Genomic DNA, 57671 nt, shown 5'->3' on the forward strand with positions numbered 1-57671 from the left:
AGCTACCCGTGAAGAAGTAGACTATTTCATCAATCAGCCGTGCCCTTCATTTCTGTCGTCCTGAGCAAAGCGAAGGACCTTATCACGCAAGAACATCAGGCGTGATAAGGTCCTTCGCTTTGCTCAGGACGACAGATTACTTTCGGGATATGAGTACACACAAAATCACTGCGGCTAAAACCAGATGCTGAATACGGTACGGCCGTTTTCCTGGGTTTCGAGGCTGAAGCGCAGGTTGTGTTGCAGCAGAATGTCGCGGATGAGGGTAAGGCCGATGCCCTGACCGTCGCGCTTGGTGCTGAAGAAGGGCGTGAACAGCCGGCGCTGCACTTCGGGCAGGATGCCGGGGCCGTCGTTTTCGATGTGCAGCGCGGGCGGGCTGAGTGTGGTGCGGATGGTGAGGTTGCCATTTTCGCCGATGGCCTCCAGCGCATTTTTCACGATGTTGAGCAGCGCCTGCTCCAGCTGTTGCCGGTCTAGGTCGGCGTGGAGGGGCGTGGGTACCAGCTGCCAGTGCCAGCGCACGTTGCGGCGCTCGGCCTGCACCTGCATCAGGCGCTGCATGCCACGCAGCAGTTCGTGCACATCGGTGGGCTGGCGGTTGGGCGGCGGCAGGCGCACCAGGTTGGCGAAGTTGGCAATGAAGTTAGCCAAATGCGTATTACGAGCAATGGACACCTCCAGCGCCTCCTGGAAATCAGGCTGGTCATCGGGCCGGAGCTGGGATGTGTAGTAGCCGAACGACTGTAGAATGGAGTTGATAGCCCCGATGGAGTTGTTGATTTCGTGCGACATCATCCGGATCAGCTTCTCGTACGCCTGCTTTTCCTGCCGGATCAGGTCCTGCGTCAGCTCTTCCAGCAATATGAAGTTGCGCGTAAAGCCCCGATCCACGAAGTGCGAGCAGTGCGCCCGGTAGGTCTGGATGCCAGAAAGCTGTACTACCTGTGGCTGTCCCTCGCGCAAGGTACCCAGCGCCGCGCCCCACTCGCCGGGCAGATTGGCAGGCCGCTGGCCCAGCAGCGTTCCGGCCGGCTGCCCCAGGAACCGTTCAGCGGCGGGGTTCACGGCCTCCATCTGGCCCTCGAAGTTGAGCAGCAGAATGCCCGCCGGCGAGGCCTGGATGAGACGTTCCAGCAAATAGCTTTTCTCGTGTTGCGTCACCCGCTCCTGCCGCAGTTCATCTATCATCTGGTTATAGACGTCGATGAGCTGGTCCATTTCGCGCTGGCCCACGGGCACGAACTTCATGGAGAAGTCCTTGCTGCGAATGGCCTCCGTGCCGGCCGCAATCAGCTGAAACGGGCGCACAAAGCCGCGGTATAGCTGCACCGTGAGAACAATGCTAATAAGCAGCAGCACCTCCAGCCCCACGAACAGCGCCGCATTTGTCCGCATTACCTGCGCCGCCAGTACAATAAGCACGGCATGAATCAGGACGACGAACAGCAAAAAATTGGTACGCAGGGACATGCAGAGGATGAAACTGTTGCGGAAAGTAAAAACGTCATTCCGAGCGAAGCCGAGGAATCTCGCTAGTGTAGTAGAATTGCCATTACAATCTCAGCACGCGAGATTCCTCGGCTTCGCTCGGAATGACGTACTGGAAAGCCCTTCCTCCTATTCCGCGTCAAACGGAATAGCGTATTTCTCCAGCCTACGGTACAGCGCCCCCCGGCTCAGGCCCAGCGCTTTGGCTACGCGGCTCACGTTACCGGAAAAGTGCTCCATTGAGCGGCGAATCATCTGGGCTTCCAGCTCATCCAGGGTGATAGTGCCGGGTTCAGGGAGTTGGCCGGGTTCTGGGGTGCGGGTAGCGGGCTGGAACTGTGCCTGGAAGTCTTCGGGGCTCAATTCATCCTTACCCGAGACCAGCACGGCACGCTCCACCAGATTTTTCAGCTCCCGGATGTTGCCGGGCAGTGGTAGTTCGCGCAGCCAATGCAGGGCGCGAGTGCCTACCTTCAGGGCGGGGCGGTTGTAGGTGGCGCGCAGTCCATCCACGAAATGCTGCACCAGCAGCGGGATGTCCTGGGGCCGCTCGCGCAGGGCGGGCAGGCGCACCGTAATCAGGTTGATGCGGTAAAACAGGTCTTCGCGGAAGCGCCCCTGCTGCACCAACTCAGTGAGGTTGCGGTTGGTAGCGCAAATCACCCGGATATCGAGGCGGCGCGGGCGGCTGTCGCCGAGCACCTCGTAGGTGCGGTCCTGCAGCACACGCAGCAGCTTCACTTGCGAGGATAGGTCCAGCTCCCCTATTTCATCCAAGAAGATGGTGCCGCCGTTGGCCAGCTCAAAGCGTCCCACCCGGTCAGTTTTAGCGTCGGTAAAAGCGCCGCGGCGGTGCCCGAACATCTCACTCTCAAACAGCGAGGCCGCAATACCACCCAGATTTACTTTCACGAACGGCTGGTGGCGGCGGTTGCTGTTCTGGTGCACGGCCTCCGCAATCAGCTCCTTGCCGGTACCACTTTCGCCCTCAATCAGCACCGAGGCATCAGTAGCGGCCACCTGGCCCACGTTGCGCAGCAGTTGGAGCAGGCGCGCGTCCTGGCCTACAATGTTGCTGAAATTGAACTGTTTGTCGAGCTGGCGGCGACTGAGCTGCGTTTCTTCGGCCGGAGCCGCAGTGGCCTGCTGCTCGCTCAGGCTCAGGATGGTACGGATGGTCTGTAGCAGGGCCTCGTTGTTCCAGGGCTTGGTCACGAATTCGGCCGCCCCGGCCTTGATGCCTTCCACGGCCAGCGTGATGGAACCCCATCCCGTAATCAGAATAACGGGTAGCTGCGGCGCTACCTGCTTCACCTGGGCCAGCAGTTGCAGGCCATCCTGGCCACTGGTTTCCAGCGAGTAGTTCATATCCATCAGCACCAAGGCTGGTGGCGCGGTGCGCACGATTTGCAGTGCCTCCTCGGGTGTAGCCACGGCTTTCGCAACGTAACCGGCCTGTTTCAGCAACAGTCCTAGCGAGGTCCGGACGGCCAGGTCGTCGTCAACTAGTAGTATCATAGCTCAGTGCACGAAGGACGGAAATGCGGAGAAATAAAGCGAGAGGCAGTTTTCGGTAGTTGCAGGCTATACACTTGGTAATGAAAACTACTCTTCGCGAAGGGCCACGGCCGGATGAATGCCAGCTGCTTGCCGACTGGGGTAAAACGCGCATAGTGCCGTGATGCAATACACTGCCACTGCTGCCACCCCAATACCCGCCAGATAGAACTTCGGAGCCAGCTCAAAGGCATTTAGTAGCGGAAACTGCACGGCCAGCAGCCCGCCCAACAGTACACCGAAGGTCGTTACGACCAGCATTTCGCCCAGAAACTGCCTGATAATGTCCGGGCCGGTGGCACCCATAGCCCGGCGCAAGCCAATTTCGGCCCGGCGCTGGCTGATGTTGTACCACAGTACGCCAAAGAGGCCCAGCGCTACATTCACAATCAGAAATACGCTGATCAGGGCCAGCCCCGCCACCGGCACGATGGTGTAGCGGCGCTTGTGCAGGCGGTCCTCGTCCATTACGCGCACCATAGTAGTCCACTGGCGAGTGACGCCGGCCACCGTGCGGGCTATTTTCTCCTGCAGCTCGCCGCCCTCGCCGGGTGCTACGCGCACCACCACATTGGCCGTTTCCCAGCGCGTGGTGTCGAACGGAATCAGGCGCTTCCAGAGAGAAGGCACCGCCGGGCCGAAGTCATTTTCCATGCGCACATCGTCTACCACCCCTGTCACCTGAAACTCGTCTGCGGGGTCAGGGTTGGGGCCGGGCTCTATCCAGGTGAAGATTTTGCCCAGCGCCGGCCCGTTGCCGAATAGCTCTTCCCGCAGATTCTGGCTGATGACGACCGGACGGTGGTGGCTGCCGTCGTCGGTTTTGGCAAACCAGCGGCCCTCCCGCAGGTGCAGCTTCATCACCTGGGCGTAGTGGTCGTCGGCGTCATAGATATTGGACTGCCCCGACTTGCGGCCCTGGTAGCTGAAGGCAGACGTATTGGAATTAAAGATGAACGGCACGTTGCCGCTGGTAAGAGCCACCTGCTGGATACCCGGCAGGGCCTTCACCTGGCGCAACACATCGTCGAGCTGGGCGCGGGGCATGGTTTCGTTTTGGCCCGCCCTGATTTCGAGGCGCCACACCTGCTCGTAGTCGAAGCCATGCGGCTCGAGGTAGTACTTGGCAAACGTGAGAAGCAGGGTACCGACGCCAAACAGCACCACGAAGGAGAAAAAGATTTCTGACACCAGCAGCAGATTGTTGCGCTTGCGGTTCCAGATTAGTTTGAACAGATGGCGAAGCATTTTCGGGGAGGATGAGGTGATGAGTGTGATGTTGGAGCAGACCAAAGCATCGGGCCGGAGGCCGCCGCCCTTTGCTACTTCTGCTCTCCGCTGCCGCGCAGGGCTACTACCGGGTTGAGGCGCGACATTTTCCAGGCTGGGTACACACCGCTCATCAGCCCGAAGACCAGCGTGAGCAGCAGCCCCCAGGCAAACACGCGCCAGCTCAGGCTAAACTGCGCGTAAGCCACCACGTGTACATCATTGAGCAGCGCCAGTGCCCCGGCCGCCAGGGCCAGCCCAAGCAGCCCGCCCACCACGGCCAGCACCACGTTTTCCACCAGAAACTGCCCCACCAGGTTGCGGCTCGTGGCTCCAAAGGCCTTGCGCACCCCAATTTCACTGGAGCGTTCCAGAATGCGCGTCACGTTCAGATTCACCAGATTCAGGGCAGGCAGCAGCATAAATAGCAGGCCCAGCACGGTACAAATCAGGTAGAAAGCGCCAACATTATCATCGTCCAACGTCTGAGAGTCGCTACCACTTACTGCCCGTGTAATATGCAGCGCCCGGGTGAAGGTGGCCAGCATGGGGTCAGCATAGGAGAAAAGCGCCCGTACTTCCCTGGGGTTAGGAATTTCTACGCGCCGCATCATCTGGCGGTATTCCTCGCGCATAGCCGGCATTTCAGCCGTGGATGGCGCCAGCAGCACGACCATAAATTCCCCACCTATTCGGTTGTCGCGCGTCAGCGAAGGACTCAGCGTATAGGGTACCCACACATCAGAATACGACGCAATATGCACGGCCGACACATTGCGTACTACCCCGGCAATTTGGTAGCGCTTCAGATCAATTTCGATGGTGCGGCCCACCACCTGCGTGGTGCCAAAATAGCTACGGGCAGTAGCCTCGTTGACTATGCACACATGCTGGACCTGGTCTACCTCGGCACCTGTAAAGGCCCTTCCTCCCAGAAACTCGAAGTCCATAATCTGCCAGAAGTTGCCATCGGTGTAGCGCAGATCCAGCGGCAGCAGACCGCCTGGGGTAAAAGCTGTGGCGTTGTAGATGTTCGACATTACGCCCACCTTTTCGGGCGTCTTCATCCTGCGCACGTACCTGTCCACGAAGTGTATGCTGGCGGGGTTGTTCATCCAGCCGTGGTCGTCCACCATCTGCTGCCGGATGGTGTTCACAAACAGCATCCGGTTGAGGCGCTTTTCCGGCATGTTGGGGCCTACTACATGGTCTGCTAGCGCCATCACCACCAGCAGAATCATCAGGGTGAAGCTGATGCCGAACAGGCTGATGAAAGTAAAAAACTTGCGGCGCAGCAGCACCTTCCAGGCTATTTTAAGGTAGCTGAGAAGCATGGTTTTTTAAGTAAGATTTGAGAAGGGAAGATGAGGAACCGAGAACCAGAAACTGCTCAGGGACTCGTCCGTCAGCGGGTAGTTTCTACTTGCCTGACTTAGCTGACCTGGCTGCCGTCGAAGAAGCGAATGAGACGCTCGGTGCGGCGGGCCATGTGCTCGTCGTGGGTTACCATCACAATGGTGGTGCCTTCCTCCCGGTTGAGAGTTAGCAGCAGCTCCATAATCTCCTCGCCCATCACCGAGTCGAGGTTGCCGGTGGGTTCGTCGGCCAGAATTAGTTCCGGACGTCCGGCCAGCGCCCTTGCTATGGCCACCCGCTGCCGCTGCCCGCCGGAAAGCTGGCTGGGGAAGTGAGTAGTGCGGGAGCTCAGGCCTACTTTGTCGAGGGCGGTGTGGGCCAGCTCGCGCCGCTGCCGGCCATTCACGCCGGGCCGGTACAGCAGCGGCAGCTCCACGTTGTCGAGCACCGAGAGGTCGTTGATGAGGTGGTAGCTCTGGAATACGAAGCCGATTTTGTGGTTGCGCAGCGCCGCCAGCTCCCGGTCGGAATACGACTGCATGGCCCGGCCTTCAATCTCCACGACCCCGGCCGTCGGTTCATCCAGCAGCCCCATAATGCTGAGCAGCGTAGACTTACCACAGCCGCTAGGCCCCATCACCGACACGAATTCCCCTTTATGGATGATGAGGTTGACGTGGTTCAGAGCTACTGTTTCGATGGTTTTGGTCTGATATACTTTCTCGATACCACGCAGCTCAATAACCGGCTGCCAGGTGGCTGGGCGGGCAAGAGGCGCGGCAGTCGAAGTAGCGGAAGCAGTGCTGGAGTTCATAGGGCAGTGGTTGAATGGGAAAGGCGAAGGAAAGGCAATTGTCCGTTTTCGGCCAGCTGGCACGAGTACTATGCTGTACCTAGCCAAGCCCCATGCCAACTACATAAATTGTTTATTATCAATATTTTACAACACGTAATACAACTTATAGCTTTATCAAAAGATGTCCGTAAACGGACAGTGTGTTCGGTCTTGCAGGCTATCCAGACACAGGCACCAATATTATTCAGCGGTCAGCGGCAGTTGATGCTCAAAATCGTAGAGTGTGAGGGCGCGCAGGCGGTAGTGGGCCACCCAGCAGGCGCGCAGCGCGGCAATGTAGGCGCGACGGGCCTGGTCTTTCTCGGCTAGGGCAATATTGAGGTCGGTGAGGCTGATGCGTCCAACTTTGTATGTGGCCTGGGCAATACCATACCGGCGCTGGGCCAGCGTATCGGCCTGGGCCGTGAGGGCTAGCTGCTCAGTAAGAGTGCTGAGTTGGCTGGCCTGCACCAAGACACTTTGCTCGAATACCCTTTGCTCCTGCGCTACATTCTGCTCGGTCTGGCGGCGCGTCACCTCGGCCGTTTTCACCACCGATTTTTGCCGACCCCAATCCATAAGCGGCAACGAAAACACCAGGCTCACCCGCTGTTGGTTCTGCGGACTATGATAGGTTTCCCAGAAGTTGCGGGAGCTGTTCACGTAGCCCAGGTTGGCTACCAGCGTCGCCTGAAAGCCGGTAGTGCCTTTGGCCAGGGCTACGTCGCTTTCGGCCTGCAGCAGGCGGCGGCGGAAGGCCAGCGTTTCGGGGCGGTGCTGGCGGGCCTGGGCCAGTGCTTCATCGGCGGGTGCCCTAAGGTATGGCACGGCATCGGGCACCCGCAGGCGCAGGGTTTCGGCGTTCTGGCCGGTGTAGCTCTGCAGACGCAGGGCCGCATCCTGGGCATCGAGCCGGGCTTGGCCGAGGGCTTTGCGGGCGCTCAGCACGTTGAGTTCCAAGAGCAGCAGGTCGCTCTGCGAAAGGCGGCCTAGTTGGTACCGCTCTTTGCCAAGACGCAGCATTTCCTCGTTGGCCTGCACGTTCTGGGTAGCTACCTCGGCATTCACCTGTTGCAGCAGCACGTCAAAATACAGCTCTGTGATGCGCTGAGCAATGGTTTCGCGCTCCAGCACAAACTGGAGCTGGCTTTCCTGGTAGCGCAACGGCTCGATGCGCCGGTCCCAGCGCAGGCGGTTGTAGCGGCCCAGCGGCTGCGTGAGGCCAATGGTCACGGGTTGGTTGTTGTAGAGCCGGGCGTTGCGGTTGAAGTCATCGAAGCGCTGCATTTCCGAGCTGACCACCAGTTGCGCCCCCGTGGGGCCAATGTGCTGGCTAAGCGAAACACCCAGGATAGAGTTATTCTGGCGCACGGCCTGAAACTGCAGGGTGCCATCGGGCTGGACTACGGGCGTAATCACGCGGCTGTAGTTGGGCAGCTGGCCCTGCAGCGCCAGCTGCGGCCGGTAGTTCGCCTGGTACGTGCGGTACTGCCAATAGCTGGTTTCGCGGGAGGTGCGGGCCTGCCCTGCCACCGCCGACTGCTCCAGCGCCAGCCCAATTACCTGCTCCAGGCTCAGCACCTCTTGCTGAGCGGTGGCCGAAAACCCGGCCGCAACTAGTGCCAAGCTGCTCCAAAAACGCTTCATAGCAGGCTATTCTTTGATGATGAGGCTGGGCGTGCCCAGATAGTCCTTCATGTCGCTCACCACTATTTCGTCGCCAGGACGCAGGCCGCTCAGCACCTGCACGTAGTCGAGGTTGCTTTCCCCGAAACGTACCGTCCGGCGCTCCGCTTTGCCATCGTGCAGCACAAATACCTGCTGTTCCTTGCCTCCCTGGTAGAAGGCGCCGTTCTTCACGCGCAGCACCTGGCGCTGGCTACTGGTCACCACAAACACGTCGACGCGCAGGTTGGAGCGCAGGGCCGGGTGGTGGTCTTCGATGAGCCGAGCGTAGAACGTAACCGTGCCCTTGTCCACGGCCGGACTTACGGTGCTGATGGTGCCGCGCAGGTCGGTGTCGTTGAGGCGCACTACTACGGCCGCGTCTGGGTGCAGCGCATCAGCATACGCGTCAGAAATAGTAGCCCGCACCCGAAAGCTGCTCAGGTCGGCGACGCGGGCCAGCGGGTCGCCCTGCTGCACGGTGGCGCCTATATCCTCGTTCACCCACGTCAGCACGCCGGGCTGCTGGCTGCTGATGTCGGCCTGAGCTAGCTGGCTGGCTAGCTCCGCAATGCTACGGTCCTGAATCTGCATCGTGAAGCCCAGTTCGCGCACATCGGCAGCGTTGGCCGCCTGCTGGTTACGGATCTGCTCGTGCAGGCGCTGCAGCTCCAGTTGTGCCACTTTCAGGTTTAGCTCAGCCTGGCGCACACTTTCGGCGGTGCCGCCGCCTATTTTCAGCAGATATTGCTCGTCGCGCAGCGCTGACTGCAGGCTACGCACTTTCACCTGCTGCACCAGTTGCTGGGAACGAAGGTCGTTGAGGGCTTTTTCGAGGCTGAGCCGGAGCTGGCTGTTTTTGTTGCGGTTTTGCTGCTGGCCGTTCTGCAGCTTTGCCAGCGCGGTAGTGGTAAGGTCCTTATCCAGCTCCAGAATAGTCTGGCCGGGCTGCACTTTCTCGCCTACCTGCAAGGCCACGCGCCGGATACTGCTCTGAATAGGACTGGTAATGACAGCCTCGTACCCCGGAATAATGAGGCCGGCGGCCGTGAGCGAGGCTTGCAGGTCGCCGGTTTCGACGGTTGCGGTCAGCAACTGAGCCCGGCGGATGCTGGGCCGCAGCACCGAGCGGAAGGCCAGCAACGCCACGGCCGCAACGACCAGCCCCGCCAGCAGCAGCAACCAGCGGCGCGCTTTGCGGCGGTTCCGGATGGCCGAAGAAATAGCTCTGTCCATTTTCGTACAGGAATGAGGAGGATTCGTGTACAGTCCGCCAACGTTTATGCCAATGCTTTATATCATTGACAGATAAACCATTACATAGCAATCTAATAGACTTGCGCAGCCAGAAACTGTCCGGATGCGGACACAGTGTTCAGAAACACCCAACGGTTGGCAGAGCACACCCTACGAAAGCCAGGCCCGACTCAGAAGCAGGAGTGAGTGAGGTCAGCGGGTCCGTATCCGGCCGGCTAATGGCCTTTTGTCAGTCGCGTAAGCATAGCAGTATCAGAATACCTGAATAAAATTTCGGGTACAGGCTACCCTTTGACCGGATAGTGCATCTGTCAGTCTGAAACCTCAAAATGCCTCCCATACGGCTGCAGAAGGCATTTCAGCTCACCATTCTCAACAAGTGCTTTCTGTTTCAACTCCCTTAATTCCAATGAAAAAACCGGGTAACACAAAAATAATTCACCCAGTACCTTGCGTTGCATAGTACCTTCTGTTACCTTTGGATCATTGATTAGATAAGTACTTCGACGCAGGCCCCGCTTCTCACCGGAGCGCCGCCCACGCCGAAAGCCGGACACCACCGCGCCAACCGGGCCGGGAGCCGGCAGCCCGACAGAAACAGCCGTTTCCTTCCGCTGCCCCTTGTGTTTTGGCCGTTTGGTGCCCCCAAATTCGTTTGGGCCGCACCCCTACTTTTCGCGCCTTTGTTACTGGCAAACAGCCTCCCAGCGGAACCGCGGCCGCCTGGAACGGCACCTCTTTGCCTGGTTTGTACTCCAACTCACCACTTCCAATGACTTCCTTTCCGACTTTCAGCCGGGCCATTCAGGGCCTGGGGTTCCTTGCTATGCTCTCTCCTTTGGCTGCCGCGGCCCAGCAGCCCACCGGCTCCGTCTCGGGTACGCTGCTCGACCAGACCAACGGCCAGCCGCTGCCCTTCGCCAACGTAGTTGTGCTCCGCGCTCAGGACTCTACTTTTGTGAGTGGCGCTCAAACCGGCGAAAACGGCACGTTCGAGCTGGCTTCACTGGGTCTGGGCACTTACCTGCTGAAGGCTTCGGCCATTGGCTACCAGGGTTTCCGGCGGCCCATTGCTCTTACCAGCGCCAACCCCACCTTGCGGCTGGGCACCCTGAAAGTGGCTCCCACGGCTACGCAGCTCAACGGTGTAACGGTAACCGGCGAGCGGGCTGCCGTGGAAGAAAGCCTGGATAAGAAAGTCATTAACGTGGAAAAGGATCTGAGCAGCGTGGGTGGCACGGCCGTGAACGTGCTGCAAAATGTGCCTAGTGTGGCCGTAGCGCCCGATGGCACGGTGAGCATGCGCGGTAGCTCCAACATCACCATCCTGATTGATGGGAAGCCCAGCCAATCGGCTAATAGCGGGGCGGGCGGCAACCGGCTGGAACAGATTCCGGCCAGCTCTATTGAGAAAGTGGAAGTCGTGACGAATCCTTCGGCCCGCTACGATGCGGCCGGCAGCGGCGGCGTCATCAACATCATCCTGAAAAAGCAGAAGAAAGATGGCTGGAACGGGCAGGCTTCGGCTACGCTGGGCACCCGCGACAAGTACAACGGCAGCCTGAGCCTGAACCGCCGGGCCGGCAAAATGAACTGGTTCGGCTCGTATAACTTGCAGGACAACCGCTACCGCAGCACTTCCCGCACTGACCAGACCAGCACCGTGGAAGGCACTACGCTGCTCATCAACCAAGATGGCCTGAACCAGCGTCACAACGTGAACCATTCCGGCCGCCTGGGCTTCGACTACACTATTTCGCCGGAGCAGACCCTCACGCTGACCGTGGAGCCCAACCTGAACCGGGGCCTCAATACCGGCACGCAGCTCGCCGACATCCGTAGCGCGCAGGGCTCCGACCGGATTGGCAGTGCTTTCAAGGTCACGGAAGACGTGAGCAACACGGACGCTTCGCTGGACTACCGCCGCACCTGGGAAGCCCACAAAGGCCGCGAGCTGACGGCCAACATTGCCTACACCAACCTCGACGCCGACGTGGTAGTGGGCCAGCGCAATACGTTTGGCTCAGAAGATTTGCGCGAGTGGAAGCAGGACCTGCATGTAGACCTGAACGCCGCCGCCTACCAGGCCGACTATGTGCATCCGATTGGCGAAAAGGCCCGTTTTGAGGCCGGCGTGAAGGGCCAGGTAATGCTCAACGACGGTACCGACGACTTCCTGCGCCAGAACTCGGATACGCCCGGCTACGAACGTCTCGCCGACCGGTCTTTTGCCTACTCATTCAGGGAGTATCAGCAGGCGGGCTATGCCACCTACCAGCAGACCATGGGCAAATGGAGTGCGCAGGGCGGCCTGCGGGCTGAATACACCAATACCAGCGGCGAAGTAGAGGGCGGCAAGGGTCCGTTCCGGCTGAGCTACCTCAACCTGTTCCCTTCGGCTACGGTGGCCCGCACGCTTTCCACCGCCGACCAGCGCGTGCAACTCAGCTACTCGCGCCGCCTCAACCGCCCCGGTTTCATGCAGCTGCTGGCTTTCCCGCTCTACCAGGACCAGCGCAGCTACCGCATCGGCGACCCGACGCTCCGCCCCGAATACATCAACGCGTTTGAGCTGGGGCACCAGATGACCATGGGCCAGACTTCGCTGAATACCACGCTGTTTTACCGCCAGACCAACAATGCCATTCAGCGGCTGACGCGAGTAGATGAAGAGGCCACCCGCCTTTACGGCAACGGCGCCGTTGTGACGGGCAGCTACTCCGACAACTTTGGGCAGGCAACCAGCATGGGCGCAGAACTCTCGCTGAACCACCCGCTGGCCAAGTGGTGGCGCCTGACGGCCAGCGGCTCGCTGTTCCAGACCAACGTGACGGCCGCTACCGGCAACGAAACCAGCCGCCGCACCCTATCGGGCACGGGCCGCTTGATGAACACCTTTAATCCTACGCCCAAACTGGATGTGCAACTGACCGGCAACTACCGCGCGGCCGCCATTACGTCGCAGGGCCGGATTGCACCGGTCGGCTCGGTGGAAGTAGCCCTGCGCCAGCGCCTATTCGGCGACCGGGCGGCCCTCACGTTGCGGGTGAGCGACATTTTTAACACGCAGCGTAACCTCACAGAAGTATATGCAGCCGAGAACAACTTCCAGGCAACGTACTATAACAAGTGGGAAACGCGGGTAGGCTACTTGGGCTTCTCCTGGTACCTGGGCTCCACCAAGCCCCCGAAAAAGATTGAAAGCCAGCCTCAGGGTGGTGGTGGCGGCTTCGGTGGCTAGGCCAGCAGATTCCGGGCCTGGTCCACTCTACTGACCTTCTTAGCCAAAGCCTAAAAATTCTTTTTATCCTGCAGGCATCCCTTAGGCAACTACCCGCATCTTTCGAGCAGTTGCAGCATCCCACCGCAGACAGCTAGCTACTTCTGCTTCCCCCCCCGACCCCGCGCTAACGGGCGGCCGCTTCCCTGATTGGCAAGCATGGCCAACTGCCCGACAGCGCCTCCCCGCTCCTGCGTAGCGGGGCATCGTCCCTGCCCGCTGGCCTAGCTGCCGGCCGGGTTCCGGGCCTGCCAACTCCCTTTTTTCCATTGCTCCCGCCAGATGAGCCGCTCCATGCCGAGCAGCCGACGGGCAGCGCCTTGTCTTCTTTTTCCTTTCCAAAGCCATGAAAAATTCCGTGCTGAACCGCTCCCTTCTGGGTATCATTGCTTCGCTGGCTGTGCTGCAACTCTCGGCCCACACCCTGGGCCACGGCACCGTAACAGGCAGCCTGCGCGACGGCGACACCAAAGAGCCGATTCCCTTCACCAGCATTGTAGTGCTGCGCGCCGCCGACCACCGGCTGGCCGCCGTGGGCACCACCGATGCCGAGGGCAATTTCAAGCTCAAATTTCTTCCCCTCGGCGACTACGTAATTCAGTCGACGGCGCTGGGCTACCAGCTGCAGCAGCCCACCGTATCGTTCCGGCCCCTGAGCAACCGCCAGAAACTAGGCACGCTCACGCTGCAGTCATTATCGAGCCAGCCCCGGGTGCAGGCCCCGCGCCAGACAGTAGCCCAGCGCACCAGCTGCCCGCCTGCCCCTAAGCTGGCAGTCCGGTCATAGACAAAATAGCGAAGTAGTTGATGGTCCTACGGCACCCTTTTGGGCAGCTTGTAGGGCCATTGCCTGTGACAAGAAGCGTAGGCCAACGGGCCGGCACGCGGCGTGAGAGGGGCAGCCGGCAGCCGAGACTACAAAGTATCTGGCTGTGCCTGATCTTGCAGGTGCTATGTCTGCTGCTTTCACTGCCCTGATTCTCTTTTTGTGCACTGGCGCGCTGGTCCCCGTAAACCGCCAGTTCCGCCAGACACCAGACGGTATCTTGGTATTCGTGGCTTCAAACGGCACACATACCGACGTGGTATTGCCGCTGCACGTGCCGCACACACAGGGGGCTAGTTGGTTCCGGCATTTTCCCGATTCCAGCTTCCACTCGCGTTTTGGTGCCTACGAGTATGCAGCCTTTGGCTGGGGCAGCGAGAAGTTTTACCTAGCCTCCTACAACCAACAGGTGCCTGGCCCAGCCACTGTGCTGCGCGCCTTGGTGCCGGGGCCTACGCTCATGCACGTGCGCTTTCTGCGTCACGCGCCACCGGCCGGCACTCATGTGGTAGCGGTGCGCATCTCCCGTGCACAACACCAGTTGCTTACCGCCCAGATTGAAGCAGCTTTTCAGTCAGACAGCCTGAACCGCTACACCCTGCGCAATGCGGCCGGCTATACCGCCAACGACTTTTTCTTCCGGGCTACCGGCCGCTACCACGCGCTGCGTACCTGCAACGACTGGACCGTGCGCACTTTGCGCCGCGCCGGACTGCGGGTGCCGCTGAAGTCGCCGCTGGCGGCGCCGGTGCTTCATCAGGTGCGGCAGGCGAAGTAAGCTGCTGGTTGTACCTTCGCGCCATCATTCCGCATTGTTTCTGATGAGCGTTCAAAAACCCAGCATTCCGCAAGGCACCCGCGACTTTGGCCCGGCCGTAGTGGCCCGCCGCAACTATATTTTCGGCATTATTCGTCGCGTGTTCGAGAAGTTCGGCTACGCCCCGCTCGAAACGCCCACGCTCGAAAACCTGTCGGTGCTGACCGGCAAATACGGCGAAGAAGGCGACCAGCTGCTGTTTAAGGTGCTGAACTCGGGCAACTTTCTGAAAAAGCAGAAGGGCGACGTTATCAAAGAGGAAGTAACGCCCGACGACCTGCTGGCCGGCCCCAAAAAGGTATTGCCCAAAATTGCCGAAAAAGGCCTGCGCTACGACCTCACGGTGCCTTTCGCGCGCTACGTGGTGATGAACCGCGGCACGCTGACATTTCCTTTCAAACGCTACCAGATACAGCCGGTATGGCGCGCCGACCGGCCCCAGCGTGGCCGCTACCGTGAGTTCTACCAGTGCGACGCCGACGTGGTAGGTACCGACTCACTGCTCTGCGAGGCGGAAATCGTGCTGATGATGAGCGAGGTGCTAAATGCGCTGGGCCTCACGGAGCACACCATCAAAATCAACCACCGCCGCGTGCTGGGCGCTATTTATCAGGCGCTGGGCGGCGAGGGCACCGAAACCGACCTGTTCACGGCCATCGACAAACTCGACAAAATCGGGCGCGAAGGCGTAGAAAAGGAGCTGGCGGGCCGGGGCTTTTCGGAAGAGGCTACCGTGCGCCTGTTCGATCTGCTGGGCGTGGCAGGCGGTTTCGAGGAGAAGCTGGAGCGGCTGCTCGCCGGATTCGTGACGGCCGGCGTGGATGCCGACAATGCCACCGCCGACGGCTACAAAGGCCTGCAGGACCTGAAACGCGTGCTGGACTACCTGCGCGACTTCGGCTTCGACAAGTTCGAAAACCTTGATTTTGATGTGACACTGGCCCGCGGCCTGAGCTACTACACGGGCTGCATCTTCGAAATCAAGATCAACAACGTGAACATGGGCAGCGTGAGCGGCGGCGGCCGCTACGACAACCTCACGGGCGCGTTCGGGCTGCCGGGCGTGTCGGGTGTGGGCTTCTCGTTCGGTGTGGACCGGCTCTACGACTGTCTGGAGGAGTTGAACCTGTTCCCGCCCGATACCGCTACTACCACCCGCTGCCTCGTGGCCAACTTCGACGAGGAAGGTGAGCGGGCCATGCTGCCCGTGCTGCGCCAGCTGCGCGAAACCGGCATTTCCAGCGAGCTGTACCCGGAAACGGGCAAGCTGGGTCGGCAGTTTAAGTACGCCGATGCCAAAGGCATTCCGTTTGTGTTGCTGCAGGGCTCAGAGGAGCGTGCCGCCGCCCAGTTCAAGCTCAAGACCATGAGCACCGGCCAGGAGCAGACGCTTACGCTGGCTGAAGTACTGGCCCAGCTGCAGGCATAAAACAAAGCTGATAGATATAGATAACAGAACGTCATTCCGAGCGAAGCCGAGGAATCCTGCTGGTGTAGTAATCAATTAGGTTTACCACACCAGCAGGATTCCTCGGCTTCGCTCGGAATGACGTTTTGCTTTTGTGACTGTGTGGCCCGGCATTTATTTTTTGTTCGGCGGGAAAAACGGACTTTTGAGATTACACCCCGGCACCACCCGCCGCCCACCCTGCTTTCCACCCCATGCCCCACGAGTACGCCCTCACGCCTTCCACGCACCTGAGCCTTGACACCCTGACCGAGCTGCTGGACCAGGAAACCCGCCTCACGCTTTCCGCCGAAGCCCGCCAGCGCATCCAGCACTGCCACTCCTACCTGCATAACCGGCTGGAACATTCCGATGCGCCCGTGTATGGCATTAATACCGGTTTCGGCTCACTCTGCGACAAAAGCATTTCGCCCGAAGACCGGGGCCAGCTCCAGACCAACCTGATGATGTCGCACGCCTGCGGCACGGGCGAGGAAGTGCCCTCCGACATCGTGAAAACCATGCTGCTGCTGAAGGCCCAGAGCCTAAGCTACGGCCACAGCGGCGTGCAGCTGGCCACCGTGCAGCGCCTGCTGGACATGTACAACCGAGACATGCTGCCCGTAGTGTACCAGCAAGGCTCCCTGGGGGCCAGCGGCGACTTAGCACCACTGGCGCATCTGTGTCTGCCGCTGCTGGGCCTGGGCGAAGTGAACTACCAGGGCTACCGCTTGGCCGCTGCCGACGCACTCAGCCTGTTCAGCTGGGAGCCGCTTACGCTGGAAGCCAAGGAAGGGCTGGCGCTGCTGAATGGCACGCAGTTTATGCTGGCCTATGCCGTGCATGAGCTGCTGCGCACACGCCGCCTGCTGAATGCCGCCGACATTATCGGCGCCTTATCGTTGGAGGCGTTTGATGGGCGCTCTGAGCCGTTTGATGAGCGGCTGCACCGCATCCGGCCCCATGCCGGGCAGCTGACGGTGGCGCGTCGCATTCGGGAGCAGCTGGCCGGCTCGGAGCTGCAGCAGCAGGTGAAAATGGCCGTGCAGGACCCCTACTCTTTCCGGTGCATGCCGCAGGTGCACGGCGCCTCCCGCGACGCGCTGGCCTATGTGGAGCAGGTAGTGGAAACCGAGTGCAATGCCGTCACCGACAACCCCAACCTCTTCCCCGACGACGACCTGATTCTGAGTGGCGGCAACTTCCACGGGCAGCCGCTGGCCCTGGCCCTGGACATGCTGGCCATTGCCACCGCCGAAATCGGGAGTATTTCGGAGCGGCGGGTGTACCAGCTCATCAGCGGGCAGCGGGGGTTGCCGCCGTTTCTGGTAGCCGAGCCCGGCTTGAATTCCGGCTTCATGATTCCGCAGTACACCGCCGCCGGTATCGTAAGCCAGAACAAGCAGCTGTGCACGCCGGCTTCCGTGGACAGCATTGTGAGCAGCAACGGCCAGGAAGACCACGTGAGCATGGGCTCCAACGCGGCTACCAAGGCCCTGCGCGTGGTCCAGAACGTGGAGCAGGTGCTGGGTATCGAGCTGCTGAACGCGGCCCAGGCGCTGGCCTTCCGCCGCCCCACCCGCAGCTCCGAGGCGCTGGAACAGGTGGTAGCCGCTTTCCGGGAGAAGGTTAATTTCGTGAGCCGGGACCGGGTGCTCTACCCCGACCTGCACGCCGCTGCCGCCTTCGTGCGTAGTTATCCTTGGTCCTGATACACTAGCCGTTTGCCTGAAGCATGCGAAACAATGTGATTAACACGTTATCCGTTTGCATCTTGCCTGCCGCTACCCGATTTCATCCGCCAGCCTATGCGTTCTGCCAACTACTTCTACCTGCTGCTGCTGTTCGTCGGAATAGTGCTGGCTGCTCATTCGCCTACTCTGGCGCAACCCTGCGCGGCCACTCCCGGCCAGCCGGCCTGCACCTTTGTGGCCGTAGATGTGCAGACCAACCAGATTGTGGAGAAGCTATGCGTCGGCCGCCCCGTGCGTTTTGATTTGTGCTCTGGCCGGCAGCCACTGGTATACACATATCAGGTGCTGCCAGGCTCCGCAGCGTATCCCAACCCTTGTGGCCCAGGCTTTCAGTCGTTGCCCTACACCTACACGCCTACTGCCACCGGCCCCATTACGGTTACTGAAAACGGGCAGCCAGGTAACCCAGGTGGCACTTCCACCATATATTTCCGCGAATTCCAGGTATACGACAACCCCGCACCTGCATTTACTACCACGTCCTGCTCGCCTGGCTTTGTGCAGGTAACGCTGCCGGGCGCCCCCTACGACAGCTATACCGTCCAGATTGGCAGCAGCGTGCTACCAGCACCCCGCGGCCAGACCATCACCTACCCAGTGCCGGCCGGCGCTACCAGCATCACGGTAGCCGGTGTATACAGCGACAATGCCTTGTGCACGCGCTCAGCTACCCAAACCCTGCCGCAGCTGGCCGCACCGGGGCCGTTGGCTATTCAGAATATCACATTGCAGGGCACTACGGCCCAGCTTACCGTGGCGCCCCTTACGGCCGGCTACCGCTACAGCGTAGAGCGGGCCGACTTCGCATCCCCCACCGCCTTTCAGACAGTGACGGCCGCAACGCCTACCGGACTCACGGGCTTCACGATACCGGGGGCGGCGCCGGGCTTCTACCGCATCCGGCGCGCCGACGACTGCCAGCAGGCTCTGGCCGTATCCGACCCCATCAGCACGCTTACGCTTACCGTGCAGGCCGCCGAGCGCCGCAATGAGCTGGCCTGGCAGCTGGGCCCCGACCCCGCCAGCTTTGAACTGACCCGTACGCCCGCCCTCCCGCCGGGCGTTGTGCTGTCGCCGGCCGCGCGCACCTACACCGATACGGCCGTGGCCTGCGGTATCACCTACACGTACCGGCTCACGGCTCGCTACCAAGGCAGCGTGTCGTCGGTTTCCAATGAAGTAGCGGTGCGGGCCACCGCCACGCAGGCCCCGCCTGTTCCGCAGCTGCTGGCGACATTTGATGAGCGCAACCGGGTGGTGCTAACCGCATCCGTAGCCCGATTCCCTACTACCGGCCAGCTTACCTACCTGCGCGACGGAACTCCTATCGGCTCCACTCCTGCCCGCACCCGCCGCGACTCTTTGCAAGCCTATTCGCCCGCGGCGGCTCCCTGCTACCAGGTCCGGTTTGAGGACGATTGCAGCAACCGCTCCCCGGACAGCGCTCCTTTTTGCCCGGCAGTGCTGGCGGCCGAACTGGCCGATCCGCGCGGCTCCTCGGTGCGCCTGCAATGGTCGAAGCTGCGCGGAGCGCCCGCTGCCACCACGCCGGACACGCTGCGCTACCGCCTGCTGGTGCTGAACCCTGACAACACGGTACGCAATACCTTGGCCGTCAGCTCGCGGGGAACCTACCTCGACCTGCTGCCGCCCACTGACCTGCAGGCCGTGCGCTACCGGCTGGAAGTAATGGGCGGGGGGCTCCCGGCACCCAGCTATTCCAACATTGCCAGCGTGGTGCGCCGCCTGGAGGCCTACGTTCCTACTGCTTTCACGCCCAACGGCGACGGCCTGAACGACGTGCTGGAAGTGAAAGGCCGTTTCCTGAAAACCTACACCTTCACGGTGGTAGACCGCAACGGCCAGGAGGTGTTCCGGGGCACCGACCGAACCCAGGCCTGGGACGGGCGCATCCGCAACGAAAAGCCCGTGCAGGGCGCGTACGTCTGGCGGTTTGAAGCCCGCGACGATGCCGGCCAAACGGTAGTACAGCATGGCACCGTTACGATTCTGCAGTAAGCGGCAGTTCTGCACCGGCGGGCCTGGCCAGTGCCGCCGGCGCAGAACTGCGGGCTTATTTGGGGCGAAGCGGTAAATTTGCCTTTCTTCCGGCTTGGCAAACCCTGTTCCGGGCCTCTTGTATCCTGCATGACGAATTCCCCTGCTTCACCCGGCATTCTGCACCGGCTGCGAACTGAAACCCGTCCTTACCACGACGCACTGGAGCAGAACCGCTTCAATCAGGAGCTGACGGCCGGCACCCTGACGCCGGAAGCCACCGCCCATTTTCTGGCCAAGATGTATGGCTTTCTGAAGCCCTACGAAGACCGGCTCCGGCAGCAGCAGCAGCATTTTGCGCCGGAATGGGCCATAGCACACCGCTACCGCGCCCACCTGATTCTGCAGGACCTGCCTGCCGGTTCGGCGGCGCTTCCCCTGTGCCCTGCTTTACCGCCGCTGCACACCTGGCCGCAGCTGCTGGGCGCCATGTACGTGCTGGAAGGGTCTACCCTCGGCGGGCAGGTAATTGCGAGGCAGCTGGCCAAAGCGGCTATTCCGGCCCGCACTTACTTCAGCGGCTATGCCGAGCGGACCGGCCCGATGTGGAAGTCGTTCTGCCAGCTGCTGGGGCAGGCCGTCACGCCCGAAAATGAAGATGAAGTAGTGGCGTCAGCGGGCCGCACTTTCCAACACCTTGACGCCTGGATCAATACCTGATGAGCTATACCGATGAAAGCCTGCTGGCTGCGGATATCGACCTGACTAACTGCGACCGGGAGCCCATTCATATTCCGGGCTCTGTGCAGCCGTATGGCTTTTTGCTGTGCCTGAACGAGGCCACCATGCGCATCGTTCAGGCCAGTGAAAACACCCTGGCGCTGCTCAGCATCCCGGCCGAAGAGTTGCTTGGCGCCCAACTGGACCGCCTGCTGGGGCCCGACTGCCTGGCTGAAATCGACCGGCTCCGGATTACGCTCACCACAACTACCCGGCTGCTGGGCGCGCAGCTGGCCAATGTGCCCGGCCAGCCCTACTACAAAATCATTCTGCACCGCCACGACCAGCTGCTGTGGCTGGAGTTTGAGCCGGTGGAAGAAAAGCTGGCTCTCCCGCCCGACCTGCCGTTTCTTAACGATGCCCTGGGCCAGATGCTCGCCGCCACGCGGGTACTGGACTTCTGCCAGCATGCTGTGGAGCAGGTTCGCGCCATCACTGGCTTCGACCGGGTGGCCATCTACCGGTTTGCGGCCGACGAAAGCGGCGAAGTCATTGCAGAAGCCACGCACGAAGACCTCGAGCCCTGGCTGGGCCTGCATTATCCCGCCACCGACATTCCGAAGCAGGCGCGGGCCATGTACCTCAAAAACTGGCTGCGTTTTATTCCGGATGCCCGCTACACTCCGGCGCGGCTGGTCCCGGTGAACACGCCCGGCACCAGCCGCCCACCCGATATGACTTACTCCGTGCTGCGGAGCGTGTCGCCGATACACATTGAGTATCTGCACAACATGGGCTCGGCGGCCACCATGACCATTTCGCTCATTCAGGAAGGGCAGCTGTGGGGCATGATTACGTGCCACCACCGTACGCCCCGCCTGGTCAGCTACGAGCTGCGCGACCTGTGCCAGTTTATCGGCAAGACGTTTTCGGCCCTCATCAGCGCCAAAGAGCAATACGACGAGCAGGAGTACCAACTCCGCATTCGCGAAAACCAGGTAAGGCTGCTGGAGCACGTGTCCAGCAACGAGAACTTCGTGCAGGCCCTCTACAGCCGCCAGCCCACAGTAATGGATGTGTTCGACTGCGACGGCGCGGCTATCTGCTTCGATGGCAGCATTATGCGCATGGGCACTACCCCGTCCGAAGACCAGATTCGGGACATTCTGGCCTGGCTGCAGCAGCAGACAAAAACGGAAGTGTTTTACACCAATTCCTACGCCAGCCTGAACCCGGAAGGAATTCGCGTGCGGGCAACAGCCAGCGGCATCCTGGCCGTTTCGCTGGCCGAGGCCCCTGGCAACTACATTCTCTGGTTCCGGCCCGAGATAATCCAGACCGTGACCTGGGCCGGCCGGCACCAGAAAAACCAGGTGCTGGCCGACGGCCAGATTTTCCTCTCCCCGCGGCAGTCGTTTGAGGCCTGGAAGCAAACCGTGGAAAACACGTCGGCCCCCTGGAAGCCGCTGGAAATTGAAGCTGCCCGCGAAATTCGCCTGCATATCTCCGACCTGCGGCTGCGGGTTTTCAACGAGCTACAGCAACGGGCCGCTCTGCTCAGCCGGCTCAATGCCGAGCTGGAGCGCAGCAACGACGAGCTGGATTCCTTCGCCTATGTAGCCTCGCACGACCTGAAAGAGCCGCTGCGCGGTATCCACAACTACTCTCTGTTTCTGCTGGAAGACTATGCCGACCAGCTCGATGCCGACGGCGTGCACAAGCTCCAGACGCTGGTCCGGCTCAGCCAGCGCATGGAAGGCCTGATTGAGTCGCTGCTGAAACTTTCCCGCGTGGGCCGCACCGAGCTGGAAGTGGAGCCCACCAACCTGAACGACCTGCTGGCCGACGTGCTAGATCTGCTTTCGCCCCGCCTGGAGCAAACCGGCACCACTGTAACCATCGCCGGAACGCTGCCCGTCATCAACTGCGACCCGGTCCGCGTAGGCGAAATTTTCAATAACCTGCTTACCAATGCCATGCGCTACAACGACAAACCCACAAAGCAGGTGGAGATTGGCGAGGCGCCCGCCACGGTAGCTCCACAAAAAGGCAGTGCGAACCGAGACGATTTGCACGTGTTTTACGTACGTGACAACGGCATCGGTATCGACCCCAAGCATCACGAGAATATCTTCAAGATATTCAAGCGGTTACACTCCCATGAGAAGTATGGAGGCGGCACCGGAGCCGGCCTGGCCATCGTCAAGAAAATGGTAGAGAAGCATGGAGGCTCCCTCTGGGTAGACTCGCAGCCCGGAGAAGGCGCTACCTTCTATTTTTCGCTTTTAAAGCACTTGTAAAGTGGCAACCTTACCTCTCAAACCCATCCTCGTAGTGGAGGACAGCGCCGAGGATTTCACGGCCCTGGGCCGTGCCTTCCGCAAACATGCGCTGCGCAACCCCGTGCTACGCTGCGAAGACGGCGACCAGGCGCTGGAATACCTGCAGGGCTGTGGCAAGGCCAGCGGCTGGCCCCAGACGCTGCCGGCTTTGGTGCTGCTGGACCTGAACCTGCCCGGCACCGATGGGCGCACGGTGCTGAGCAAGCTCAAGCAGGATACCCGTCTGTACTCTATTCCCGTCATCATTTTCAGCACGTCCAGCAACGCCCGCGACATTGAGGACTGCTACAGGCTGGGGGCCAACAGCTACCTGACCAAGCCCATAGAGTATGCCGTGCTGGAAGAAAAAATCCGCCTGGCCATGCACTACTGGCTGGATGCCTCTGAACTACCATTTGCGAATTAGCCTGCCTAGTGAAAAAGATATTACTCGTTGATGACAACGAGCAGGACCGGATGCTGTACAAGCGGTTTCTGGGCAAGCAGGGGTCGTATGAGCGGCTGGAAATGTTCGAGGCTACTTCCGGTGCCGAGGCTCTGGCGCAATACGCGACGCTGCGCCCCGACTGTATCCTGCTGGACTACAACCTGCTGGACACGGATGGCCTGACGCTTCTCTCGGAATTGAAAGCCTTGGCATCGGCAGATAGCCTGTGCGTAGTCATGATTACGGGGGGCGGCAGCGAGCAGCTGGCCGTGCGGGCTCTCAACAACGGGGCCATGGACTACCTGGTGAAGCAGCAGTTCGACCAGGAATTGCTCTACAAGACCGTAGTGCACGCCATTGAGAAGAACGAGTGGCGCCAATACATGGCGCGCTACCACCAGGAGCTGCAGGGCGTAAATCAGCAGTTGCGCGAATCGGTGGGGGAGCTAACCGATGCCCGCCAGCAGATTCATTTGCAGAACACCCTGCTGACCAAGGCCAATACCGAGCTGGCCACTACCAATCAGCAGCTGGCCCGCACCAACGCCGACCTCGACAACTTCGTGTATGCGGCTTCCCACGACCTGCGCCAGCCGGTGCACAACCTGCGCGGCCTTTTTGAAGAGCTCCAGCGCTCCGCAACCGTAGATGACCCCGAAGCCGACCAGCTCTGGCGCCTGCTCGACCATTCCCTGCGCGCCCTCAGCACGACCATCACCGATCTGGCGGCCGTGGTACAGGTAGCGCGGCAGCCCGGTGAGCAGATTACGGAGCCGGTTGCCGTTGAGGAGCTGACGGCGGATGTCCTTCAGAGCCTGCATCCGCAGCTGCTGGCAGCACAGGCGCACGTCGCCACCGATTTTTCGCGTTTGCCGGAAGTGACCTACGTGCGCAGCAGCTTGCGCACCATGCTGGTCAACCTGCTCAGCAACGCCATCAAATACCGCCACCCCGACCGGCCGGCCCGCATACGGGTTAGCACGTACCGGGCGGGCGGGCAGCCGGTACTGGAAGTGTCAGACAACGGCCTAGGCATGGATCTGCAGCTACACGGACCGGAGCTTTTCCATCTGTTCCGGCGCTTCCACCCGCAGGTGGGCGAGGGTACCGGTGTAGGCTTGTTTCTCATCAATCGGCTTGTCAGGGCCCAGGACGGCCGTATCGAGGTAGAAAGTCAGGAAAATGTGGGCACCACGTTCCGGCTGTTTCTCCAGGGGGCAGAATAGCCGCTGCTGCCAGAGCCGCAGTCATCCCCATTAAATTATTGCGTTCTTCGTTCACTCGACGACAATACGCTCAGCAGTATTTGGTAGCGGCTACAACTATGCTGGACAATCCTGCCCTGCTGCTTCTGGGGTCGACCCCGGCCCTATCTGTGTATTATGATGCGGAGAACCTGTGGCTCTACGCGGACTGGCAGGGAGCGTATGAAGCCGATACCGCTCAGCGGAGCGCCCAGTTGCTAGTGGAATGCCTACAGTCGTATCCGTGCCAGAAGTTGCTGAACAGCACGCTGCAGGTCACCAGCAGCTGGAACGGCAGGGAACGGTGGGCTGGAGAAACCCTTTTTCCGCTGCTGGCCAGTTTTGGTATTCGCTACATTGCCTGCGTCTACTCCAGGCAGTGGCCGGCGCGCCATTCCCTGGATATGGCAATGGAATATACTACCCAGCCTTTCATCGTGTCCTTCGACGACCTAGCCACGGCTTATAGCTGGCTGCAGCAAACCAGTTAGAGCCTGCGCTCCAGCCGAAGGCCAGGCCGGATGGCTGGCGGAGCAGAAGACAGGGGTTCCGTTTAGGAATAGCCCTCTGTCTCACGGATTTCCGCTTGGCGTTTTGAACCGCCTGCCGGTATGCCAGTCGCGCCGCCTGCTGCTTTTTGTTTGAATTGTATCAGAAGCTGTTTGATTCCTGTTTTTCGCCCCGCAGCGAATCTGGAACCTTTGTCGGGCACAGTTGCTGGTGAGCCAACCCAGTATCTTATTCCGCCTGTCCGATGAAAAACCACACCAACGCCCCGCCGGCACCCAGCAGGGAGCCGCTGAAAACTTCAACGGCGTGGCCTGGGTGACGCTGCTCACCCCACCCGGCAACCCGACCGACTGCGTAGTCGGCGACGTGACCTTTGAGCCCGGTGCCCGCAACAACTGGCACTCGCACGCCGCCGGCCAGATTCTGCTGGTGACCAACGGCTTGGGCTACTATCAGGAAGCAGGCCAGCCAGTACGCCTGCTGCGCCAAGGGGACGTCATCAAGGCTCAGCCCGGTGTGAAGCACTGGCACGGTGCCTTGCCCCGGCAGGCCATGACACACATTGCGCTCAACGTCAATACCGAGAAAGGCATTGTGACCTGGCTGCAGCCCGTGACAGAACACGAATACACCAGCTACCGGTAGCCCGCCTGCGCCAATGCCCGCCGCGAAAGTCCAACCCCTTTCCCCGATTCGGAGTTTATACCGACAGCGCCGCCTGATGCTGGCGCTGTCGAATCCAATGCCGCAGCCTCACCTTCTTGCCCGGTCTTCTGCCCACCCTCTTATCAGTGGAGAAATTTGTGTGGCGACAATGGAGGATGTCCGCCGGGTGATGGGCGCCTTCAGCCGGCGCGACCATTTCAAGGTGGTGCTGGTGCTGGAAGGCGCCAACGAGCTGCACTACGCTACCCGCAGCTACGCCGTCGACAAGCCAGCCTTGGTGTTTACCAACCGGCTGGTGCCCTACTCCTGGGAGGTAGTAGAAGGCGGTGGCGACCAGCAAGGGTATGTCTGCGGATTCACCGAAAGCGTTCTGCATTCGGCTATGCGCGGTATCAGCCTCAAGGAATCGGTACTCTACAAAGTAGATGGCAACCCAGTCTACTTTCTCACTACTGAGCAGCAGCGCTACCTCGCGCAGGTATTTGAGCGGATGCTCCAGAACCAGGAAACTGATTATCCCCATAAGCACGACCTGCTGCGTAGCCAGCTCTCCTTTATTATTCACGAAGCGGCCCAGATGCAGCCGGCCAGTGCGTACACCGTGCCCTCAACCAACGCAGCGGAGCGCATCACCGCCCTGTTTTTAACCTTGCTGGACGCGCAGTTTCCGGTGACAACGCCTACTGACGAGCCCATCCTGAAAAATGCCCAGGACTACGCCGACCGCCTGGCCGTGCACGTCAACAGCCTGAACCGGGCAGTAAAGGAAGTCACGGGAAAATCTACGACCGCCCACCTGGCCGAACGATTCGTGCACGAAGCCAAAACGCTGCTACAGCACACCGACTGGCCCGTAGCCGACATTGCAGACCGCCTCGGCTTCGAGTACGCGACTTACTTCACTCGCTTCTTTAAGCAGCATACCGGCAGCACACCGTTGGCCTTCCGCCATCCTGCTTGATTTGTAAAAAGCTGTTCGACAGCTATTCGCCCACGTCTTCAGCTGACAGGCACTTTTACCACTTCACTCATTTAGCCAGCCTACCATGATACCAGCCAAAGGTTACGCAGCACAAAGCCCGACCACAGACCCCGCCCCTTGGAATTTCGAGCGCCGTGACGTTGGGGCGCACGACGTGCAGATTGAAATCCTGTTCTGCGGCGTTTGCCACTCCGACCTGCACCAGATCCGCAATGAGTGGTTTCCGGGCATCTTCCCGATGGTGCCGGGCCACGAAATCGTGGGCCGCATCACCAAAGTGGGCGAACATGTCAAGAAATTTAAAGTAGATGAGTTGGCTGGCGTAGGCTGTATGGTAGATTCCTGCCAGGTCTGCGTAAACTGTAAGGATGGGCTGGAGCAATACTGTCTGGAAGGCAATACCCAGACCTACAACAACCTCGGACGCGACGGAGCCCCTACCTACGGCGGCTACTCTAACACCATTGTGGTGCGTGAGGAATTTGTGGTGCACGTATCGGAGAAGCTGAATCTGGCCGCGGTGTCCCCGCTGCTTTGTGCCGGCATCACTACATACTCGCCGCTACGCTACTGGAAAGTGGGTGCCGGCCATAAGCTGGCCGTGGTTGGGCTGGGCGGCCTGGGCCACATGGGCGTGAAGTTTGGTGTGGCCTTCGGCGCGGACGTGACCGTGCTGAGCACCTCCCCTTCTAAGGAAGCCGACGCCAAGGCCCTTGGTGCCCATCATTTCGTGGTTACCAAGGACGAAGCCCAGTTGGAAGCAGTAAAAGGCTCCTTTGACTTCATTCTCGACACCGTAGCAGCCGACCACGACATTCCGCTGTACCTGTCGCTGCTCAAAACCAGCGGCACCCACATCTTGGTTGGAGCGCCACCTAAACCCATGGAAATTCCGGCCTTTGCCCTGATTCCGGGCCGTAAAAGCGTATCTGGCTCTACCATCGGCGGCATTGCCGAAACTCAGGAAATGTTGGATTTCTGCGCCGAGCACAACATCGTTTCCGATATCGAGCTGATTGACATCAAGGACATTGCCGCTGCTTATGAGCGGATGGTAAAAGGGGATGTGCGCTACCGCTTCGTCATCGACTTGGCTACGCTGTAACCACTACTAAACAGGCATGAAACGACCGTCGTTGCTGCTACTGCTCCTATTGCTGCTGTTGAGTGGCACCGGGGCGTGTGAAAACGAGTCCTCTGAGCCCGCCAATTTGCCTACGATGAGCACCCGACTTCGCATTCGGATTGGTTCCGACACCTTCACCGCTACCCTGTTCGACAATCCTTCTTCCGCGGCCTTCGTAGCCCTGCTACCTCTCACCGTTGCAATGAGTGAGCTAAACAGCAACGAGAAGTATTACGACTTCGCGACTGGCCTGCCAACTAATTCCACCAGTCCTGGCACCATTCAGGCGGGCGATTTGATGCTGTATGGCAGTGAAACACTGGTTCTGTTTTACAAAAGCGTTGCCACCTCTTACCGCTACACACGGCTGGGGCGCATCAATAACCCTGCGGGACTAGCGGCTGCTCTGGGGGCTGGCAGCGCCACCGTAACATTCGAACTATAAGTGCGGCAACCCGCGCACTTGCTCATGTGCAGCAGACGCAGGACACGGGCATTTTGCTCTTCACTAATAGTCTAGCAAGGACAGCAACGGACATATACCGACTATCGACCGGGTCTCTCAAAGCCATGAAGAATCTACCAAAAACAATTTTTGAGCGGGATTTGGCTGGTGAAATCATCCGGCTCGACGACCCGGAATACCCACAGATTTACGCCGTCATTCGCAAAGCCATCCGTATTACCTCCCAGCTCAATTCTATGATGGTGGATGATGAGGACGAGGTTCGGCGGGTTTTCAGCGAGCTGATCAACCAAGAGGTAGACAAAACCTTTTTCCTGATTCCGCCTTTCTACACGGACTTCGGCCACAACATCCGGATTGGCAAAAACGTGTTCGTGAATTTCGACTGCGTGTTCATGGACCGTGGCGGAATTACACTGGAAGACAACGTATTGGTGGGCCCGAAAGTGAGTCTGATTACTACCAACCACCCACTGGAGCCCGCGCAACGTAAGAGCACCTATTCCAAGCCTATTCTTATACAGAAGAATGCCTGGATTGGGGCTAATGCCACGGTCATGCCCGGCATTACCATCGGAGAAAATGCGGTAGTAGCGGCTGGTGCAGTTGTCACGAAGGATGTGGCGGCCAACACTATTGTAGCGGGCGTACCGGCCCGTGTGGTAAAGAAAATCTAACGTATACTCATGCTTGGCGGGCCAAACCGGCGCTTTCTACCTGCCTTTGTTTCCTTTTCGTCATGAATACTGAACCCGAAAACGCAAGTCCCCACGATGACTCGCGACGCACGTTTCTTAAACAGTCGACGCTGCTGACGGCCATGGCTCTGGTGCCGGGCCCGGTAGTATCGGCTGCCGAGGCCAAGCTGGACGAGCGGGTGGCTGAGGCCATTGAGCAAGTACCGCTAAGCCTGAAAGTGAATGGCAAAAAGCTGAAGCTTTCGGTAGAACCCCGCACGACGCTACTCGACCTGTTGCGTGAGCAACTGCACCTGAACGGCACTAAGAAAGGCTGCGACTATGGCCAGTGTGGGGCCTGCACTGTGCACGTGGATGGCCAGCGCGTAAATAGCTGTCTGAGCTTCGCGGTGATGCACGACGGCAAGGAAATCACCACCATTGAGGGCCTAGCTGACGGCGACAAGCTGCACCCCATGCAGGAGGCGTTTGTGAAGCACGACGGCTTTCAGTGTGGCTACTGCACGCCCGGCCAGATTATGAGTGCCGTGGCTTGTGTGCGTGAAGGCCACGCCGGCTCTGAGGGTGAAATACGGGAGTATATGAGTGGCAACATCTGCCGCTGCGGAGCTTACTCAAACATCGTGGCGGCTATCCAGGACGTGAAGAAGGGAGGACAAAAGGTATGAACCAGTTCCAGTACAGCCGCCCTACCAAGCAACAGGCCGCCATCGACGCAGTTGCGAAGGACCCCAATGCCGCCTTTATTGCGGGTGGCACCAACCTCGTGGATTTGATGAAGCGCGGGGTAACAAGCCCGCAGAAGTTGGTTGACATTAACCGCCTGCCATTAGGCAAGATTGAGTCCCAGAACAACGGGTTGCGTATTGGCGCTCTGGCCCTGAACTCGGCCGTAGCTGAGGACCGGCAGGTGCGTGAGAAGCAGCCGCTCCTGGCCTTAGCCCTGAATGCCGGAGCCTCGCCGCAGCTGCGCAATATGGCTACCGTAGGTGGAAACATGCTGCAGCGCACCCGTTGCGCATACTTCTACGATACTACCATGCCCTGCAACAAGCGCCAACCCGGTACCGGCTGCGGCGCGCTGGAAGGCGTTAACCGAATGCACGCCATCTTCGGCTTTTCAGATAAGTGCATTGCCGTGCACCCCTCCGATATGAGCGTGGCGCTGGTAGCCCTAGATGCAGTGGTGCAGGTAAGTGGCCCTAAAGGCAACCGCAGCATCCCCTTCGCCGACTTCCACCGCCTGCCCGGCGACACGCCCGAAAAGGACACTAATCTTACGCCCGGGGAGCTGATAACAGCCGTAGACGTGCCGGATGGTCCTTTCACCAAGCATGTGCACTACCAAAAGGTGCGCGAGCGGGCCAGTTACGCTTTTGCGTTGCTTTCCGTAGCAGCAGCGCTGGACATCGACGGCAGCAACATCATCAAAGCGGCGCGGCTGGCCATGGGCGGCGTAGCCCATAAGCCCTGGCGTCTCACAACTGCTGAGCAGATGTTAGTTGGCAAGCCGGCTACCGAAGAAACATTCCGACAGGCGGCCGATGTGGCTATGCAGGGCGCCAAGTCTTTTAAGTACAACGCCTACAAGCTCAAGCTTGGCCCTAATGCAATTGTCCAGGCGCTTAAAACCGCCGCAGCCGCTTAACCCGATTTTGTTATGAAAACCCCAGAAAAGCAAATCGGAGCACCGATGGACCGCGTGGATGGCCGCCTGAAAGTAACTGGCGCGGCCACCTATTCGGCTGAATACGAGCTACCCGGCATCACTTATGCCGTGCTCGTGGGCAGCACCATCACCAAAGGCCGCATTACGGGCATCGACAGCAAGGCCGCTGAGCGAGCCCCTGGCGTGCTGGCCGTCATCACCCATTTCAACTCGCCTAAGGTGCCGGGCTTTGATACGGCGGGCAAGGACCCGTCGCAGCCAGCCACGGTGGGTGGGCCGATTAAGATATTCCACGACGATAAAATTCGCTTCAACGACCAGCCAATTGCCATTGTGGTGGCCGATACGCTGGAGCGGGCCCGCTTTGCCGCACGGCTGGTGAAGGGCCAGTACGCGCCGGAAAAGCACCAGACCAACCTGGAGGCCAGCAAGCCCCAGGCTTTTCTCCCGACTTCGGCCAAGAAAAATCCGAAGAACCCGATGAACGACTACCAGCGGGGAAAGACGGATGCGTATAAGGCCGGCGCTATCAAGCTGGAACAGGACTATGTGATTCCGACCGAGGTGCACCATCCGATGGAGCTCCAGGCCATTACGGCGCACTGGGAAGCGCCCGACCGCCTAACAATTTACGACAAGACGCAGGGCACCATGGCCACCCGGCGCGACTTTGCCAAAGAATGGGGCTTACCCGAAGAAAACGTAAAGGTCATTGCCACATTCGTGGGCGGTGCTTTCGGCAATGCCCTGCACAGCTGGCCCCACGAGTCAGCTGCCATAATGGCGGCTAAAGTGGTGAATAGGCCGGTGAAGCTGATGCTGACCCGCGAGCAGATGTTCACGATGGTGGGTTACCGGCCCTACACTTGGCAGAAAATTGGGATGAGCGCCACGGCCGACGGCAAAATCACGGCTATTACGCACGAGAGCATCGGCCAGACGTCCAGCTACGAGGAGTTCACCGAATCGACGCTGGCCCAGACGCGCATGATGTATCAGTCGCCTAATCTGACCACGCGCTACCGTCTGGCCTCCCTTGACATAGGCTCACCCATCTGGATGCGCGGCCCGGGCGAGGCGACTGGTGCATTTGCGCTGGAGTCCGCTATGGATGAAATGGCGCACCAGTTGGGCATTGATCCGCTGGAATTCCGGCTGCGCAACTACACCGATACTGACCCCGAAAACGGTAAGCCGTGGAGCACCAAGTTTTTGAAGGAATGCTACCAGCTGGGTGCTGACCGCATTGGTTGGAACAAGCGCCAGCTGAAGCCAGGCAGTGTGCGCGACGGCGACTGGCAGGTGGGCTACGGCATGGGCGTGGGTACATTTGGGGCGCATCGGGGCGCGGCTACTGTAGGCGCCCAGCTGTTGCCCAATGGCACGGTGCTGCTCCAGTGCGCCACCACCGACATTGGCCCTGGCACCGGCACCGTAATGACGCAAATTGCGGCCGACACGCTCGGTATGGACCCGCAGAAAATCCGGTTCGAGTTGGGCAACTCTTCTTTCCCGAAGGCGGGCACGCAAGGTGGCTCCTCCACTGTGAATAGCGTGGGTCCGGCCACGCAGCAGGCCTGCCTGGCCTTGAAGGACAAGTTGCGGCAGTTGGCGGCGGTAGGCAGCGCGGCTTTTGCCTCGGCTAAGAAAGAGGATATTATCCTGACAGATGGGTACCTCACGCTGGCCAGTAACTCCACTGCCCGCGTACCCTACGCCGAATTATTGAAGCAAGCCGGCGGCACAGCCGTAGCTGTGGAAGCCAAGCCCGATGGTGCTGGTCAGAAGTATTCCATGTACTCGTTTTCGGTGCATTTTGCCGAGGTGCTGGTGCATGTGCTTACCGGCGAGGTGCGGGTAAGCAAACTGGTTTCCTGCGCCGATGCGGGCACCATCATCAACGAGAAAACCGCCGCCAACCAGATGAAAGGCGGCGCGGTAGGCGGCATCGGCATGGCCCTGATGGAGCACGCCATCATCGACGACCGGTACGGCCGCTACATCACCAAGGACTTCGCCGATTATCATGTCCCGGTAAATGCCGACTCGCCCGACATTCAGGTGGCATTTGTGAACCAGCCTGACCCGTACGTCAACGCGTTGGGCACAAAGGGCATTGGGGAAATTGCCACTATTGGTGTGGCTCCTGCTATTGCCAATGCGGTGTTTAATGCCACCGGCAAGCGTGTGCGGGAGTTGCCCATAACCCCCGACAAGCTGGTGTAGATAGGTGTAGCTCTTGGCACTAGGTTCAAGTTCATCAGGTAGTTTGCCTGCTAAATAGTGCACCAGCATGTACAGTTTTTCCGCTTACGCCTTCATATGGTTTTCTAGCATCAGTCGGGTATTCCGGTCACTTTCTGGTGCAGCGTTGAACCCCAACAGTTGAAGATCTTGCGAGGATTTTACCCGCTATTCGGCTAACAGCTACTAATGCAGTAGCGGAGCCCATTATGTTGGTATGGCTGTGACTTGCGTAAATTGCGCTGTTGCCAGCAGATTCGCCGGTGAAATAAAAATTCAGGTTCCAGAGTAGCCATTTGCGCAAAGCTGGTCTCGGAAACAAGTGCGCGGTGTAGGATGAGCAACACATGTTGCTCGGATTATATCAGAACCTGACTACACCTTACCCCCTTCCAGTTCGCTGGACTCAACGATAGAAGAGCTTATGTTTGACATGATGGGCATGATGGGCAAAATGAAAGAGCTGCAGGAGAAAATGCAGCAGGCCCAGCAGGAAATGCAGTTTGTGACGGCCACCGGCGAAGCGGGTGGCGGCCTTGTGCGCGCCACCGCCAACGGTCAGCGCCGCGTGATTAAACTTGAAATTGATGAAACCCTCCTCTCCGACCGGGAAATGCTGTCGGACCTGGTAGTGGCGGCCGTGAACAAGGCACTGGATGAAGCCGGCGACAAAGCCAAGGAGGAGCTGAAGCGCAAGACCAGCGGCCTGATTCCGAACATTCCTGGCCTCGACCTCGGCGGTTTTGGCCTCTAGCAGCATTTCAACGCCAATTTCTGCTGTAACCGGTATTGCTGACGCCTGCGCCGATGTAGCCGTAGTAATACTGAACTGGAATGGTGCGGCCCTGTTGCGCCAGTTTCTGCCTTCAGTACTGGCTTACAGCAATGCAGCACAGATTATCGTCGTTGACAATGCCTCAACAGATGACTCCGTGGCCGTTCTGGTACAGGAGTTTCCGCAAGTGAAGCTACTTGCGCATGCCGCCAACTTAGGCTTTTGTGAGGGCTATAATCAGGCCCTTAACCAACTGGCACCCGATATCCGGTATGCGGTGCTGCTCAACTCCGATGTGGCCGTGACGCCGGGCTGGTTGCAGCCCATACGTCAGCTTCTGGAAGCACGCCTAGCCGTAGCGGCCGTTCAGCCCAAAATACGGGCCCACGCGCAGCCGGAATTGTTCGAATACGCCGGAGCTGGTGGCGGCTACCTCGACCGGCTGGGCTACCCTTTCTGTCGCGGCCGCCTCTTCGATACGCTGGAACCCGACCAGGGCCAGTACGATGATGCCCGGCCGGTGGCCTGGGCTACCGGGGCCTGCATGGTGGTGCGCCTGAGCGCCTGGCACGCTCTGCATGGGTTGGAACCGGAATTCTTCGCGCACATGGAGGAAATAGACCTGTGCTGGCGCCTCTGGAACGCCGGCCACGAGGTGTGGTACCACGGCGGCAGCACAGTGTACCACGTTGGAGGCGGCACCCTGCACAAATCCAACCCACGCAAAACCTACCTCAACTTCCGCAACGGGCTGGCGCTGGTCTACAAAAACACGCATGCATCGGAGCTGGCCGGCACTTTGGCTACCCGTCTTGTGCTGGATTGGGTGGCGGCGCTGCGCCTGCTGCTGCAGGGCGAATCGGCGGATGCCCGCGCCATCCTGCGGGCTCACCGTGACTTCTACCGCCGCCTCTCTCATTGGAAGCAGAAGCGCCGCCAGTATCCGCCGCGCCTCACGCAGCAGCGGCCGGGCGTGTATCGGGGCAGTCTGGTGTGGGCATATTTCGGGCAGGGCAAACGCAAGTTTTCGGAGCTGGATACCCGCCTGCTTTCCTGACCATTTGGCCGCCTATCGGCTTCAGTTGCGCTGGGTTGCTCACAAAAAAGCCTGCTCTTTTAACGAGAGCAGGCACCCGAATAAGCCACCGTGTGCGTTACAAGTCCCAGACCGTGCTGCGCTGCCGACGCATGGCACGCCGCACGTTCATCCAGAAGGCAAGAGCGAAGTACAGCACAATGGGCGAGCCGAAGGTGAAGAACGAAGCGTATACGAAGGAAAGCCGGACACTGCTGGAAGAGAAGCCCAACCGGTTGCCCAAGGCATTGCAGACGCCAAAGCTCTGCTTTTCGATGTAGTCGGTAAGACGTTTCATAGCATCCTGTTGTAAAGACTGAGTGTTGCTAACCTGGTACAAAATAACAAGATACGTCTGTCTGAGCAAGCTCAAGCGGTGCAAATTCCTTCCAAGATACGTCTCCCGTACGCGGTTTTCCGTTTGTTGTCTGAAATTCCGCCCCAGATACTCTGCTTATGAGAAGCCTTTCGCACCTGATTTCGCCCACCTTGCTCTTGGTAGTAGCCGGTACGTTGCCCGGTTGTACGCTACCTAAGATGCTGAAGGTTGCGCAAAGCGGCCAGCAAGTGAGCGTGCAGCCTTCGGTGCTGGAAAGCAACGGCGAAAATGTGCTGTTTGAGGTAACGGCCCGCGTGCCGGCTAAGCACCTGAAAAAAGGCGCGGCCTACGGGCTCAATATGCGCTACGTCTATGATAATGGCCTGCGCGAAGACACGCTGGGCCGCCTCTCCTTCGTGTCGGGCGAGTATGTGTACGATGAGGAAAAAAAGGACCAATTAGTCCTCAAAAAGCAGCTCTCTTTCCCCTACACTCCGGCCAAAAGCCCCGGCGAACTGCTGGCCCTCCCCGAGGCGCGCGAGCTGAAGGCCAAAGGCAGGCGGGTGAAAGGCAAGGAGTTTCGGGTGGCGCGGGGCATCGTAAGCACGGGCCAGCTGGTAGTGCGCCAAGATACGGCCATTACGCTGCTCGTTGATAACGTAGACAATAACATGAGCGGCACCCGCGTGCTGCCGTTTTTCTTCGATGCCGGCAAGGCCGAAATTCGTAATTACCTGGGCACCAATGTAGCGGCGCTGGAAGACTTTATCGAGGCCAACCAGCGCACCGAAAAGGTGATGATAGTGGCCGGCCACTCGCCCGACTCGCTGGATGCCCACGACCGGCGCCTGGCCGACAAGCGCGTACTGGCGCTGCAGAAATACTACAAAAACCGCGTCGATACGGATTCCTACCTGAACCGGGTGCACGACATCGACTTCGAAACCGAAGCTTACCACCGCCGCTGGGACCTGTTTCTGAACAAGGTACAGGAGTCGGCGCTGAAGCCCGCGCAGGTCGATTCGGTGCTGCTGCTCATCAACGATACGCCCGGCACCTATGCTCAGAAGGAAAAGAGCCTGCACAAGCTTTCCTACTTCGACTACCTGGAGCAATACATCTATCCGGTGATGCGCTTCGGGACGGTGGCGGTGCAGTATTCGGCGCCCAAGCGCTACGATTCGGAAATCTATCTGCTCTCGAAAAAGATTGTAGAGAAGCAGCTTGAAGCCGATGCCCTGACGCCGGAGGAACTGCGCTACTCGGCCACGCTCACGCCGCTGCTGGCCGAAAAGCAGCGCATCTACGAAACTTCGGCCGCTACTACCGGCCGCTGGGAAGCCTACCACAACCTGGGCGTGGTGCTGCTGCAGCGCTCCGAGAAAGAAGTGAGCGATAAAGTGCGCCGGGCCTACCTGCGCCGCTCGGCCGTGAACTTCACGCTGGCTGCGCACCGCAACCCCGCGGCCAACATGTTCTACCGCGTCGCCACCGCCTACCACCGCGCCGGCGACAAGCTGGAAGCCCTGCAGAACTACGACTACGCCATCAAGCTCGGCGGCCCGCGGCCCGTATTGGACAAGGTATTTGCCGATAAGGCGGCACTGGAAATTGAAGTTGGGCAGCTGGACGATGCGCTGGGCAGCCTCAGCTACAGCTCCAAAAGCTACCAGAACACCATGAACCGGGCGCTTATCTACCTGCTGAAAGGCAACTATGAAGGTGCCACCAGCATCTACCAGGAAGCCCTTACTCTGAAGCCCAACGACCCGCTGGCCTACTACTGCCTGGCCGTGGTGGCGGCGCGCCAGCAGGACGAAACGCTGATGGGCCAGAACCTGCGCCGCGCCGTGCAGCTCGACCGGAAGTTCGCCAGCCGCGCCGTTGAGGATCTGGAGTTTGCCGAATATGCTAAAGGGAAGGTATTTCTGGAGGTGTTGCGGTAGACAGCTCTTACCGGTGCAAAAGAGCGTTACTTATTTGAAGTGCTATGAAAACACGAGCCTATTCCCTTCTGGCATCAGCAGCACTATTTACTGGTTGCCTTTCTACCAAAGTACCTCCTACTGAGTCCGACAGTGCGCTATTGATGCTGTTGAATAATCGGCAGCTTACTGTGACTTCACTGAGTTCTGCTATCCAGACCAACATTACCCGACAGGAGCAAAAAGGCGATACGCTGGTCCTGACGTATACAATAGGTGCTTTTCTTCGCAATCCTTCAAATACGGTTGCCGTGGCTGAAAACATCCGGTATGTCAGGTGCGCAAATCAGGTATATAGAGTAGCGGCGGCGGCTGACGGCTTGCGGCTTGAGCCGTTGTAACTTGCCTTTTCCATTGTGAAGCCGCCTTTACTTGCCCGTCCCGGCTAGCCGTTGTAGCTTTACGCGCCGGCTGGCCCGGCTTTTTCATTCTGACTTTCGAACTGCAACAGACTATGCGGACCATCCAATTCCGGGAAGCCCTGCGTGAAGCCCTGTCCGAAGAAATGCGCCGCGACCCGCGCGTGTTCCTGATGGGCGAAGAAGTAGCCGAGTACAACGGCGCCTACAAAGTAAGCCAGGGCATGCTGGACGAGTTTGGGCCGGAACGTGTAATTGACACCCCGATTGCTGAGCTGGGCTTTGCCGGTATCGGCGTGGGCGCGGCCATCAACGGCCTGATTCCGGTCATCGAGTTCATGACCTTCAACTTCTCGCTGGTTGCCATCGACCAGGTGATTAACTCAGCCGCTAAAATCTACTCGATGTCGGGCGGACAGTACTCCTGCCCCATCGTGTTCCGCGGGCCTACGGGCAGCGCGGGCATGCTTTCGAGCCAGCACTCGCAGAACTTCGAGAACTGGTACGCCAACACGCCCGGCCTGAAAGTAGTGGTTCCCTCCAACCCTTACGACGCCAAAGGCCTGCTGAAAGCCGCCATCCGCGACCCAGACCCAGTAATTTTCATGGAGTCGGAGCAGATGTACGGCGACAAAGGCGAGGTGCCTGAGGAAGAGTACATCCTCGAAATCGGTAAGGCCAACGTGGTGCGCGAAGGCAAATCGGTAACGCTGGTGAGCTTCGGCAAGATGATGAAGATTGCCCTGGCCGCCGCCGACGAGCTGGCCAAAGAAGGCATCGAAGCCGAAGTAATCGACCTGCGCTCGGTACGTCCGATTGACTACGACACGTTGGTGAACTCAGTGAAGAAAACCAACCGCATGGTGGTGGTAGAAGAAGCCTGGCCGCTGGCCAGCATTAGCTCGGAGCTGGCCTACACCGTGCAGCGCCGCGCCTTCGACTACCTTGATGCGCCCGTAGTACGCGTAACGTGCATGGACGTGCCGCTGCCCTACGCTCCTACCCTCATCGAAGCCTCGCTACCAAACGTAGGTCGCACCGTGAATGCCGTGCGCGAGGTGATGTACGTCAAGAAATAAAGAAGCACCGCTTCTCGCAAAAAGCCCCGCAGCCGTTCTGGCTGCGGGGCTTTTTTATTGCGGAACGAGAAGTCAGTTCACTCATCCATTTCCAAACTCAACATCAGACTCCAGCTGCCACTGCTATTACCACAATGCCCGCGGCCCCAGCTCCAGCGTAGCCTGTGCCGTTACTGATGCCCAGAAGCAGACCGCCACAAACCCCACATATGCCACTCCCACCGCCGCCAACTGCCGGCGCGGCAACTGGGAAGGGTGCCACGCCGTGGGCCACCCGAAACACAGCACCGCGTACAGGAGCAGATGCAGTGGCAGCAGGAAGCGGCATTCCATGCTCATGGGCAGCATGGGCATACAGGGCATCAGCAGCACGGCCAGCACCAACCACTGGTGCCAGCGTAGCTTGCGGAAACGAGTACGCAGCAACACGAGCAGCGCCCCGAACCACACCGTATAGTTCAGCCACGCCAGGCCCCAGGTCGGCACGTACACCCGCTTGATATACGGCGTCGGATATTGCACGTCAAGCCCGTTGAACAGCCGCCACGCATACATTTTCGTGAACGTGAGCGGGTGGCGCAGCACCAGCTGCAGGTAGCTGCCATACGAGTCGAACCAGCCGATACGCTCGGCTTTGACGAGCTGCTCGCCAGCTACGTCCCGAAATATGAGAACCCGCTGCGGGTAGTCGGTGACGATTGTGGTTTCGTATTTCTGGTGTACCAAGCCCCATTTCAGCTTTTCGCGGTAAAGATTATCCGTTTCCAGGTCCTCGTGCTGGGCCAGCACCAGCGGCGAGTTTTGCCGGAACTGGTAGTGGTTGATCAGCAGCTGCGGCAGCCACAGCAGCGCCATGCCAGCCAGCAGCGCCAGTGTGCGAGCCACCCGCCGACCACCGTTGATATGGAGCGGCAATACTGCCAGAAGCGCCATAAAAAAAGGCACGGAAATCAGATAGGTGGGGCGCATGTTGCAGGCCGCGGCCAAGCACATTCCCGCTCCCGCTACTCCCCAAAGGCCGGCATTATACAGCAGCAATACACCAAGTCCCAGCGCCCACAGGGCCGGGAAATCGGTGAGCGTGAAGTTGAAATAGTCGCGCCACAGGGCAAAGCCCAGCGCCGCGAAGGCCAGCCGCCGCACCCAGGCCAGCGGCTCCCGCTGCCCCTTAGCGGACTGCCACAGCAGTGGTCCAATCAGCCCAAACCCCACGGCCGCCGACACCGCTCCGAACACGCGGGCAAAGAGAATAGGCGGCAGATTAGTATAGAACTGCACGATGCGCAGCGGCAGCAGCAGCAGCGGCAGCAGGTAGCCCCGGAAACTATCGTGAAAGTTGAGGAGCGAGAAGCTGCCCTGCTTATGGTAGTAGATGGAGATAAACCAGTAGTTCAGCGAGTCGTGGTACAGGCGCGTGTAGCCGGAAAAGGGCAGATACAGCAGATACGCCAGCAGCAGTAGCAGAGTCAGGCGCCAGTACGGAAGCCGCGGGCGGCCGGGCCGGGCCGATAATAGTTGTGTCAGCAAGAGAATCTGAGGTTTAGCGAAGCCGGCTTAGTCGTCCACTAAGGACTTGCCTTTGCCAGGGTCGGGCTGCAAGTTGCGGAAAGTGGCCGCCGAAAGCCAGAAGCAGCAGCCCAGCCACAGGCCGGCCACCAGCAGCCCCGCCACCAACCGAAGCGGCCGGCCCCGCCACCACTCCTGGTAAGGCCGGGGAGAAAACCGGAACGCGGCCACCGTGAGCAGCAGCAGATGCAGCGGAAGCACAAACCGCGACTCAATAGCAGTAGGCACGGCCACCGCGCAGGGCAGCAGCAGCGCCAGCAGCACCAAGCCACGCGGCCAGCTCAACCAGCGCCCTAGCCTAGCCCCGGCAACTACGCACAGCCCCAGCCCCAGAGCTGCATAGTTGAGCAGCTGCATCAAGTGGCGTTCGGGGCCGTAGTCGTGCAGCAGATACGGGGCGGGCTGCTGCACGTCAAGCCCGTTGAACAAGTGCCGCACGTAGCGCCAGCTATAGTCGAGCGGGTGGCGCAACACGGCACTCAGAAACTGCCCGTAGGAAGTATACTGGCTGATTCCGGCTTCTTGCAGCACCCGCAGGCCCGCCGGGTCCACGAAGAAAAGGCGCTTGTTCAGGTCGGCATCGTAGCGAAGCAAACGGGTGCCCCAGGTAAGCTGTTTGAGGTACAGTGGCGCCTGCTCCGTATCGGAAACGCGGGCCAGCACCAGCGGTGTATTCTGCCGGAACTGCAGCCGGTTGATGGCCAGCTGCGGGGCCAGTGCCAGCGCCATGCCCAGCAGCAGCAATGCCCACCGCCAGACCAGTGCGCGCCGGCTACGCTGCCAGCTCCACCAGCCCGCCAGCGCCAGCACCGCTGGCACGGCCGCCAGATACATCGGGCGGCTATTGAAGGCGGCGGCGAGGCTGAAGCCTGCTACCAGCCACCACCCCAGTCCTCGCCGCCCACACGCCCATAGGGCCAGCAGCAGCAGCACCAGCGCCGGCATATCCACCATCGTAAAGCTGAAATGGTCGCGCCAGAACACAAAAGCCAGCAGCACCAGGGCCAGCCAGCGCACTCCGGCTACGCGGCCGGGTACCAGCTGCTGCCACAGTGCCGGAATCAGCCAGGCATACAGCGCAGCGGCCCATACCACGCCCATCGTTTTGGCCGCCTGCGGCATGGTGCAGTCGGTCAGGAAGCGGATGATGAGGGCCGGAAACTGCAGCAGCGCCGCCAGGTAGCCGCGCGTAGGCGTGTCGAAATACAGCAGCGAAAAAGCCTGGTGGTGCCGCTGAAACGACACAGCCAGCTCCCAGTAGTGGCCCGCATCGTAGGGCATGCGAGTGCCGGTGAGGCCACCACCGAGCAGGAAATAGCCAGCATACAGCGCCACTACCACCACGATACGCACCCAGAGCGGCCAAGCCTGCTGCTGCACCCTGCTTCCAGCGGGCAAGGCGACCTCAGCACCTCTGGAAGCAGATAAAAAGCGGGCAACTGAAGGTAGCACAGGCATTAAGCGGGCGGACTAGATGGCCACATGGGCCGGCAGGAGGGATTTTACGTACCTTTTGCCCAAAGCTACGCCGCATTTCCGCTACCCTCGCCTTCCCACATGAATCACCGCCTGCATCTTCGCCTCGAGCAACTCGAACAAGCCACCGACCGCCTGCTGAAATCGGCCGAGGCGTTGGGCAGCAAGTCTCACCAGTCGCCGGGGCCGGGCCAATGGTCGGCGGCGCAGGTAGTGCAGCATCTGGTGGTTTCGGAAACCGGTATCTGCCAGTATCTCGACAAAAAGCTGCAGCAGTCTGAGGAGCTGGAGAAGGCCGGGCTGGGCCACACCCTCAAGTCCATGCTGCTACGCGTGTTGCTGCGCCTGCCTTTCACCCGCTTCAAGGCGCCGTCCCGGCTGGCTGAGCTGACGCCGGATCAGGTGGAATCATTGCCGCAACTGCGCGAGGAATGGCAGTCGGTGCGCCGCCGTCTGGAGCAGACCCTGAACGAATATCCGGGCAAGCTCCTGGACCGGGCCATTTTCAAGCACCCGCGCTCGGGCATGCTTACCATTTACCAAACCCTGGACTTCATGCTCGACCATGTGCTGCACCACCAGCGCCAGCTCGAGCGGATTGGCAAATCCTTGCAGTAGCCGCGCCGCTGCCGGGCTCACTACTTCTTTTCCCGAACGATATCAGCGTAGCTGGCGTGCCGCGTCATTTCGGTGAACGTAGCGGTTAGCTCCGGTGGCGGCACCGTGAGTTTGCGCAGCTTCAGATCCAGCCAGGCGCCATCAACAGCTACCACAGCGGCTTCGCGGCCATCGGCTTTGTAGAGGGTATGGACAATGCGCCAGCGGGAGCCATCGGCATTCAGCCCGCCCAGCTCTGCCGTCACGCGGATGGTTTCGCTCAGATGAATTTCCTTCAGAAAGCGGGTGTCTTCGCGGAACAGGATGGGGCCGATGCCCAGCTCCGCAAACCGGTGCATGGAAAAGCCTTGGTCGGCCAGGAAATCGAGACGTACCTGGGCGGCGTAGTCGGTGTAGGCAGAATGGCGCATATGCACGTTCGGGTCCATATCGGCCCAGCGCACTGTGAAGGTTTTGATATAGGTCATGGTTGCGGCAGAAATCAGGAAAAACGCAGTGGATGCGCGAACCGCTTAGGCGTCGCGCTCCATACGCACGGTGAGGCGCACAAGGTATTGCTGCTGCTCGTCTTCCCCCAGAAACTCCACTTCGTAGCCGGCGTCTTCAGCGTAATCCTGCACGATGCTGGCATCCGCGAAAAGCCACGGAAACTCGGCCCCGTGCTGCTCGCCGTACTGCATTGTATAGGTCACCTCGCCATAGTACGGCCCGTTCAGGTCAAACACCAAAGCGCCGTCTTCGTCTTCGTAGAGGTAGCTGATATCGGAGGACGTAGCGAGAATCTGGCCGCCGGGGGCCAGCATGGTGCGGGCATGGCGCAGAAATTTCTCCAGGCCCTGCAGTGTGCCCACCAGCCCTACGCCGTTCATGAGCATGAGCAGCGTGTCGTATTTCCCGTTGGCCAGAGCCGCGTCAAAAATATCGTGGCAGGCTACTTCCCGCACACCCCGCTCCTGCATCACCTGCACGGCGCCAGCTGAAATATCCACGGCTTTCACTTCAAAGTCGCGGCTTTGCAGCTCCAGCGCGTGGCAGCCGGCCCCGGCTCCCAGGTCCAGCACGCGGCCCCGGCATTCGTCCAGCGCCTGCCGCTCCAGTTCGGGCATTTCCCACAAGCTGCGGAAGAAATAGGCGGCCGGCAACGGCTCCTCTTCGGCTACGTTGCTATGGACGGTGAGGGAGGCATCCAGTTGCCCCCGCTGATAATCGAGCAGGGCGTGGCCAAGCGGGTCGGCGGCGGAAAGGTTGCTGGCGGGCATAAATTCGAAAGTCCGGGTGAGCCGGCTGCGGGCCGACGCCGCAAGGTACGGCATTGCCGGTAGTCGCTCACCGCCTGCGGCCCGGCCTGCGCACGAACTGAGGCGGAACAGGGCCCGCGTATCCTTCTGGCGCTGGGTTGCGTTTGGCTAGTATCCAAGCAGCTTTTGACGCAACTTCCATGTCTACCAATCTCGACTACCTCAACCCGAACCTTCTGCCGCTCGAAGACAAGGTCAACGCCTATCTGGCGGCGGAAAAAGACCTGCAAAGAGCCCAGGTGGAAGCAGTAAACCTGTCTTCTGAGCAGGCACAGGAAGCCGCAGCTGCCCAGCAGTTCGAGCAGCGCTCCGCCACCGGCAGCTTTCCTCAGCACGCGGAGGAGGTGCGGCAGAAGCGCCAGAATCTGCAAGAAGACCTAGCCCGGTTGCGCCAGGAAATCATCGAGTTGCTGCCCGTGCGCGACGAATGGGTTAAAGTGAATCTGGGCTATGGTCCCAGCCGCGTCGGCGCTTTCCTGGTACCGAATTCTGCGGGAGAGTACGAGCTGCGCGTTATCCAGTAAAGCCAGTCTCCGCGCGCTATACGGAACCACTGCGCACCAGAACAGACTTTCGCTGTTACCGGCACTCCCAGGGCAGCAATACGCGCATCAAAATTTTCAGCCCGGCAAAGCCCGGCTCGTCAGCCCCTTCGGGCTGACGAGCCGGGCTTTGCCGCTTTCCTGCCAGCCACCATCTCCCTGTATTGCCAGCTGGCGGTTTGTATTGGCGGGCATAGAGGCCATAAAAAATTAAGGCGAACCAACGGCCCGCCCCAATTCCACAACCAAAACACCTTAAAAAATATTCTTTCTCACCAATCTGTATCAACTATTGGGCCAAAGTGCCCTAGAGATTATACCACCAGTTGGAGCGCCTGTTTGCCTACGCTCAGTTCTATGTAGGCACACTTGATAAATCCACAAAACAATAACACTCCATTTATGTACTTAATAATAAATATGAGCTATAATTGCTCATATAACACTATACAAGTTGTATTTTATAAATAATATCATATCACTCACTTGGCCAAACAACAGGAATAATCATAAACCAACTCTTCAATTTTCCATTTCTTACGTATGAAAGCACTCTTTACCTTTTGGCAATCCGGGCCTTTCCTGAAGTGGCGCTCCTTTTTTATTATTCTGCTCTGGGGCCTTTTGTGCGCCCGTGGCCGGGCATATGCCCAGTTTCCACGGCTCGAAACGTTCCGCAACTCCACAGCAACGGGCTGGACCATCGGGGGTACTGCCTACCTCACCGATAACGGCACAACCGGCGGCGACGCAGCTGGCGAAGGCTATCTACGTCTGACACAGTCCACTACCTATCAGGCTGGCTATGCCATCGACAACAGCTCGTTCCCGGCGACGCAGGGATTCAGCATTTCCTTTGAATATTTTGCCTACGGCGGCACCACGCCCGGCGCAGATGGTTTCAGCGTGTTCCTGATTGATGGCAGCACGCAAACCTTCAATATCGGAGCATCGGGCGGCTCGCTCGGCTACGCGCAGAAGACCGGTATTCCGGGCGTCAGCAATGGCTATATCGGTATTGGGATTGATGAGTGGGGCAACTACTCAAACCAGACGGAAGGCCGCAATGGCGGTATCAACTCCGGCAACCTCACGCCTGACGCAGTGGCTATCCGGGGGGCGGGCAACGGCGCGGGTACCGACCAGTACCCTTATCTGACCGGCACCCAGTCGCTGCCGTTCAGCCTCGATGTGGCAACAGCCCGGGCACAGAACGGCTCCCCCGACTATCGGCGGGCGTTTATTGACGTCATTGCGTCCGGTGGTACCTACCGCATCACTATCCGCATTCAGCACGGCTCCGATGTCACGACTACCATCAGCAACTATGTTGTATCGGCACCACCGAGCACGCTGCGTGTTGGCTTTAGCGGCGCCACCGGCGGCAGCACCAACATTCATGAAATCCGCAATCTGCAGATTGTGCTGCCGCCCGTAGCGGCCAACGACCAGGCCGTTACGCTGCTGGATACCAACGTTTCGTTTGATGTAGTGAGCAACGACCAGGCCCCGGGCAGCAGCATTGACGCCGCTTCCGTTGATCTGAACCCCAGCCAGTCGGGCATCCAGAGCACTTATACGGTGGCCGGAGAAGGTACCTTCAGCGTCAATGCGTCCGGCGTGGTCACCTTCGACCCAACCCCCACGTTTGCCGGGGTTGTCCGGATTCCGTACCGCGTCAACTCCATCCTGAATTCGACCTCCAACCTGGCCAACCTGACCGTGCGGGTGGCAACCACCTGCGCTACGCCGGGCAAGGACGGACCGGGCACGCTCACTACCGGCTCGGTGCTGAACACCTATTATCCTGGCGCGGCCAGCGTGGCGGCAGGCAGCAGCGCACTAACTGTAGGGGCAGCCGCTGCCGGCACTACCCCCATTTCGGCCGGCGACCTGGTGCTGCTGATGCAGATGCAAGGAGCCACCATCACGACGGCCAACGATGCGTCTTATGGAGCAAATAATGCCACTGGCACCGGCAACTCAACCACCGACTTCACGGCCGGGCAGTATGAGTATGGTATTGCTGCCGCCGACGTCCCCCTCACCGGAGGTACGCTCCAGCTGGTCGGTGGTCTTACGCGCGGCTACCAGAACCTCGACTATGACGACGCAAGCAACCCCACCGGTCAGCGCCGCTTCCAGGTGATTCGGGTACCGCAATTCTCTGACTTGGATGTGAGCGGCACAGCGGCGGGCACGCCCGCCTGGAACGGTAGCACCGGCGGCGTGCTGGCCCTGGACGTTGCGGGCCTCACTTCGTTTGCCAGCGGCGCAGCAGTTGACCTCACGGCCAAAGGATTCCGGGGCGGTGGCGGGCGCATTACTGATGGCAGTACTACTGCCCTAGCCTCCGACTACCGAAGAGGCAATTCGGGGGCGCATGGCGCGAAAGGGGAAGGCACGGCTGGCACACCGCAGTTTGTATACAACGGTACCGGCATCGTGAATGGCGGCCTTGCGGGGTACCGGAATGGCTTTACGGGCCGGGGCGCGCCGGGCAATGCCGGTGGCGGCGCCGTGGATTTCGCGCCGATTACGAACTCCGGCAATGCCGGTGGAGCAGGCGGCGGCAACGCCGGTACAGGCGGCAGCGGGGGCTACGGCTTTGGCTCGGGCGGTACGGGCGCGCAGGCGCTGGGTGGCGCAGTAGTTGCGCTGGCCAATACTACCCGCATTACGCTGGGTGGTGGCGGCGGGGCCGGTTCAGCAAATGGTGCTGGCTCCGGCAACAGCAATTTTGCGGCGGCCAGTGGTGGCCTGGGCGGCGGTATTCTACTCCTGCGGACCGGCTCGGTGAGCGGTACCGGCACTCTGCGTGCCAATGGCGGCAATGCCCCCGGCACCGCAGCAGCGCAGGAAGGCGCCGGAGGCGGGGGCGCCGGAGGCAGCATCGTGGTGCTGGCTAACCTGACATCCGGCCTGAGCAACCTGACGCTGCAGGCCAACGGCGGCACCGGCGGCAGCGCCAACACGGCAGCTGCCGACAACTACGGCCCCGGTGGCGGCGGCGGCGGCGGCTTCATCTATACGAATGGTGCCGCCACCACCTCGGTGGCAGGCGGCACGGCCGGGCGTACTTCCAGTGGCAATAGTGCCTTTGGAGCTACCAGCGGCAGTGCGGGCACCTCTTCTACTACTGCCGGACGGGGTATACCTTATACCATTGCCGGTGCCGGTGGTTGTCTGCCAGAGCTCAACACTACGCTGGCGACCAGCACCCCTACCCTCACTCGTAGTGGCGGTACGGGCAGCAGCGTAGCACCTGCCACCTACTCCCTGACTATCTCCAACACGGGAGGCGGCTCGGCTATGGGTGTGGCAGCACGCGTAACATTACCTGCCGGGCTGTTTGGCTACGACGCGTCCGGCCCCACCACCGTTACTATTCGGCGGGCCGATGGCAGCACGTTCACGCCTACCGGCTACACCACACCGACCAATGGCACCAACACGCCTGCTTTCGGCAATATCTTTCTGCCCAGCGACGCGACCCTGCTGATTTCGTTCCGGGCTACCGTAGCGGCCAATGCGTTGGATGAGGTATTTTACCAGGCCAGTGCCACCGTTACCTACGCCGACCCTACCCGCGACCAAGCTGCCAGCATCGTCAGCCCCGGCGGAACCTACTCCAGCGGCGGCCCGGTGGAAGGCTCCAACTACGCCAGCGCCAGCAATACCACTGAGGACGTGCGCATTGCCCGCCCGCTGCCTGTCGAGCTGGTCATTTTTGAAGCCAAGGCATCCGGCACCGATGCCCTGCTGACTTGGGTAACTGCATCCGAAAAAAACAATGCCCGCTTCGAAGTGGAACGCTCCCTCAACGGCACGGCCTTCGAGCGAATTGGCACTGTGCAGGGCCAGGGCACTACTTCCCGCCGCACCAGCTACCGCTACACCGACGGTGGCGTGGGCAAGCTCGGCCTGCAGGTGGTGTACTACCGCCTCCGGCAAGTAGATACCGACGAAGGCTCGTCGCTGAGCCCGGTGCGAGTGGCAACGTTCAAAGCTGGCAAAGGCGTCGTGAGCCTCTACCCCAACCCGGCCCCGGCTCAGGCCACCCTGGATCTGACTGGCCTGCCGGCCGGCGCTTATCAGGGTGAAATTCTGGACCTGACCGGCCGCCGTATTCAGACACTGTCGTTGCAGGGCGCTACCATCCAGGAGTTGCAGCTCACCAACCTGCCGGCCGGCACCTACCTGCTCAGCCTGCGCGGCCAGGGCCAGAACCTGATGCTGCCGCTGGTACATAAATAGTAACAGGGCACCACGCAAATCAAAAAAGCCTGCCGGATATGTTCCGGCAGGCTTTTTTGATTTGCTATTCCTCTACTGCTTCACAATTCTGCTCACCAGCTTGCTGCCGGCTACTTCTACTGTGAGCAAGTAGACCCCAGGCGCTACGCCCGGCAGGCTTATCGTCTGGCGGTTGGCGCCAGTGCGCACGGCCAGTACCTGGGTAGCTACCGTGCGGCCGAGCAGGTCGGCTACTACCAGCGTGCCACTACCAGCGCTACGGGCTTCAAACGTAACTGTGGCCGTTTCCTGCACCGGGTTCGGGAACGTAGCGAAGCTTTCCGCTACCAGCGCCGCGGGCTGCGTCGAGAGTACCACGCTCAGGTCGCGGGCGCCGCGGAACACCTGCCCCCGGATTTCACCACTCGGGTTGGCCGCCGTGTGCAGGTTCACATATACACTGTCGCGGCGGAACTGCAGGGCCCGACGGGCGGTAAAGGGACGGGCGGCATTAGGAGCCGGATTGGCAGGTAGCCAGAACCCTTCTGCCGCGCTGGGCAGCGTAGCCGAATCAAAGAACGGCATCAGGTCGAAAACTACCGGCCCGGCCTGCGTGCGCAACCCGGTATGGAAGTGTCCCATGGTAGCGGGGCCACTCAGGCCGCCCCAGGCCATGCTGAAGTGCACATTGCTCTGGTCCCGGTCCATGCTCACAAAACCGGAGCCGTAGCCAGGGCTGGTAACCGGCGTGGGCCGCTCCTGCGCGCCATTGAGCGAGAAAACATAGCCCTCACGCGCCAGCCGGTACACCTGCCCCCTGATTTCGCCATTGGGGTTGGCCGCCGTATTGAACACCATATTCACTCCTCCCTGCAGAAACAGGTTCACCGCCGCTGTGTTGAGGCCCGTCAGGCTGACGGAAAAGGCGTTGGCTGTACCAGCCGGAATGGTAACGGTAGTGAGTGGCGTAGCCGGATTTGCCTGCCCGGCATCGGCCTGGAACAGGGTAAGGCTGGTAGGAGCACTGCTCAGGCCGGTGTGCGCCACAAAAATGCGCAGCGTATCGAACGTGGAATTGAGCCGCAGGAACGAAACCGCCTTGGCCGTTGAGGTAACGGCCGGCACCATCTGAGCGCCATCGAAGCGGGCGTCGTGGCTCAGGTAGCGGGCATCCCGAATCAGTTGCCCCCGGATTTCACCGCCGGGGTTGGCGGCGGTGTGCACGTTGATGTAGATCTGACCAGCCAGCATGGCCGTTACGATGGCCGGCGTCGGCGTTACTTCGCCCTCAATCACATTGCCGGCCACAAACGGCATCAGATCCAATACCACCGGACCCGCCACGCCCGTGGCGCCCTGATGGAAATGTGCCATCGTAATGGGGCCGCTCAGCCCCGCTACCACCACCCGAAACTTCAGCTTGTCCTGGTTCTGGGCAAGATTGAAAGTACCGATGCCCACGGCCGCCGTCGTGACGGGCGGCACTTCCTGCGCCCCCGACAGCGACGCCACGAACTCCTCGTCCTTCTCAATCTCAATCTGGCCCCGGATTTCACCGGCCGGGTTGGCCGCCGTGTGAATATTGATGTAGTAGCCGCCGCGCAGGTACCGGTCCAGCTTGGTGCGGTCAATATCCGCCCCAGTCAGGTAACCCTGGATCCGGTTGCCCCGGATAAAGCGAAACAGGTCTGTTACGACCGGTCCGGCCACGCCCCGAAAGCCAAGGTGCGTATGCGCCATCGTGACCGGCCCGCTCAAGCCATTAAACGCGCCAGAAATAAACAGTGTGTCGCGCGTATTATTCAGCGTGAAGCTGACAGCGCCGCGCGCCGCAGTAGCAACGGCTGGTACTTCTTGGCTCCCGCTCAGGGAGGCTCCCAGCAGCAAATGTGGGCGCTGATGGTCAGCAAAGACGGTGCTACTGCTCAGCAAAGCGCACAGCAGCAGCAAGCGAGTAAGAAGTTGTTTCATGGAGGTAGTTGATAAATGATGGACAAAAGCCAACGACTACATTGGCTACTCGTTGATAACTACCGATTCGCTGCTTTAGAGTTATGTATAAAATTGCGTCCTTCGCAGCCCCCTTCGTTTTTAGCCCATTTACGTGGGTGTTTTATTGCCTTTCCTCCCCTCATTCCTATGGAAGCTCCCAACCCCGATTTCATGCGCGAAGCCATTCGCCTTTCCGTTGAAAAAATGCAGGCCGGTCACGGCGGCCCGTTTGGTGCCGTCATCGTGCGCGACGGTAAAATCATTGCCCGCGGCTTCAACCAGGTTACGAGCACCAACGACCCCACCTGCCACGCCGAGGTAGACGCCATCCGCAAGGCCTGCGCCGTGCTCGGCACCTTCCAGCTCGACGACTGCGACCTGTACACGTCCTGCGAGCCGTGCCCCATGTGCCTGGGCGCCATCTATTGGGCCCGCCCGCGCCGCGTGTTCTACGGCAACACCAAAGCCGACGCCGCTGCCATTGGCTTCGATGACCAGTTCATCTACGACGAAATCGAGAAGCCTCTCGACCAGCGCCGCCTCTCCATGACCGAGCTGCTCCGCGACGAAGCTAGCGCCGGTTTCCGCGCCTGGGAGCAAAAAGAAGGCCGCACAGACTACTAAGTACGAAGCAGACTCAAACCCAGTAAAAGCAAGAGCCCCGAACGATGTCGTTCGGGGCTCTTGCTTTTCGATTAGGTATCTACCAGTTACCGCAGCGGACCTTTCATGCCCATCATGCGGGCCATCTGCTGCATGCCGCCTTTGGTCTGGCTCATTTTGTTCATAGTGCGCATCATTTTGCGCATGTCCTCGAACTGCTTCATCAGGTTGTTTACCTGCTGAATGTCGGTGCCGGAACCTTTGGCGAGACGGCGGCGGCGGCTGCCGTTCAGCAACTCCGGCTGGGCACGCTCGGCCGGCGTCATGCTCTGGATAATGGCTTCAATTGGCTTGAAGGCGTCATCGTCAATGTCCACGTCCTTGATGGCCTTGCTCATGCCCGGAATCATACCCACCAGATCCTTCAGATTACCCATCTTCTTGATCTGCTCCAGTTGCGAGAGGAAGTCGTCGAAGTTGAACTGGTTTTTGCGGATCTTCTGGTTGATGCGCTTGGCTTCCTCCTCGTCGAACTGCTGTTGCGCACGCTCTACCAGGCTGATAACGTCGCCCATGCCCAGGATGCGCTGGGCCATCCGGTCGGGGTAGAACAGGTCGAGGGCCTCCATCTTCTCGCCCGTCGAGATGAACTTGATGGGCTTCTCCACCACCGCCCTAATCGAAAGGGCCGCACCACCGCGCGAGTCGCCGTCGAGCTTGGTAAGTACCACGCCGTCGAAGTTCAGCCGGTCGTTGAAGGTTTTGGCGGTATTCACGGCGTCCTGGCCGGTCATTGAGTCCACCACGAACAGCGTTTCGCTCGGGTTGATGGCCCGCTTCACCGCTTCAATTTCGTTCATCATCTGCTCGTCCACGGCCAGGCGGCCGGCGGTATCGATGATGACGACCTTCTTGTTGTTTTTGCGCGCAAACTCGATGGCGTTCTGCGAAATCAGCACCGGATTCTTGTTTTCCGGCTCCGAATATACCTCCACGCCTATCTGCTCGCCCAGCACTTTCAGCTGGTCAATAGCGGCGGGGCGGTACACGTCGCAGGCCACCAGCAGCACGTTGCGGCCCTGCTTTTTGATGTGGCTAGCCAGCTTGCCGGCAAACGTGGTTTTGCCCGAGCCCTGCAGGCCCGACAGCAGTACCACAGCCGGCTCGCCCTTGATGACGATATCCTGCTTCTCGCCGCCCATGAGCTGGGTCAGCTCATCATACACGATTTTGGTCATCAGCTGGCCCGGCGACACGCTGATGAGCACGTCGCGGCCCATGGCCTCTTCCTTGATTTTATCGGTTACTTCCTTGGCTACCTTGTAGTTTACGTCGGCATCGACAAGGGCACGGCGGATTTCCTTTACGGTAGCCGCCACGTTGATTTCGGTGATGCTGCCCTGGCCTTTCAGAGTTTTGAAGGCGCGGTCGAGCTTGGTACTGAGGTTATCGAACATCGGGTGATGTGCTGAGTATTAACGAACTACTATACTGGCGCTGCCGGGTTCCTGGAGCAGAAGGCTGGCGCAGCAACTGACTTGCCTTCCAACGGCAGACTACCGCCGGGAGCGGATTGCCGCGTTGATTGGCTTCCCAAAAGTAACCAGAAAACCCCGAAAGGCCACGTCTATGTACCTTCGCGCTTCTCCTGCTAGTTTGTCTGCCCGTGTCTGCTGCCCGTCCGCTTCGTTTGCTTGTCATCACCTACTACTGGCCGCCTTCGGGCGGGGCCGGCGTGCAGCGCAGCCTCAAGTTCGTGAAGCACCTGCCCGCGCTGGGTGTCGAGCCAACGGTCATTACCGTCGACCCCGAAAAAGGCGCGTATCCGGTGCTGGACCACTCGCTGGCGGCCGAAGTACCGGCCGGAGTGCGCGTAATCCGCACCGATACCTCGGAGCCGTTTGGGAGCTACAAGAAGCTCACGGGCCGCCAGCAGATTCCGTACGGCGGCTTTGTGGGCGAAAGCAAAACCAGCCTCACGCAGCGGTTTTTCAAGTTTGTGCGCGGCAACCTGTTTATTCCGGATGCCCGCCGCGGCTGGAACCGCCACGCCCTGCGGGCCGTGGCCGACCTACTGGCGCAGGGCGAACAGTTTGATGCCGTACTCACCAGCTCGCCCCCCCACTCTACCCAGCTGATTGGGCTGGAGCTGAAGCGCCGCTATGGCCTGCGCTGGCTTGCTGACCTGCGCGACCCGTGGACCGATATCTACTACCATCACGAGCTGAACCAGACGCCGCTGGCCCGTCGCCTCGATGCGCGCTACGAACGCCAGGTGCTGGAGCTGGCCGATATCGTCCTGACTACCAGCGCCGACACACGCCGCCTGTTTCTGGAAAAGTCAAAGGCGCTGCGGCCAGAGAAGTTTCACGTGCTGCCCAATGGCTACGACGAAGCCGACTTTCAGGCGCCTTCTGCCCCTCCCACTGATGCGCTGCTCATCACGCACACCGGCACCATCTCCGAAACCTACCATATTGAGTTGTGGCTGAGTGCGCTGGCCGAGTGCCGCCGCCGCCACCCTGCGGTGCCGCTGCGGCTGCGTTTCGTGGGCAAAGTGTCGGAGGAAGTGCAACGGCAGGTGGAGGTGAACGGCCTGCTGGACTGCACCGAACTGGTGCCCTTTGTGCCACATGATGAGTCAGTAGGCTATTTGCGGCGGGCCACGGTGCTGCTGATGGCTATTCCGGATGTGCCGCACAACCTAGGCATCCTGCCAGGCAAGGTGTTCGAGTATCTGGCGGCCAACAAGCCCGTTATCTGCATCGGCCCGGCCGGCTCCGATGCCGACCGGCTCTTGCGCGAGTGTGGGGCCGGGCAAGCCTTCCCCTACGGCGCCTACGAGGCCATGCTGGAGCATCTGGAGGCCTTAGTAGCGCAATGGCGCGTCAATCCCAACCTCGATTTGCCCACGCTCAGCCACGCCCGCTACTCGCGCCGCGCCCTCACCGAGCAGCTGGTAGCGCTGGTGTGTGGGAGTCTGGCGCCGGCCAGCAACTAAGAAACACGATGCCCACTGGCCGGATTATCTGCGGCCCTAACCGCGCAATCATTACTTTTGCCCTCCCTATTTTGCCAGCCGGGCGTCAACGGCACTTCTCTTTTGGCTCTCGACCTCAACCACAAATCTATTCTGGTAACCGGCGGCACCGGTTCGTTCGGTAAGCAGTTCGTGCAGACCGTGTTTGAGAAATTTCCGCAGGTGAAGCGCCTGGTGGTGTACTCGCGTGATGAGCTGAAGCAGTACGAAATGTCGCAGACGTTTCCGCAGAGCCAGTACCCGGCCATCCGCTACTTCATTGGCGATGTGCGCGACGGCGAGCGGCTGAAGCGGGCCTGCGAAGGCATCGACATCATTGTGCACGCCGCCGCCCTCAAGCAGGTGCCCGCCGCCGAGTACAACCCGATGGAGTGCATCAAAACCAACATCTTCGGGGCCGAAAACGTGATTAACGCTGCCCTCGACTGCGGCGTGCAGGAAGTAGTAGCGCTGAGCACAGATAAGGCCGCCGCCCCCATCAACCTCTACGGCGCTACCAAGCTCTGCTCTGATAAGCTGTTTGTGGCGGCCAACAACATGAAAGGCGCCCGCGACCTGCGTTTTTCGGTGGTGCGCTACGGCAACGTAATCGGCTCCCGCGGCTCGGTGGTGCCGTTTTTCCTGCAGCGCCGCGAAACCGGCGTGCTGCCCATCACCCATCCTGGCATGACCCGCTTCCACATCTCGCTGGAACAGGGCGTGGACCTGGTGCTATATGCGCTGGAACACAGTTGGGGCGGCGAAATCTTCGTGCCCAAGATTCCGAGCTACATTATTACGGAGGTAGCTAAAGCCATTGGCCCGAACTGCCGGCAGGAAATTGTGGGCATCCGGCCCGGCGAGAAGCTGCACGAGGAAATGATAACCGAAACCGATGCGCTGAGCACGGTGGAGTTGGCCAAATACTACGTGATTCTGCCCTTCACGCCGCAATGGGACGTGGAGAAGTTTATTGCCCACTTCAACGGCAAACGGGTGCCCGAAGGCTTCCACTACGACTCGGCCAACAACGATGAGTGGCTGAGCGCCGAGCAGATCCGGGAGGAAATCCGGCTGCACGTTGACGCCGAGTTTGCGGTGTAACGGATTCCCTACTCCTGTAAAGAAGAAGGCCGCTTTCCTCACTGGAAGCGGCCTTCTTCATGTACTTACGGGCATTCTGTCCCTATCGGCTCACTTCCATCCAGCCTTTGTGCTGCTGTCCGGTAGCAGCATGGTGGAGCAGGTAGTAATAGACACCTTCGGGCTGCCCGGTGGCATTCCAGCTGTTGTCGTAGCCAGCTTTCCGGTACACCTGCCGGCCCCAACGGTTATATATTTCAATATTCCAGTCGGAGGCTTTCAGGCCTTTTAGCACAAAACATTCATTCTGTGCGTCCTGGTTGGGCGTGATAATGTTAGGCAGATTGGTGAAATCGGGCACGTTGGGCGAACCGGCACAATTGGCTTGCGTCACTATCAGCTCGTCGGTAGCCGCGCAGCCACTGGGGCTGGTCACAGTAACGCTGTATATGCCGGCAGTAGTGGCCGTAAGCTCGGCGGCAGTGCTGCCATTCTGCCACCTGAAAGTGCTGCCTGCCGGTTGTGGACCTGGGCTGAGCACTTGGGTTTCGCCGGCGCACAGCCTCACGTCGGGCCCCAGATCAACGACCGGGCGCGGCCTAACCTGCACCGTTTGAGTAGTGGAGTACTGCCGGCCACCAGCCGCTGTCACGATTAGCGTCACGGTGTAGATGCCGGCGGTTTGGTACTGATGCGCAGGTGCCTGGCCGCTGGCAGTATTCAACGGGCCCGATGCCGGGTCGCCGAAATTCCAGGCGTAGGCAGTGGCAGTCACAAACGGGCTGAGTGAGGAACTCAGCTGCACGGCCGTACCGGCACAGGCAGGTTGGACGCTGATACTGCCGGAGCCTGCTACCACGACGGGTAGCAGGTTCAGGTCGTTGGTGGCACGAGGCAGCCCAGCCAACGTAATAGCGCCCGTTGTGAGGACAAGCGCAGTGTCGCGGTACCTGGTTGCGCTACCCAAAGCGTTGGGCGACTCGAATCGTCCTACCCGGTTGACGAGGGTGCTCGCATGGTAGATACGCCCGTCAGGCCCCAATTGCAGGTTATTACCGGCGCCAGACTGCTTTGCCCCGGCAACGGGGCGCGCCACCACCACCCGGGAAGCAGCCACTGCCGCCGGCGACCCCGCATTCAGATTATACTGCCAGATTTCGCGGCTGGCCAGCGTATCAACGTACAGGCGAGAACCGTCCGGAGAAAATTCCAGTCCGCCAGTGCCGCCAGACCATCTACTGGGGGCAAGCTTGTAGCGGGCAGTATCCGGAATAATGTAGGCACTGGCAATACGCCCGCTTCGGTTATCAAACTCTGCCACTTCCTGGTAGGGCAGGCGGACTCCGTTGAAATTGCCGCGTGCATCAACCAGAAAGCAGAAAAAGCTGCAGGCCAGCCGGCGTCCGTCCGATGAAGCCTTTATCAGTCCGCCCGGATTTACCATCGGCAGACGCCGGCCGACCGGGTTTACTGTAATGACGGGCTGCGGGTGCACGCCGGTATCGTTGAGCAGGAAGCTGAGGTAATTCTGCTGATCTGTCTTTATGATTAACCACATATCCCGTCCATTGGCATGCCGGACGGCAGCAATGTCGGTTGCAGCCAAGCCCTGATTACCAGTAACAGTTCCCTGAGGCAGTTGTATCAGACTGTCTCGGGCTACTACTTCTCCCAGGCCTCCCTGCCGACGCATATCCACCACAAAATAGGTGAGGTTGGGCGGCGGGTAATTTGTGGTCAACCCGATATCCACCCAGTGCTTAGGGGTGAATACATAGTAGCGCCCCGGCCGGCCGGGCTGGGGCAGCGCCATTACTTCATATCCGAAATATACAGGTCCGCCGAGTTGCCCTCCGACCATCAGCTGAAAATTGCGGTTCAGGATTCGGTTGCCTTCTGCTATAAACTGCAGCGTACCGGCACTATCCGAAACGGAGCAGACATCCCGGTACAGGTCTGGCGCGCCTAGGGGAAGTGGGGCGGCCGCGCCACTCAAAAAGCTTATCCCGGCTCTATTGCCAAAATACCAGTTGTAATACTCCCGTTGCGCCAGAGCTTCGGGCTGCAACCAGCCACAAAGCAGACCGAGCAGCAGGCTGATGCGGCATAGTTGTTTCATATAGCCAACCTAATATTCTGATAGCAACAGATACTGGTAAAACTAACCGAAACCAGGAAGTATGCAATGCCGCCTAGTTGCGTATTTTTGCCCTCATGCCCACTTTCCAGCCCCACCGTCCCATTGCCTACGGCCGCCAGCACATCACTGATGAAGATGTGCGGGCCGTGGTGGAAACCCTGCACTCCGACTACCTCACGCAGGGGCCAAAAGTGGCCGAGTTCGAGCAGAAGTTCGCCGAGTACATCGGAGTAGGCTACGCGGTAGCCGTGAGCAACGGTACGGCGGCGCTGCACCTGTGCGCGCTGGCGCTGGGTGTGCAGCCGGGCCAGCGCGTCATTACCACGCCCATCACCTTCGCGGCCTCGGCCAACTGCGTGCGCTACTGCGGCGGTGAGGTGCATTTCGTGGATATTGACCCCACCACGGCGCTGATTGACTTACACGCGGTGCGCCGGCTGCTGGAAAGCCAGCCCAAAGGCTACTTCCACGGCCTGATTCCGGTGGATTTTGCCGGGCTGCCGGTGAACCTGGAAGAAGCCCGGCAGCTGGCCAATGAGTTTGGCCTCTGGATTATTGAGGATTCGTGCCATGCACCGGGCGGCTCTTTAACCGACTCGCAGGGCCGGGAGCAGCGCTGCGGCAACGGGCAGTTTGCCGATCTGGCCATCTTCAGCTTCCACCCCGTCAAGCACATTGCCACGGGCGAAGGCGGCATGATTACGACCAACCGCGAGGATCTGTACCGGGAGCTGCTGAAGCTGCGCACGCACGGCATCACGAAAGATCCGGCCCAGATGAGCCGCAACGACGGCGGCTGGTACATGGAAATGCAGGAGCTGGGCTACAACTACCGCATGCCCGATATGCTCTGCGCGCTG

The 57671-nt window shown here is 60.0% G+C and carries 46 protein-coding genes (1 of these 46 running past the window's edge); 31 read left to right on the forward strand and 15 right to left on the reverse strand.

Features of this window, described 5'->3' with window-relative positions; translation table 11 throughout:
* Window positions 1-174 precede the first annotated feature (174 nt).
* From IC231_RS07945 to IC231_RS07975, 7 genes are all read right to left on the reverse strand, one after another.
* Window positions 175-1473 (reverse strand): sensor histidine kinase, encoded by a 1299-nt coding sequence (locus IC231_RS07945; protein ID WP_190784020.1) that lies wholly within the window; start codon window positions 1471-1473, stop codon window positions 175-177.
* A gap of 147 nt (window positions 1474-1620) precedes the next feature.
* Entirely contained in the window at window positions 1621-3009 is a 1389-nt protein-coding gene (locus tag IC231_RS07950) for a sigma-54-dependent transcriptional regulator (RefSeq protein ID WP_190784021.1), read from the reverse strand.
* Between the two features lie 87 nt (window positions 3010-3096).
* Window positions 3097-4296 (reverse strand): ABC transporter permease, encoded by a 1200-nt coding sequence (locus IC231_RS07955; protein WP_190784022.1) that lies wholly within the window; start codon window positions 4294-4296, stop codon window positions 3097-3099.
* A 74-nt stretch (window positions 4297-4370) separates the two neighbouring features.
* Window positions 4371-5651 carry an ABC transporter permease gene (locus IC231_RS07960; RefSeq protein ID WP_190784023.1) on the reverse strand — a complete coding sequence of 427 codons (1281 nt, stop codon included), beginning with the start codon at window positions 5649-5651 and terminating at the stop codon, window positions 4371-4373.
* A 98-nt stretch (window positions 5652-5749) separates the two neighbouring features.
* Window positions 5750-6487, reverse strand: a complete 738-nt coding sequence (locus IC231_RS07965; protein ID WP_190784024.1) for an ABC transporter ATP-binding protein — start codon at window positions 6485-6487, stop codon at window positions 5750-5752.
* A gap of 222 nt (window positions 6488-6709) precedes the next feature.
* Window positions 6710-8155 (reverse strand): TolC family protein, encoded by a 1446-nt coding sequence (locus IC231_RS07970; RefSeq protein ID WP_190784025.1) that lies wholly within the window; start codon window positions 8153-8155, stop codon window positions 6710-6712.
* A gap of 6 nt (window positions 8156-8161) precedes the next feature.
* Complete coding sequence (locus tag IC231_RS07975) at window positions 8162-9409, reverse strand: efflux RND transporter periplasmic adaptor subunit (RefSeq protein ID WP_190784026.1); 1248 nt, start codon at window positions 9407-9409, stop codon at window positions 8162-8164.
* 847 nt (window positions 9410-10256) lie between these two features.
* Here IC231_RS07975 and IC231_RS07980 point away from each other — a divergent pair.
* The 21 genes from IC231_RS07980 to IC231_RS08080 all read left to right on the forward strand — a co-directional run bounded on the left by IC231_RS07980 (window position 10257) and on the right by IC231_RS08080 (window position 34478).
* On the forward strand, window positions 10257-12671 hold the full coding sequence (locus IC231_RS07980) for a TonB-dependent receptor domain-containing protein (protein WP_190784027.1): 2415 nt from the start codon (window positions 10257-10259) through the stop codon (window positions 12669-12671).
* 385 nt (window positions 12672-13056) lie between these two features.
* Window positions 13057-13497, forward strand: coding sequence for a carboxypeptidase regulatory-like domain-containing protein (locus IC231_RS07985; protein WP_190784028.1), 441 nt, complete (start codon window positions 13057-13059; stop codon window positions 13495-13497).
* A gap of 166 nt (window positions 13498-13663) precedes the next feature.
* Window positions 13664-14314: a DUF2459 domain-containing protein gene (locus IC231_RS07990; protein ID WP_190784029.1), complete on the forward strand. Its 651-nt coding sequence runs from the start codon at window positions 13664-13666 to the stop codon at window positions 14312-14314.
* A 43-nt stretch (window positions 14315-14357) separates the two neighbouring features.
* The gene (hisS, locus tag IC231_RS07995; protein ID WP_190784030.1) at window positions 14358-15782 is read left to right on the forward strand and encodes a histidine--tRNA ligase; all 1425 of its coding nucleotides are present in this window, start codon (window positions 14358-14360) and stop codon (window positions 15780-15782) included.
* 233 nt (window positions 15783-16015) lie between these two features.
* The gene (gene hutH, locus IC231_RS08000; RefSeq protein ID WP_190784031.1) at window positions 16016-17512 is read left to right on the forward strand and encodes a histidine ammonia-lyase; all 1497 of its coding nucleotides are present in this window, start codon (window positions 16016-16018) and stop codon (window positions 17510-17512) included.
* 96 nt (window positions 17513-17608) lie between these two features.
* On the forward strand, window positions 17609-19573 hold the full coding sequence (locus tag IC231_RS08005; protein WP_190784032.1) for a T9SS type B sorting domain-containing protein: 1965 nt from the start codon (window positions 17609-17611) through the stop codon (window positions 19571-19573).
* Window positions 19574-19702: 129 nt separating this feature from the next.
* A complete protein-coding gene (locus IC231_RS08010; RefSeq protein ID WP_190784033.1) occupies window positions 19703-20272 on the forward strand; it encodes a biliverdin-producing heme oxygenase in 570 nt (189 codons plus the stop codon).
* The gene (locus tag IC231_RS08015) at window positions 20272-22572 is read left to right on the forward strand and encodes an ATP-binding protein (RefSeq protein WP_190784034.1); all 2301 of its coding nucleotides are present in this window, start codon (window positions 20272-20274) and stop codon (window positions 22570-22572) included. Before IC231_RS08010 ends, IC231_RS08015 begins: the two co-directional genes overlap by 1 nt.
* Window position 22573: 1 nt before the next feature.
* Window positions 22574-23020 (forward strand): response regulator, encoded by a 447-nt coding sequence (locus tag IC231_RS08020; protein ID WP_190784035.1) that lies wholly within the window; start codon window positions 22574-22576, stop codon window positions 23018-23020.
* 8 nt (window positions 23021-23028) lie between these two features.
* Entirely contained in the window at window positions 23029-24267 is a 1239-nt protein-coding gene (locus tag IC231_RS08025) for a sensor histidine kinase (protein ID WP_190784036.1), read from the forward strand.
* Between the two features lie 98 nt (window positions 24268-24365).
* The gene (locus IC231_RS08030; RefSeq protein WP_190784037.1) at window positions 24366-24776 is read left to right on the forward strand and encodes a hypothetical protein; all 411 of its coding nucleotides are present in this window, start codon (window positions 24366-24368) and stop codon (window positions 24774-24776) included.
* A gap of 229 nt (window positions 24777-25005) precedes the next feature.
* Window positions 25006-25440 carry a cupin domain-containing protein gene (locus IC231_RS08035; protein WP_211538954.1) on the forward strand — a complete coding sequence of 145 codons (435 nt, stop codon included), beginning with the start codon at window positions 25006-25008 and terminating at the stop codon, window positions 25438-25440.
* Window positions 25441-25609: 169 nt separating this feature from the next.
* Window positions 25610-26422 (forward strand): helix-turn-helix domain-containing protein, encoded by an 813-nt coding sequence (locus IC231_RS08040; protein WP_190784038.1) that lies wholly within the window; start codon window positions 25610-25612, stop codon window positions 26420-26422.
* A gap of 85 nt (window positions 26423-26507) precedes the next feature.
* Window positions 26508-27548 (forward strand): NAD(P)-dependent alcohol dehydrogenase, encoded by a 1041-nt coding sequence (locus tag IC231_RS08045; protein ID WP_190784039.1) that lies wholly within the window; start codon window positions 26508-26510, stop codon window positions 27546-27548.
* Between the two features lie 16 nt (window positions 27549-27564).
* A complete protein-coding gene (locus tag IC231_RS08050) occupies window positions 27565-28014 on the forward strand; it encodes a cyclophilin-like fold protein (RefSeq protein WP_190784040.1) in 450 nt (149 codons plus the stop codon).
* 125 nt (window positions 28015-28139) lie between these two features.
* Window positions 28140-28712, forward strand: coding sequence for a sugar O-acetyltransferase (locus tag IC231_RS08055; RefSeq protein ID WP_190784041.1), 573 nt, complete (start codon window positions 28140-28142; stop codon window positions 28710-28712).
* Window positions 28713-28774: 62 nt separating this feature from the next.
* Complete coding sequence (locus IC231_RS08060) at window positions 28775-29401, forward strand: (2Fe-2S)-binding protein (protein WP_185886731.1); 627 nt, start codon at window positions 28775-28777, stop codon at window positions 29399-29401.
* Window positions 29398-30381: an FAD binding domain-containing protein gene (locus IC231_RS08065; RefSeq protein ID WP_190784042.1), complete on the forward strand. Its 984-nt coding sequence runs from the start codon at window positions 29398-29400 to the stop codon at window positions 30379-30381. The genes IC231_RS08060 and IC231_RS08065 overlap by 4 nt, the downstream gene beginning before the upstream one ends.
* A 12-nt stretch (window positions 30382-30393) precedes the next feature.
* Window positions 30394-32628, forward strand: a complete 2235-nt coding sequence (locus IC231_RS08070) for a xanthine dehydrogenase family protein molybdopterin-binding subunit (RefSeq protein WP_190784043.1) — start codon at window positions 30394-30396, stop codon at window positions 32626-32628.
* 442 nt (window positions 32629-33070) lie between these two features.
* Complete coding sequence (locus IC231_RS08075; RefSeq protein WP_185886734.1) at window positions 33071-33400, forward strand: YbaB/EbfC family nucleoid-associated protein; 330 nt, start codon at window positions 33071-33073, stop codon at window positions 33398-33400.
* Window positions 33390-34478 carry a glycosyltransferase family 2 protein gene (locus tag IC231_RS08080; protein WP_211538955.1) on the forward strand — a complete coding sequence of 363 codons (1089 nt, stop codon included), beginning with the start codon at window positions 33390-33392 and terminating at the stop codon, window positions 34476-34478. Before IC231_RS08075 ends, IC231_RS08080 begins: the two co-directional genes overlap by 11 nt.
* A 97-nt stretch (window positions 34479-34575) precedes the next feature.
* Here the strand turns inward: IC231_RS08080 and IC231_RS08085 are convergent, their stop codons facing one another.
* A complete protein-coding gene (locus tag IC231_RS08085) occupies window positions 34576-34794 on the reverse strand; it encodes a PspC domain-containing protein (RefSeq protein ID WP_185886735.1) in 219 nt (72 codons plus the stop codon).
* A 158-nt stretch (window positions 34795-34952) separates the two neighbouring features.
* On the opposite strand from IC231_RS08085, the gene IC231_RS08090 reads away from it, so the two are divergent.
* The 3 genes from IC231_RS08090 to IC231_RS08100 all read left to right on the forward strand — a co-directional run bounded on the left by IC231_RS08090 (window position 34953) and on the right by IC231_RS08100 (window position 38238).
* Window positions 34953-36761, forward strand: coding sequence for a tetratricopeptide repeat protein (locus tag IC231_RS08090; protein ID WP_190784044.1), 1809 nt, complete (start codon window positions 34953-34955; stop codon window positions 36759-36761).
* Window positions 36762-36805: 44 nt separating this feature from the next.
* A complete protein-coding gene (locus IC231_RS08095) occupies window positions 36806-37141 on the forward strand; it encodes a hypothetical protein (RefSeq protein WP_190784045.1) in 336 nt (111 codons plus the stop codon).
* 113 nt (window positions 37142-37254) lie between these two features.
* Window positions 37255-38238, forward strand: coding sequence for a pyruvate dehydrogenase complex E1 component subunit beta (locus IC231_RS08100; RefSeq protein ID WP_044017955.1), 984 nt, complete (start codon window positions 37255-37257; stop codon window positions 38236-38238).
* A gap of 126 nt (window positions 38239-38364) precedes the next feature.
* On the opposite strand, the gene IC231_RS08105 is transcribed toward IC231_RS08100, so the two are convergent.
* Both IC231_RS08105 and IC231_RS08110 read right to left on the reverse strand, forming a co-directional pair.
* Window positions 38365-39765, reverse strand: coding sequence for a hypothetical protein (locus IC231_RS08105; RefSeq protein ID WP_190784046.1), 1401 nt, complete (start codon window positions 39763-39765; stop codon window positions 38365-38367).
* A 27-nt stretch (window positions 39766-39792) separates the two neighbouring features.
* A complete protein-coding gene (locus tag IC231_RS08110) occupies window positions 39793-41184 on the reverse strand; it encodes a hypothetical protein (protein WP_190784047.1) in 1392 nt (463 codons plus the stop codon).
* A gap of 177 nt (window positions 41185-41361) precedes the next feature.
* On the opposite strand from IC231_RS08110, the gene IC231_RS08115 reads away from it, so the two are divergent.
* Window positions 41362-41898 (forward strand): DinB family protein, encoded by a 537-nt coding sequence (locus IC231_RS08115; RefSeq protein WP_190784048.1) that lies wholly within the window; start codon window positions 41362-41364, stop codon window positions 41896-41898.
* A 20-nt stretch (window positions 41899-41918) separates the two neighbouring features.
* On the opposite strand, the gene IC231_RS08120 is transcribed toward IC231_RS08115, so the two are convergent.
* Both IC231_RS08120 and IC231_RS08125 read right to left on the reverse strand, forming a co-directional pair.
* A complete protein-coding gene (locus IC231_RS08120) occupies window positions 41919-42365 on the reverse strand; it encodes an acyl-CoA thioesterase (protein ID WP_190784049.1) in 447 nt (148 codons plus the stop codon).
* A gap of 45 nt (window positions 42366-42410) precedes the next feature.
* Window positions 42411-43211, reverse strand: a complete 801-nt coding sequence (locus IC231_RS08125) for a class I SAM-dependent methyltransferase (protein WP_211538956.1) — start codon at window positions 43209-43211, stop codon at window positions 42411-42413.
* Between the two features lie 125 nt (window positions 43212-43336).
* On the opposite strand from IC231_RS08125, the gene IC231_RS08130 reads away from it, so the two are divergent.
* Together IC231_RS08130 and IC231_RS08135 are read left to right on the forward strand one after the other, a co-directional pair.
* Window positions 43337-43720, forward strand: coding sequence for a hypothetical protein (locus IC231_RS08130; protein WP_190784050.1), 384 nt, complete (start codon window positions 43337-43339; stop codon window positions 43718-43720).
* Window positions 43721-44281: 561 nt separating this feature from the next.
* Entirely contained in the window at window positions 44282-47995 is a 3714-nt protein-coding gene (locus IC231_RS08135) for a T9SS type A sorting domain-containing protein (protein ID WP_190784051.1), read from the forward strand.
* A 72-nt stretch (window positions 47996-48067) separates the two neighbouring features.
* On the opposite strand, the gene IC231_RS08140 is transcribed toward IC231_RS08135, so the two are convergent.
* Entirely contained in the window at window positions 48068-49945 is a 1878-nt protein-coding gene (locus IC231_RS08140; RefSeq protein ID WP_190784052.1) for a CHRD domain-containing protein, read from the reverse strand.
* A gap of 168 nt (window positions 49946-50113) precedes the next feature.
* On the opposite strand from IC231_RS08140, the gene IC231_RS08145 reads away from it, so the two are divergent.
* On the forward strand, window positions 50114-50590 hold the full coding sequence (locus IC231_RS08145) for a nucleoside deaminase (protein WP_190784053.1): 477 nt from the start codon (window positions 50114-50116) through the stop codon (window positions 50588-50590).
* 86 nt (window positions 50591-50676) lie between these two features.
* Here IC231_RS08145 and ffh read toward each other — a convergent pair whose 3' ends face one another.
* Window positions 50677-52026: a signal recognition particle protein gene (gene ffh, locus IC231_RS08150; protein WP_185886748.1), complete on the reverse strand. Its 1350-nt coding sequence runs from the start codon at window positions 52024-52026 to the stop codon at window positions 50677-50679.
* A gap of 209 nt (window positions 52027-52235) precedes the next feature.
* Here ffh and IC231_RS08155 point away from each other — a divergent pair, with 209 nt between their 5' ends.
* Together IC231_RS08155 and pseB are read left to right on the forward strand one after the other, a co-directional pair.
* Entirely contained in the window at window positions 52236-53570 is a 1335-nt protein-coding gene (locus IC231_RS08155; RefSeq protein ID WP_211538957.1) for a glycosyltransferase family 4 protein, read from the forward strand.
* Between the two features lie 102 nt (window positions 53571-53672).
* Window positions 53673-54692 (forward strand): UDP-N-acetylglucosamine 4,6-dehydratase (inverting), encoded by a 1020-nt coding sequence (gene pseB / locus IC231_RS08160; RefSeq protein WP_190784997.1) that lies wholly within the window; start codon window positions 53673-53675, stop codon window positions 54690-54692.
* An 82-nt stretch (window positions 54693-54774) separates the two neighbouring features.
* Here pseB and IC231_RS08165 read toward each other — a convergent pair whose 3' ends face one another.
* Window positions 54775-56790: a T9SS type B sorting domain-containing protein gene (locus IC231_RS08165; RefSeq protein ID WP_190784054.1), complete on the reverse strand. Its 2016-nt coding sequence runs from the start codon at window positions 56788-56790 to the stop codon at window positions 54775-54777.
* A gap of 95 nt (window positions 56791-56885) precedes the next feature.
* Here IC231_RS08165 and pseC point away from each other — a divergent pair, with 95 nt between their 5' ends.
* On the forward strand, window positions 56886-57671 hold the 5' portion of the coding sequence (gene pseC / locus IC231_RS08170; protein ID WP_190784055.1) for a UDP-4-amino-4,6-dideoxy-N-acetyl-beta-L-altrosamine transaminase. 384 nt of this gene lie beyond the right edge of the window; only the first 786 of its 1170 coding nucleotides appear in the window; its start codon is at window positions 56886-56888; its stop codon lies beyond the right edge, outside the window.

It is taken from the genome of Hymenobacter duratus, assembly GCF_014698995.1.
In the GTDB taxonomy this organism is placed as follows: Bacteria; Bacteroidota; Bacteroidia; order Cytophagales; family Hymenobacteraceae; genus Hymenobacter; species Hymenobacter duratus.

Coding starts and splice junctions, on each gene's coding strand:
- IC231_RS08040 (WP_190784038.1), top strand. CDS start 25,610: ATGGAGGATGTCCGCCGGGTGATGGGCGCCTTCAGCCGGCGCGACCAT.
- IC231_RS08115 (WP_190784048.1), top strand. CDS start 41,362: ATGAATCACCGCCTGCATCTTCGCCTCGAGCAACTCGAACAAGCCACC.
- IC231_RS07975 (WP_190784026.1), bottom strand. CDS start 9,409: ATGGACAGAGCTATTTCTTCGGCCATCCGGAACCGCCGCAAAGCGCGC.
- IC231_RS07960 (WP_190784023.1), bottom strand. CDS start 5,651: ATGCTTCTCAGCTACCTTAAAATAGCCTGGAAGGTGCTGCTGCGCCGC.
- IC231_RS08045 (WP_190784039.1), top strand. CDS start 26,508: ATGATACCAGCCAAAGGTTACGCAGCACAAAGCCCGACCACAGACCCC.
- IC231_RS07980 (WP_190784027.1), top strand. CDS start 10,257: ATGCTCTCTCCTTTGGCTGCCGCGGCCCAGCAGCCCACCGGCTCCGTC.
- IC231_RS08010 (WP_190784033.1), top strand. CDS start 19,703: ATGACGAATTCCCCTGCTTCACCCGGCATTCTGCACCGGCTGCGAACT.
- IC231_RS08090 (WP_190784044.1), top strand. CDS start 34,953: ATGAGAAGCCTTTCGCACCTGATTTCGCCCACCTTGCTCTTGGTAGTA.
- IC231_RS08085 (WP_185886735.1), bottom strand. CDS start 34,794: ATGAAACGTCTTACCGACTACATCGAAAAGCAGAGCTTTGGCGTCTGC.
- IC231_RS08005 (WP_190784032.1), top strand. CDS start 17,609: ATGCGTTCTGCCAACTACTTCTACCTGCTGCTGCTGTTCGTCGGAATA.
- IC231_RS08095 (WP_190784045.1), top strand. CDS start 36,806: ATGAAAACACGAGCCTATTCCCTTCTGGCATCAGCAGCACTATTTACT.
- IC231_RS08065 (WP_190784042.1), top strand. CDS start 29,398: ATGAACCAGTTCCAGTACAGCCGCCCTACCAAGCAACAGGCCGCCATC.
- IC231_RS08070 (WP_190784043.1), top strand. CDS start 30,394: ATGAAAACCCCAGAAAAGCAAATCGGAGCACCGATGGACCGCGTGGAT.
- IC231_RS08050 (WP_190784040.1), top strand. CDS start 27,565: ATGAAACGACCGTCGTTGCTGCTACTGCTCCTATTGCTGCTGTTGAGT.
- IC231_RS08030 (WP_190784037.1), top strand. CDS start 24,366: ATGCTGGACAATCCTGCCCTGCTGCTTCTGGGGTCGACCCCGGCCCTA.
- IC231_RS08145 (WP_190784053.1), top strand. CDS start 50,114: ATGGAAGCTCCCAACCCCGATTTCATGCGCGAAGCCATTCGCCTTTCC.
- IC231_RS08075 (WP_185886734.1), top strand. CDS start 33,071: ATGTTTGACATGATGGGCATGATGGGCAAAATGAAAGAGCTGCAGGAG.
- IC231_RS08060 (WP_185886731.1), top strand. CDS start 28,775: ATGAATACTGAACCCGAAAACGCAAGTCCCCACGATGACTCGCGACGC.
- IC231_RS07970 (WP_190784025.1), bottom strand. CDS start 8,155: ATGAAGCGTTTTTGGAGCAGCTTGGCACTAGTTGCGGCCGGGTTTTCG.
- ffh (WP_185886748.1), bottom strand. CDS start 52,026: ATGTTCGATAACCTCAGTACCAAGCTCGACCGCGCCTTCAAAACTCTG.
- IC231_RS08125 (WP_211538956.1), bottom strand. CDS start 43,211: ATGCCGTACCTTGCGGCGTCGGCCCGCAGCCGGCTCACCCGGACTTTC.
- IC231_RS07990 (WP_190784029.1), top strand. CDS start 13,664: ATGTCTGCTGCTTTCACTGCCCTGATTCTCTTTTTGTGCACTGGCGCG.
- IC231_RS08140 (WP_190784052.1), bottom strand. CDS start 49,945: ATGAAACAACTTCTTACTCGCTTGCTGCTGCTGTGCGCTTTGCTGAGC.
- IC231_RS07945 (WP_190784020.1), bottom strand. CDS start 1,473: ATGTCCCTGCGTACCAATTTTTTGCTGTTCGTCGTCCTGATTCATGCC.
- IC231_RS07985 (WP_190784028.1), top strand. CDS start 13,057: ATGAAAAATTCCGTGCTGAACCGCTCCCTTCTGGGTATCATTGCTTCG.
- IC231_RS08055 (WP_190784041.1), top strand. CDS start 28,140: ATGAAGAATCTACCAAAAACAATTTTTGAGCGGGATTTGGCTGGTGAA.
- hisS (WP_190784030.1), top strand. CDS start 14,358: ATGAGCGTTCAAAAACCCAGCATTCCGCAAGGCACCCGCGACTTTGGC.
- hutH (WP_190784031.1), top strand. CDS start 16,016: ATGCCCCACGAGTACGCCCTCACGCCTTCCACGCACCTGAGCCTTGAC.
- IC231_RS08130 (WP_190784050.1), top strand. CDS start 43,337: ATGTCTACCAATCTCGACTACCTCAACCCGAACCTTCTGCCGCTCGAA.
- IC231_RS08120 (WP_190784049.1), bottom strand. CDS start 42,365: ATGACCTATATCAAAACCTTCACAGTGCGCTGGGCCGATATGGACCCG.
- IC231_RS08165 (WP_190784054.1), bottom strand. CDS start 56,790: ATGAAACAACTATGCCGCATCAGCCTGCTGCTCGGTCTGCTTTGTGGC.
- IC231_RS08100 (WP_044017955.1), top strand. CDS start 37,255: ATGCGGACCATCCAATTCCGGGAAGCCCTGCGTGAAGCCCTGTCCGAA.
- IC231_RS08135 (WP_190784051.1), top strand. CDS start 44,282: ATGAAAGCACTCTTTACCTTTTGGCAATCCGGGCCTTTCCTGAAGTGG.
- IC231_RS08015 (WP_190784034.1), top strand. CDS start 20,272: ATGAGCTATACCGATGAAAGCCTGCTGGCTGCGGATATCGACCTGACT.
- IC231_RS07965 (WP_190784024.1), bottom strand. CDS start 6,487: ATGAACTCCAGCACTGCTTCCGCTACTTCGACTGCCGCGCCTCTTGCC.
- IC231_RS07955 (WP_190784022.1), bottom strand. CDS start 4,296: ATGCTTCGCCATCTGTTCAAACTAATCTGGAACCGCAAGCGCAACAAT.
- IC231_RS07950 (WP_190784021.1), bottom strand. CDS start 3,009: ATGATACTACTAGTTGACGACGACCTGGCCGTCCGGACCTCGCTAGGA.